This window comes from Halohasta litchfieldiae, assembly GCF_002788215.1.
In the GTDB taxonomy this organism is placed as follows: Archaea; Halobacteriota; Halobacteria; order Halobacteriales; family Haloferacaceae; genus Halohasta; species Halohasta litchfieldiae.
This window is the reverse complement of sequence record NZ_CP024845.1, coordinates 1,121,485-1,177,705: the sequence shown is the minus strand read 5'-3', so window position 1 is coordinate 1,177,705 and position 56,221 is coordinate 1,121,485. Positions and strand designations below refer to the sequence as shown.

General features: G+C 58.7%; 57 protein-coding genes, 1 tRNA gene and 3 pseudogenes (2 of these 61 running past the window's edge). 36 read left to right on the top strand and 25 right to left on the bottom strand.

All coding sequences use genetic code 11. The annotated features are described in order from the left end of the window. A protein-coding gene (locus tag HALTADL_RS06000) for an LUD domain-containing protein (protein ID WP_089673420.1) crosses the window boundary here: on the top strand, positions 1-1,700 show its 3' portion. 523 nt of this gene lie to the left of the window's left edge; only the last 1,700 of its 2,223 coding nucleotides appear in the window; its start codon lies beyond the left edge, outside the window; the stop codon is at positions 1,698-1,700. On the opposite strand, the gene HALTADL_RS05995 is transcribed toward HALTADL_RS06000, so the two are convergent. The 3 genes from HALTADL_RS05995 to HALTADL_RS05985 form a co-directional block, all read right to left on the bottom strand. Further along, positions 1,687-2,160 carry a hypothetical protein gene (locus HALTADL_RS05995; protein WP_218143701.1) on the bottom strand — a complete coding sequence of 158 codons (474 nt, stop codon included), beginning with the start codon at positions 2,158-2,160 and terminating at the stop codon, positions 1,687-1,689. The two genes, HALTADL_RS06000 and HALTADL_RS05995, sit on opposite strands and share 14 nt — an antisense overlap. Continuing rightward, a complete protein-coding gene (locus HALTADL_RS05990; RefSeq protein WP_089673422.1) occupies positions 2,157-3,896 on the bottom strand; it encodes an Nramp family divalent metal transporter in 1,740 nt (579 codons plus the stop codon). Before HALTADL_RS05990 ends, HALTADL_RS05995 begins: the two co-directional genes overlap by 4 nt. Before the next feature lie 122 nt (positions 3,897-4,018). Continuing rightward, positions 4,019-4,594 (bottom strand): helix-turn-helix transcriptional regulator, encoded by a 576-nt coding sequence (locus HALTADL_RS05985; RefSeq protein ID WP_089673423.1) that lies wholly within the window; start codon positions 4,592-4,594, stop codon positions 4,019-4,021. A 114-nt stretch (positions 4,595-4,708) separates the two neighbouring features. Here HALTADL_RS05985 and HALTADL_RS05980 point away from each other — a divergent pair, with 114 nt between their 5' ends. After that, the gene (locus HALTADL_RS05980) at positions 4,709-5,656 is read left to right on the top strand and encodes a D-2-hydroxyacid dehydrogenase (RefSeq protein ID WP_089673438.1); all 948 of its coding nucleotides are present in this window, start codon (positions 4,709-4,711) and stop codon (positions 5,654-5,656) included. Between the two features lie 21 nt (positions 5,657-5,677). Here the strand turns inward: HALTADL_RS05980 and HALTADL_RS05975 are convergent, their stop codons facing one another. Next, positions 5,678-6,706: a type II glyceraldehyde-3-phosphate dehydrogenase gene (locus HALTADL_RS05975; protein ID WP_089673424.1), complete on the bottom strand. Its 1,029-nt coding sequence runs from the start codon at positions 6,704-6,706 to the stop codon at positions 5,678-5,680. A gap of 256 nt (positions 6,707-6,962) precedes the next feature. On the opposite strand from HALTADL_RS05975, the gene ppsA reads away from it, so the two are divergent. The 3 genes and pseudogenes from ppsA to HALTADL_RS05960 all read left to right on the top strand — a co-directional run bounded on the left by ppsA (position 6,963) and on the right by HALTADL_RS05960 (position 10,603). Beyond that, positions 6,963-9,227 (top strand): phosphoenolpyruvate synthase, encoded by a 2,265-nt coding sequence (gene ppsA / locus HALTADL_RS05970; RefSeq protein ID WP_089673425.1) that lies wholly within the window; start codon positions 6,963-6,965, stop codon positions 9,225-9,227. 148 nt (positions 9,228-9,375) lie between these two features. Then, a pseudogene (locus tag HALTADL_RS05965) lies at positions 9,376-9,594 on the top strand (hypothetical protein); the annotation flags it as partial. 88 nt (positions 9,595-9,682) lie between these two features. Beyond that, positions 9,683-10,603: an ArdC-like ssDNA-binding domain-containing protein gene (locus tag HALTADL_RS05960; RefSeq protein ID WP_089673439.1), complete on the top strand. Its 921-nt coding sequence runs from the start codon at positions 9,683-9,685 to the stop codon at positions 10,601-10,603. Positions 10,604-10,905: 302 nt separating this feature from the next. Here HALTADL_RS05960 and HALTADL_RS17210 read toward each other — a convergent pair whose 3' ends face one another. Continuing rightward, positions 10,906-11,118: a hypothetical protein gene (locus HALTADL_RS17210; RefSeq protein WP_162551680.1), complete on the bottom strand. Its 213-nt coding sequence runs from the start codon at positions 11,116-11,118 to the stop codon at positions 10,906-10,908. 676 nt (positions 11,119-11,794) lie between these two features. On the opposite strand from HALTADL_RS17210, the gene HALTADL_RS05945 reads away from it, so the two are divergent. Both HALTADL_RS05945 and HALTADL_RS05940 read left to right on the top strand, forming a co-directional pair. Beyond that, entirely contained in the window at positions 11,795-12,253 is a 459-nt protein-coding gene (locus tag HALTADL_RS05945) for a hypothetical protein (protein ID WP_089673428.1), read from the top strand. 475 nt (positions 12,254-12,728) lie between these two features. Next, complete coding sequence (locus HALTADL_RS05940; RefSeq protein ID WP_089673429.1) at positions 12,729-14,012, top strand: Cdc6/Cdc18 family protein; 1,284 nt, start codon at positions 12,729-12,731, stop codon at positions 14,010-14,012. A gap of 300 nt (positions 14,013-14,312) precedes the next feature. On the opposite strand, the gene HALTADL_RS05935 is transcribed toward HALTADL_RS05940, so the two are convergent. Further along, positions 14,313-14,777, bottom strand: coding sequence for a hypothetical protein (locus HALTADL_RS05935; protein ID WP_089673430.1), 465 nt, complete (start codon positions 14,775-14,777; stop codon positions 14,313-14,315). Positions 14,778-15,031: 254 nt separating this feature from the next. On the opposite strand from HALTADL_RS05935, the gene HALTADL_RS05930 reads away from it, so the two are divergent. From HALTADL_RS05930 to HALTADL_RS05915, 4 genes are all read left to right on the top strand, one after another. After that, complete coding sequence (locus tag HALTADL_RS05930; RefSeq protein ID WP_089673431.1) at positions 15,032-15,469, top strand: hypothetical protein; 438 nt, start codon at positions 15,032-15,034, stop codon at positions 15,467-15,469. Positions 15,470-15,805: 336 nt separating this feature from the next. After that, positions 15,806-16,012, top strand: coding sequence for a molybdopterin-dependent oxidoreductase (locus HALTADL_RS05925; RefSeq protein WP_321167517.1), 207 nt, complete (start codon positions 15,806-15,808; stop codon positions 16,010-16,012). A 60-nt stretch (positions 16,013-16,072) separates the two neighbouring features. Beyond that, positions 16,073-17,146 carry a tellurite resistance/C4-dicarboxylate transporter family protein gene (locus tag HALTADL_RS05920; RefSeq protein WP_089673440.1) on the top strand — a complete coding sequence of 358 codons (1,074 nt, stop codon included), beginning with the start codon at positions 16,073-16,075 and terminating at the stop codon, positions 17,144-17,146. A gap of 58 nt (positions 17,147-17,204) precedes the next feature. Then, entirely contained in the window at positions 17,205-17,735 is a 531-nt protein-coding gene (locus tag HALTADL_RS05915) for a cbb3-type cytochrome c oxidase subunit I (protein ID WP_089673432.1), read from the top strand. Between the two features lie 12 nt (positions 17,736-17,747). On the opposite strand, the pseudogene HALTADL_RS05910 reads toward HALTADL_RS05915, so the two are convergent. Then, positions 17,748-18,026: pseudogene (locus HALTADL_RS05910) on the bottom strand (helix-turn-helix domain-containing protein); the annotation flags it as partial. 168 nt (positions 18,027-18,194) lie between these two features. On the opposite strand from HALTADL_RS05910, the gene HALTADL_RS05905 reads away from it, so the two are divergent. From HALTADL_RS05905 to HALTADL_RS05895, 3 genes are all read left to right on the top strand, one after another. Further along, entirely contained in the window at positions 18,195-20,099 is a 1,905-nt protein-coding gene (locus HALTADL_RS05905; protein WP_162551679.1) for a bacterio-opsin activator domain-containing protein, read from the top strand. 320 nt (positions 20,100-20,419) lie between these two features. After that, a complete protein-coding gene (locus tag HALTADL_RS05900; protein WP_089673435.1) occupies positions 20,420-20,815 on the top strand; it encodes a hypothetical protein in 396 nt (131 codons plus the stop codon). A 305-nt stretch (positions 20,816-21,120) separates the two neighbouring features. Continuing rightward, positions 21,121-22,260 (top strand): tyrosine-type recombinase/integrase, encoded by a 1,140-nt coding sequence (locus HALTADL_RS05895; RefSeq protein ID WP_089673436.1) that lies wholly within the window; start codon positions 21,121-21,123, stop codon positions 22,258-22,260. Between the two features lie 61 nt (positions 22,261-22,321). Here HALTADL_RS05895 and HALTADL_RS05890 read toward each other — a convergent pair whose 3' ends face one another. Beyond that, positions 22,322-23,260, bottom strand: a complete 939-nt coding sequence (locus HALTADL_RS05890; RefSeq protein ID WP_015911568.1) for a transposase — start codon at positions 23,258-23,260, stop codon at positions 22,322-22,324. Positions 23,261-23,395: 135 nt separating this feature from the next. On the opposite strand from HALTADL_RS05890, the pseudogene HALTADL_RS17650 reads away from it, so the two are divergent. Both HALTADL_RS17650 and HALTADL_RS05885 read left to right on the top strand, forming a co-directional pair. Beyond that, positions 23,396-23,452, top strand: a pseudogene (locus HALTADL_RS17650) (AN1-type zinc finger domain-containing protein); the annotation flags it as partial. Positions 23,453-23,551: 99 nt separating this feature from the next. After that, a complete protein-coding gene (locus HALTADL_RS05885; RefSeq protein WP_245708365.1) occupies positions 23,552-23,911 on the top strand; it encodes a hypothetical protein in 360 nt (119 codons plus the stop codon). A gap of 390 nt (positions 23,912-24,301) precedes the next feature. Here HALTADL_RS05885 and ppk1 read toward each other — a convergent pair whose 3' ends face one another. After that, positions 24,302-26,788, bottom strand: a complete 2,487-nt coding sequence (ppk1, locus tag HALTADL_RS05875) for a polyphosphate kinase 1 (RefSeq protein WP_089671149.1) — start codon at positions 26,786-26,788, stop codon at positions 24,302-24,304. Then, positions 26,785-27,501, bottom strand: coding sequence for a metallophosphoesterase family protein (locus tag HALTADL_RS05870; protein WP_089671150.1), 717 nt, complete (start codon positions 27,499-27,501; stop codon positions 26,785-26,787). Before HALTADL_RS05870 ends, ppk1 begins: the two co-directional genes overlap by 4 nt. A 266-nt stretch (positions 27,502-27,767) precedes the next feature. Between HALTADL_RS05870 and HALTADL_RS05865 the strand changes: the two genes are divergently transcribed. The 3 genes from HALTADL_RS05865 (at position 27,768) to HALTADL_RS05860 (ending at position 29,500) form a co-directional block, all read left to right on the top strand. Further along, positions 27,768-28,133: a hypothetical protein gene (locus tag HALTADL_RS05865; RefSeq protein ID WP_089671151.1), complete on the top strand. Its 366-nt coding sequence runs from the start codon at positions 27,768-27,770 to the stop codon at positions 28,131-28,133. After that, a complete protein-coding gene (locus tag HALTADL_RS17205) occupies positions 28,130-28,279 on the top strand; it encodes a hypothetical protein (RefSeq protein ID WP_162551678.1) in 150 nt (49 codons plus the stop codon). Before HALTADL_RS05865 ends, HALTADL_RS17205 begins: the two co-directional genes overlap by 4 nt. A gap of 138 nt (positions 28,280-28,417) precedes the next feature. After that, positions 28,418-29,500, top strand: a complete 1,083-nt coding sequence (locus HALTADL_RS05860; RefSeq protein ID WP_162551677.1) for a PAS domain-containing sensor histidine kinase — start codon at positions 28,418-28,420, stop codon at positions 29,498-29,500. An 80-nt stretch (positions 29,501-29,580) separates the two neighbouring features. Here HALTADL_RS05860 and HALTADL_RS05855 read toward each other — a convergent pair whose 3' ends face one another. From HALTADL_RS05855 to HALTADL_RS05835, 5 genes are all read right to left on the bottom strand, one after another. After that, entirely contained in the window at positions 29,581-30,603 is a 1,023-nt protein-coding gene (locus HALTADL_RS05855) for a phosphate signaling complex PhoU family protein (protein ID WP_089671153.1), read from the bottom strand. A gap of 407 nt (positions 30,604-31,010) precedes the next feature. After that, positions 31,011-31,913 carry a phosphate ABC transporter ATP-binding protein PstB gene (pstB, locus tag HALTADL_RS05850; RefSeq protein WP_089671297.1) on the bottom strand — a complete coding sequence of 301 codons (903 nt, stop codon included), beginning with the start codon at positions 31,911-31,913 and terminating at the stop codon, positions 31,011-31,013. 38 nt (positions 31,914-31,951) lie between these two features. Beyond that, positions 31,952-33,586, bottom strand: coding sequence for a phosphate ABC transporter permease PstA (gene pstA, locus HALTADL_RS05845; protein WP_089671154.1), 1,635 nt, complete (start codon positions 33,584-33,586; stop codon positions 31,952-31,954). 40 nt (positions 33,587-33,626) lie between these two features. After that, complete coding sequence (gene pstC / locus HALTADL_RS05840; protein WP_089671155.1) at positions 33,627-34,559, bottom strand: phosphate ABC transporter permease subunit PstC; 933 nt, start codon at positions 34,557-34,559, stop codon at positions 33,627-33,629. Positions 34,560-34,678: 119 nt separating this feature from the next. Then, positions 34,679-35,689: a PstS family phosphate ABC transporter substrate-binding protein gene (locus HALTADL_RS05835; RefSeq protein WP_089671156.1), complete on the bottom strand. Its 1,011-nt coding sequence runs from the start codon at positions 35,687-35,689 to the stop codon at positions 34,679-34,681. Positions 35,690-36,043: 354 nt separating this feature from the next. Here HALTADL_RS05835 and phoU point away from each other — a divergent pair, with 354 nt between their 5' ends. Both phoU and HALTADL_RS05825 read left to right on the top strand, forming a co-directional pair. Beyond that, positions 36,044-36,712 carry a phosphate signaling complex protein PhoU gene (phoU, locus tag HALTADL_RS05830; RefSeq protein WP_089671157.1) on the top strand — a complete coding sequence of 223 codons (669 nt, stop codon included), beginning with the start codon at positions 36,044-36,046 and terminating at the stop codon, positions 36,710-36,712. 265 nt (positions 36,713-36,977) lie between these two features. Then, positions 36,978-37,892, top strand: a complete 915-nt coding sequence (locus tag HALTADL_RS05825) for a sensor histidine kinase (RefSeq protein ID WP_162551676.1) — start codon at positions 36,978-36,980, stop codon at positions 37,890-37,892. Between the two features lie 49 nt (positions 37,893-37,941). Here HALTADL_RS05825 and HALTADL_RS05820 read toward each other — a convergent pair whose 3' ends face one another. Further along, entirely contained in the window at positions 37,942-38,364 is a 423-nt protein-coding gene (locus HALTADL_RS05820; RefSeq protein WP_089671159.1) for a 2Fe-2S iron-sulfur cluster-binding protein, read from the bottom strand. 146 nt (positions 38,365-38,510) lie between these two features. Between HALTADL_RS05820 and HALTADL_RS05815 the strand changes: the two genes are divergently transcribed. Further along, a complete protein-coding gene (locus HALTADL_RS05815) occupies positions 38,511-39,164 on the top strand; it encodes a DsbA family protein (protein WP_089671160.1) in 654 nt (217 codons plus the stop codon). A gap of 12 nt (positions 39,165-39,176) precedes the next feature. On the opposite strand, the gene HALTADL_RS05810 is transcribed toward HALTADL_RS05815, so the two are convergent. Further along, entirely contained in the window at positions 39,177-40,508 is a 1,332-nt protein-coding gene (locus tag HALTADL_RS05810; RefSeq protein WP_089671161.1) for a twin-arginine translocation signal domain-containing protein, read from the bottom strand. 98 nt (positions 40,509-40,606) lie between these two features. Here HALTADL_RS05810 and HALTADL_RS05805 point away from each other — a divergent pair, with 98 nt between their 5' ends. From HALTADL_RS05805 to HALTADL_RS05790, 4 genes are all read left to right on the top strand, one after another. After that, positions 40,607-41,680 (top strand): DUF7350 domain-containing protein, encoded by a 1,074-nt coding sequence (locus tag HALTADL_RS05805; RefSeq protein ID WP_089671162.1) that lies wholly within the window; start codon positions 40,607-40,609, stop codon positions 41,678-41,680. A 9-nt stretch (positions 41,681-41,689) separates the two neighbouring features. After that, positions 41,690-42,952, top strand: a complete 1,263-nt coding sequence (locus HALTADL_RS05800; RefSeq protein WP_100190872.1) for an MFS transporter — start codon at positions 41,690-41,692, stop codon at positions 42,950-42,952. Positions 42,953-43,013: 61 nt separating this feature from the next. After that, entirely contained in the window at positions 43,014-43,676 is a 663-nt protein-coding gene (locus HALTADL_RS05795) for a helix-turn-helix domain-containing protein (RefSeq protein WP_089671163.1), read from the top strand. A 57-nt stretch (positions 43,677-43,733) separates the two neighbouring features. Then, complete coding sequence (locus HALTADL_RS05790) at positions 43,734-43,994, top strand: hypothetical protein (protein WP_089671164.1); 261 nt, start codon at positions 43,734-43,736, stop codon at positions 43,992-43,994. Here the strand turns inward: HALTADL_RS05790 and msrA are convergent. After that, a complete protein-coding gene (msrA, locus tag HALTADL_RS05785; RefSeq protein ID WP_089671165.1) occupies positions 43,988-44,536 on the bottom strand; it encodes a peptide-methionine (S)-S-oxide reductase MsrA in 549 nt (182 codons plus the stop codon). The two genes, HALTADL_RS05790 and msrA, sit on opposite strands and share 7 nt — an antisense overlap. Positions 44,537-44,660: 124 nt before the next feature. On the opposite strand from msrA, the gene HALTADL_RS05780 reads away from it, so the two are divergent. Further along, complete coding sequence (locus HALTADL_RS05780) at positions 44,661-45,149, top strand: hypothetical protein (protein WP_089671166.1); 489 nt, start codon at positions 44,661-44,663, stop codon at positions 45,147-45,149. Further along, the gene (locus HALTADL_RS05775; RefSeq protein ID WP_089671167.1) at positions 45,149-45,679 is read left to right on the top strand and encodes a metal-dependent hydrolase; all 531 of its coding nucleotides are present in this window, start codon (positions 45,149-45,151) and stop codon (positions 45,677-45,679) included. Before HALTADL_RS05780 ends, HALTADL_RS05775 begins: the two co-directional genes overlap by 1 nt. Here the strand turns inward: HALTADL_RS05775 and HALTADL_RS05770 are convergent. The 3 genes from HALTADL_RS05770 to HALTADL_RS05760 are packed head-to-tail and all read right to left on the bottom strand — an operon-like array spanning position 45,676 to position 48,308. Next, positions 45,676-47,145: a small ribosomal subunit Rsm22 family protein gene (locus tag HALTADL_RS05770; protein ID WP_089671168.1), complete on the bottom strand. Its 1,470-nt coding sequence runs from the start codon at positions 47,143-47,145 to the stop codon at positions 45,676-45,678. The genes HALTADL_RS05775 and HALTADL_RS05770 overlap by 4 nt on opposite strands. Beyond that, positions 47,142-47,900, bottom strand: a complete 759-nt coding sequence (locus tag HALTADL_RS05765) for a prephenate dehydrogenase/arogenate dehydrogenase family protein (RefSeq protein WP_089671169.1) — start codon at positions 47,898-47,900, stop codon at positions 47,142-47,144. The genes HALTADL_RS05770 and HALTADL_RS05765 overlap by 4 nt, the downstream gene beginning before the upstream one ends. Before the next feature lie 48 nt (positions 47,901-47,948). Next, on the bottom strand, positions 47,949-48,308 hold the full coding sequence (locus HALTADL_RS05760; RefSeq protein WP_089671170.1) for a hypothetical protein: 360 nt from the start codon (positions 48,306-48,308) through the stop codon (positions 47,949-47,951). A gap of 374 nt (positions 48,309-48,682) precedes the next feature. Here HALTADL_RS05760 and HALTADL_RS05755 point away from each other — a divergent pair, with 374 nt between their 5' ends. The 3 genes from HALTADL_RS05755 to HALTADL_RS05745 all read left to right on the top strand — a co-directional run bounded on the left by HALTADL_RS05755 (position 48,683) and on the right by HALTADL_RS05745 (position 51,239). Then, entirely contained in the window at positions 48,683-49,381 is a 699-nt protein-coding gene (locus HALTADL_RS05755; RefSeq protein WP_089671171.1) for a cob(I)yrinic acid a,c-diamide adenosyltransferase, read from the top strand. Between the two features lie 2 nt (positions 49,382-49,383). Next, positions 49,384-50,913 carry a cobyric acid synthase gene (locus tag HALTADL_RS05750; protein WP_089671172.1) on the top strand — a complete coding sequence of 510 codons (1,530 nt, stop codon included), beginning with the start codon at positions 49,384-49,386 and terminating at the stop codon, positions 50,911-50,913. Positions 50,914-51,008: 95 nt separating this feature from the next. Next, complete coding sequence (locus HALTADL_RS05745; protein ID WP_089671173.1) at positions 51,009-51,239, top strand: DUF6684 family protein; 231 nt, start codon at positions 51,009-51,011, stop codon at positions 51,237-51,239. Here HALTADL_RS05745 and HALTADL_RS05740 read toward each other — a convergent pair whose 3' ends face one another. Next, positions 51,240-52,379 (bottom strand): MBL fold metallo-hydrolase, encoded by a 1,140-nt coding sequence (locus tag HALTADL_RS05740; RefSeq protein ID WP_089671174.1) that lies wholly within the window; start codon positions 52,377-52,379, stop codon positions 51,240-51,242. Positions 52,380-52,537: 158 nt separating this feature from the next. Here HALTADL_RS05740 and HALTADL_RS05735 point away from each other — a divergent pair, with 158 nt between their 5' ends. From HALTADL_RS05735 to HALTADL_RS05715, 5 genes are all read left to right on the top strand, one after another. Further along, positions 52,538-52,888, top strand: a complete 351-nt coding sequence (locus HALTADL_RS05735; RefSeq protein WP_089671175.1) for a hypothetical protein — start codon at positions 52,538-52,540, stop codon at positions 52,886-52,888. Between the two features lie 298 nt (positions 52,889-53,186). After that, positions 53,187-53,459, top strand: coding sequence for a winged helix-turn-helix domain-containing protein (locus tag HALTADL_RS05730; RefSeq protein ID WP_089671176.1), 273 nt, complete (start codon positions 53,187-53,189; stop codon positions 53,457-53,459). Continuing rightward, positions 53,460-53,762: a hypothetical protein gene (locus tag HALTADL_RS05725; RefSeq protein ID WP_089671177.1), complete on the top strand. Its 303-nt coding sequence runs from the start codon at positions 53,460-53,462 to the stop codon at positions 53,760-53,762. 147 nt (positions 53,763-53,909) lie between these two features. After that, positions 53,910-54,251 carry a hypothetical protein gene (locus HALTADL_RS05720; protein ID WP_089671178.1) on the top strand — a complete coding sequence of 114 codons (342 nt, stop codon included), beginning with the start codon at positions 53,910-53,912 and terminating at the stop codon, positions 54,249-54,251. A gap of 141 nt (positions 54,252-54,392) precedes the next feature. Further along, positions 54,393-54,477 (top strand) — tRNA-Ser (locus HALTADL_RS05715). A gap of 191 nt (positions 54,478-54,668) precedes the next feature. Here the strand turns inward: HALTADL_RS05715 and HALTADL_RS05710 are convergent. The 3 genes from HALTADL_RS05710 to HALTADL_RS05700 all read right to left on the bottom strand — a co-directional run. Then, positions 54,669-55,055, bottom strand: coding sequence for a hypothetical protein (locus HALTADL_RS05710; protein WP_143054114.1), 387 nt, complete (start codon positions 55,053-55,055; stop codon positions 54,669-54,671). Between the two features lie 83 nt (positions 55,056-55,138). Beyond that, positions 55,139-55,459, bottom strand: coding sequence for a hypothetical protein (locus HALTADL_RS05705; RefSeq protein WP_089671180.1), 321 nt, complete (start codon positions 55,457-55,459; stop codon positions 55,139-55,141). 79 nt (positions 55,460-55,538) lie between these two features. Next, positions 55,539-56,221, bottom strand: partial view of a (R)-citramalate synthase gene (locus HALTADL_RS05700; RefSeq protein WP_089671181.1) — the final stretch only. The gene runs 844 nt beyond the window's last position; only the last 683 of its 1,527 coding nucleotides appear in the window; its start codon lies beyond the right edge, outside the window; the stop codon is at positions 55,539-55,541.

Genomic DNA, 56,221 nt, shown 5'->3' with positions numbered 1-56,221 from the left:
AGGAACCCCTCGAAACCGCGGAAGATCTCACTATGTTCGCCCGGGAGAAACTCGCCGAGAAGATCACGGCGGCCGATGTCGGCGTCACGGGGGCGAACTTCGTCACCGCCGATTCGGGGACGATGGCGCTGGTCACCAGCGAGGGTAACGCTCGCAAGACGGTCACCGCAACTGATACGCACGTCGCCGTCGCGGGCGTCGAGAAGGTCGTGCCGACTGTCGAGGACCTCCACCCGTTCATCGAACTGATTGGGCGTTCGGGCACCGGTCAGGACATCACGTCGTACGTCTCCCTGCTCACGCCGCCGGTCGACTCGCCCACACTCGATTTCGAGACCAACGAACTCGGTTCGGCCGACGACCGGGAGTTCCACCTCGTGCTCATCGACAACGGGCGGATGGCGATGCGTGACGACGAGGAGTTGCGCGAAACGTTGTACTGCATTCGCTGTTCGGCATGTTCGAACTCCTGTGCCAACTTCCAGCAGGTCGGCGGCCACGCCTTCGGCGGTGAGACCTACTCCGGCGGGATTGCGACAGGCTGGGAGGCCGGGATCGAAGGCCTCGACACCGCGGGGGAGTTCAACGACCTCTGTACCGGCTGCTCGCGGTGTGTGAATGCCTGTCCAGTCGGGATCGACATCCCGTGGATCAACACGGTCGTCCGCGACCGGATCAACCGCGGTACCGACGCCGAACTCGACTGGCTCGTCGACGGCCTCATGCCGGACGAAGAGCCTGCGGGCATCGATCTCAACAAGCGGTTGTTCGGCAACTTCTCGACGCTTGCGCGGCTCGGCAGCGCGACTGCACCCGTGTCCAACTGGCTGGCGAATAACGACCTCTCCAGACAGTTGCTTGAACGGTTCGCTGGCATCGACCGGCGGCGAGAACTACCGCAGTTCGAGCGAGAGACGCTCAGAGATTGGATGGCCGACCGGCCGCCCGTCGCCGACCCCGAACGTGAGGTCGTCCTCTTTCCCGACCTCTACACCAACCACGTCCAGGTAGAACGTGGGAAAGCCGCCGTCCGGGTTCTCGAAGCATTCGATATTCACGTTCGTCTGGCCGACGTGAGTGCCAGCGGGCGAGCCCCCCTGTCACAGGGGATGATCTCGACGGCCCGGAAACATGCCGAAGCGGTAGCGGCCGAACTCGGGCCGCAGGTGGCAGCCGGCCGTGATATCGTCGTGATCGAACCCAGCGATCACGCCCTTTTCCAGCGGGAATACGAGAAACTGCTCGACGCCGAGACGTTCGAGCGGCTTGCCGAGCACAGTTACGAGGTGTTCGAGTACGTCTACGGCTGTCTGGCAAACGGCGGGGATGAGACGGCCCTCGACGCGGGTGATGGCCAGCAGGTCGCCTACCACAGCCACTGTCAGCAGCGGACCATCGGCGTCGACCAGTACACCGAGACGGTCCTCGAGGATCTCGGCTACGACGTAACTACCTCCAGTGTCGAGTGTTGTGGCATGGCCGGCAGCTTCGGCTATAAAAACGACTACTACGACGTGAGTATGGCCGTCGGTGAGGAACTCGCCGAGGAGTTCACGACGCAAGAGACCAAAGACCGGACCGTCGTCGCCAGCGGGACTTCCTGTCTCGAACAGCTCGATGATCTACTGGCCCGCCCACCGAAACACCCGATCGAATTGATCGCACCGCAGGCATGGACCGAGCGGGTCAGTAGCGACTGAGCCGTCCGAGCAGGCCATTGAACTCGTATGCAATGCCATCTCGTCGCTCGACGGTGACGTCATGGCTGGCCAATAGCGACCGAACCGCGTCGACGAACCCATCGAGTTCGACCGCGCCGTGAACGCGGACGATCCGTGAGTCGTTGTTTTTCGATTGGATCGAGACCGCCTCGCGCCCGAACCAGCCGCCGTCGTACACACGAAGCGTTTCAAGAGCCTCGTAGGACAGTTCAGTTACGTCTTCAGCGGCCGCCAAGGCGGCGGATACCCCCTCGTTTTCGATCCGGTCGACGAACGCTCGGGCACGCTGAGACGGGGACCGCATCGCGAGATCCAGCGGCGTCAGATAGTCGTACACCACGATCAGCAGATGGTCCGAACGGAACAGGACGTCTGCCAGTCGGAGCGGGGCCGTCCCCCACATCGTACAGTGGAGGTGGACCTGTACCTCGTCGGTCATGAGAACCAACCTCGCGCCCGCTCGGCGTCGTCGACGGTCCCCGTCGACGCCACCTTCGCTTGAGTGACGTGGTACATAACCGCGAGTTGGATAATGACGTAGCCGAACCACAGGGCAGTACCGCCGATCCCACTCCCGATGATCGTGGCCTTCGTCTCGAATAACCGCAGACCGAGTCGTGTCGAGAGATAGGTCCCGGTTAACAGCACGCTGAAATAACCGAAAAAGCCAGCTGCGAACCACATCGAGACGATGCGTCCCCAACCAGGCATCGTGTGTTCGGGAAGTCTGACCGTATTGACTACTTGGACGGCGAGGATGTACGGCCACATCATCAGGCCAGACATCGACGCCCCGACGACTAACAGCCCGAACGGTTTCTCAGCTGATAGCGGGGAAAACAGGATGGCGATTCCCCACCCACAGAAGATCGTCAGGAGCATCCAGAACAACCGCGGGAGACTCCAGCCAGCGTCCCGCCCGTACAGTTCGTAGATGATATCGGAACTGTTCCGGACGAACGACTCGACGATGGCGTATTCGGTCGTAAAGAGCGCCAGGAACAACAGGATGTAGATCACGATACTCGCAAGTGGCCCGACGACAGGGATGACCTCATCCAGCCAGATGTTGACGGCCGTCCCGGTCGACCCGGCTGCGTAGGTGAACACGACCAGAGTGAGGATCGTCGTAACGACTACCAGCCCGACGAGGAACGTAAGCAAGTGCTCTAACTGTGTGACACGCCACCATCCCCGCCAGCGTTCGAGATTGAGCCGATTTGGAACGAACGTGAACCCGTCTCTGTGGACTGTCTCGGGGTCGTCACCCGCAAACGGGTTCTTGATCCGTCCCTGGTACCGGCCCATGCCGTACCCCTTCTCGCGGATCCAGAGACTCTGTGAGAGGTTCAGATAACCGCCAGCACCGGCATATGCGAGTGCACCGAGGAGGATCGCGACCGTCTCGACCTGAAGTTGCTCACCGGGAAGTGTCAGGTTCGCTGGGACCGATAGAACCGTTTCGATCGACCCGACGAGCATGAACAGTAGTACGGCAAAGAAGATCGATGCCGCTACGAGCAGGATCTGGAACTTTTCGACGATGTTGTACATCAACGGCGCCACCTGATACGTGAGCCATATAAAAGCCATGAGGACGATCCCGAGGAGCCGCCAGCCGGGGAGTTCGGCACCGAAGGCTGTGTAGGTGCCCAGCGAGAGGCCCGCAGCACCGATTTTGGCTGCACTGGCCGCCCAGCCGGGCCACCCGAGACTCGCGAACCCACCGACCAACAGGGCCAGCGGGACCACCGGATGGAGTCGTTCCATGGCCCGGAAGATACTCTCGCCTGTCGCCAGCGTCCACCGCTGGATTTCGGTATTGACGACGAAGTGGATGAGAGCTGCCAACAGAAACAGGCCAAACAGTCCCCAGCCGAACCGAGCGACGAGCGTCGGCCAGAACAGCGTCTCACCGCTGCCGAGTGACGCCCCGAGCATGATCGCGCTCGGCCCGACGACGTACTTCAGTTTGGGCACCTTCGGTAAATCGAGCTCTTTGAACGGTCCATCGTCACTCGGATCGGGGTGTGACCGATCCTGTGGTGCCTGATCGAGATTGTCGTATGCCACCGGTGTGTAGGTCGACGTCGGGTAGGTCGCGTCCGCTGGATCGTCGTATACGTCGGCTTCTGACACTGTCTCCTCGTCGGGTGCCAACTCCGGGCTACCCATTGAATACACACTCCGATCGGTTCCCCGTAGTCGTTGACGTACCGATACACCAACCGCACATCGTCCGATCTATCGAGAGACGATAATCAGCTCTCTTATCTCGTAATATTGTCCTCATGGTTCTATCCCTTGACGAAGTGCCAGAAGTGATCACGTTCCAACTCGACATCGACATTCGGGAGATCAGCGAGGGCAGGTTCGATCATTTCCCACCACTGGTCGGCAGTTTTGTATCCGGCCGAATTCTCGGGGAACACCTCGGTGAGAAACTCCGTTTTGGTCGTCTCAGGGTTCTCACGGACGTAATCGTAGGCCGCCCGGAGCGCCTCTCGGCGCTCTTGAAGAAGTTCCCCCGAGCCGAGAAGTTCGGCATCGGCGATCTCCACGTCCACCGCCGGATCCCGTTGTGCAGTCGGCTCTGGTTCCGGCTCCGCCGTCGACCGTGGCATCGGAACCCACCAGACACGGCTCCGAGCACCGACTTTCCGGGTTTCGAGCCGTCCTTGTTCTACCAGTTCACCGAGTTTGTTGTGTGCCGTCCGGCGAGAACAGTCGACCGCATCCATCACGTCACTGGCAGTCAGTGGTCTTGCGCTGTCCGATCGGTCCTCAAACACACCGAACACATCATCCAGGGTGAACTGTTCCCGCTGTGGGGCCGCAGGCTGCGTCCCTGAACTATCCGGTGGATCGTCCATACGCAATACAGGTACACACCTATGTAATAATTTTTTTATTGATCATTTATAATGGCAAAGTATTGATCATTAACGGCGGTATATTTTTGTGTGATTGTAGAGTTGCACCCAGTTGTGACATCGATAGACATTGCTGTTCTCAACCAGACGATACATGGGATGTCGACAGAGGCGTACCGGGACGTTCTCGCCGAGCGGCTACCCACACAAACAGTCAAACTCATCGCGTCACCTGCGGAGTATGAGGAACTCCTGCCTCAAGCGCGAGTCATTACTGGCTTCGAGATCGATGCCGCGACTGTCGAGAACGCGACGAATCTCGAGTTGTTCGCCTGTACCTTCGCGGGAACCGATCATCTGCCGCTCGATGCCTTCGCGGCAAACGACGTCGACGTGACCAACGCATCTGGTGTGCATGGACCGAACGCATCCGAACAGGTGCTCGCCTACGTCCTATCGTTCGCGCGTGGTCTCGACCGTGGTTGGCAACAGTCACAGGCTGGAACCTGGAGCCACTATCACACCGACGAACTGTACGGTTCGACGGTCACCGTCGTCGGGATGGGTGCCATTGGTGGGGCGATCCTCGATCGGCTCGCTCCGTTCGGCGTCGAGACTATCGGCGTTCGTAACTCCCCATCGAAGGGCGGCAATGCCGACGAAGTCGTCGGTATCGAAGAGGTCCCCGAGATTCTCCCCCGCACGGATTACTTGATCTTGGCCTGTCCGCTCACCGAAGAGACGGAACATCTCGTCGACGAGACCGCCCTGGCGCGCATGCCACCGGACAGCGTGCTCGTCAACATCGCCCGCGGCGAAGTCGTCGACACCGACGCACTCCTTGCCGCACTCCGGACCAACGAACTCCGGGGAGCAGCACTCGATGTGACCGATCCGGAGCCGCTCTCGGACGGCCACCCGCTCTGGAGCCACGACAACTGTCTGATCACACCCCACAACGCTGGCTATACGCCACGCTACTGGGATCGAATGGCCGATATTATCGCCGACAACATCGATCGTCTCGACACCGACGAACGGCTTCGGAATCTGGCAAAATAGGAGGACTGGGCGGCTAGCCTGTCAGGCTATCGGACTGTCCAGTCCCACACCGAGTGCGTCGTTAGTTAGCTGCCGACTCGTCTGTGCATCTGTTGCCGAAGCGAGTGCACGGATCGCATCGACGTTCTCGGGCACAACGTCGGCCTGCTGATGGACGGCCTGGAGGAGCGAAAGCTGCTGTCCGTCAACGGTGATCGACTCTGCCCAGACACAATTTTCCCACACGTCACCACGCTGGCGGCCACGGTCGTGCGCGGATTCACGGAGGTCCGCACAGCTGTCCCGCCCGTGAGCACTCGCGACGAGTTCGATGCGGCTCTCATTATCCAGACAGGTCGTGACTGTATCGGCTGTCGGCTCGCCGTCTAAGCACACCGTCAGGCTGTGAAGGTGCATCAGCGTGGCCGGCACAGTCACACCCTTCGTCATCACGTCGACGGAGGGCAACACAGTTCGGAGGTCCGGGGCGTGGTGTGAGGGAACGGTCACCGGGTCGGGGACGATGTCGTTGATCGGCCCGCGATCGGACTGGGTCGGATCGCCGCCACGGCGGATCAGGGTACAGTCGACCGACTCGACGCCGAACTGGTCGTCGAGCGGCGAGAGGAGTCGAGCCAGCCCCGTCGTATTGCAGGAGACTACCCTCGTCGCCGTCTGGCCGACCGTCTCTTCGTAGTTGCTCCGCGCACAGAAACTCGTGGGCGCGATGGTCGCGTCCTCTCCACCCTGAAATACGACCGGCGTCTCCGTGCGCTCGTATCTCGGCGCGTTCTCCGCACCGACACCGGCAGGTGTCGCGTCGATAACGATGTCACTGTCGGCGATAAGTGTCTCGACGGTGCCCGCGACGGGCAAGTCGTGGGCAGTGAAGGTGACTTCCGTCTCAGAGTCGGGCGCATACAGCTCGAAGCCACGGTCGATCGCGGTGTCGGCCTCGTGGTCCGGTGTGCGTTTGCTCACACCGACGATACACATGTCGGGCTGGTTGTCGACCGCATCTGCGACACGTTTTCCGATCGTTCCGTAGCCGTTGATTCCGACCTCAATCATCTGTTCACTCTATCTCGTCGTGTTTCGTACAGGAGTTGCCATAGTTCCGCCTCGATGTCGTCCGTGGAATCGTCCACCAGAAGCTGGCTATACAGCTGGTCCGATACCTCAATTGTAGGCATCACTGAAAACTATCACGGCCGGAAACAAAACACTGTGCGGACTCACAACTGAGTTAATTTCTCTGGATATTAACTAGCAGTTATATTCTCTGGCATGCGTAAATTTATACTCCGGTACGGAATGGATCCACCTGATGTTAGTAGCATGGCTGAGCGCGGTCAGCGCCAGTGACGTAAACATCGTAGGTGGCAAAGCGGCGTCCCTGGGCGAGTTATCGTCACACAACTTGCCGATCCCCACGGGATTCACAGTCACCGCCGACGCTTACCGGCATTTCATTGAGAGTACTGAGATCGCCGACGAGCTTTTCGACGCGGTCGATATCGACATCGAGGACTCACGGGCACTTGCTGAAGCCGAACGGCGCGCTCGGCAACTTATCCTCGAAGCACCGTGGCCCGACGAAACCCGATCGGAGATTCTCAGCGCGTTCGAGGATCTCGGATCGGACTCGATCGTCGCCGTTCGTTCGTCGGCTACGGCGGAGGATCTCCCGGACGCATCGTTCGCTGGCCAGCAGGAGACGTTTCTCAACGTTTCGGAGAGCGACCTGTTGGATCGGATCAAGCGCTGCTGGGCATCTCTGTTCACCCAACGAGCAATCTACTACCGGGAAGAACAGGGGTTTGCACACCACGACGTCGACATCGCGGTGGTCGTCCAGCGAATGGTCGACGCCGACAAGTCGGGCGTGATGTTCACCAGCCACCCGTCGACGGGTGAAAACCAGATGACCGTCGAGGCCGCCTGGGGACTCGGCGAAGCCGTCGTCTCGGGAGCCGTCTCACCCGACCACTACACATACGACCGCCAGGACGATACCGTCGAATCGGTGGCCGTCTCAACGAAAAAGACGATGCACGTCAAGGATCCGAAAACCGGCGAAACACTGGAGAAGTCGGTTCCAGCCGAGAAGCGAAACGAGCGTGTGCTTTCGGACGTGGAAGTGGACTCCTTGAGCGATATCGGCGAACTCGTTGAGGACCACTACGGACAGCCCCAAGACGTGGAGTGGGCGATCAATGACGGAGAGATCTACCTCCTCCAGTCCCGTCCGATAACGACTATTTCCGACGAATCGGGTGCTGACGACAGGCGAAGTGAGACCACCGAGGACGATACGTCAGTGCTGGTCGACGGGTTGGGTGCGAGTCCAGGCACAGTTTCGGGGACGGCTCGAATCGTGGGCTCGCTCGATCAACTCGACAAGGTGAATGAGGGCGATATTATCGTCTCCGAGACGACGACGCCCGATATGATGCCAGCGATGAAGCGGGCGAGTGCGATCGTCACCGACGAAGGTGGCATGACGAGTCACGCTGCCATTGTCTCGCGGGAACTGGGTGTCGTAGCGATCACTGGCTGTGAAAACGCCACTGACACACTCACCGACGACCAGTTTATCACCGTCGATGGGGACCGCGGAGTCGTGAGTGACTCTCAAGGAGAGACCACCATGGAACCCGAAGAGGAGCCCGCGCCGACCAGCCCCAGCAGCCAGCCGAAGCCCATGACGGGGACCGAGATCAAAACCAACATCTCGATCCCTGCGGCTGCGGAGCGTGCGGCCGGTACCGGTGCGGACGGTGTCGGTCTCCTTCGGATGGAACACATGGTGATCTCGACGAGCAAGACCCCCGAGCAGTACGTTGCCGATCACGGTGCCAACGCGTTCGTCAACATGCTGGCTGACGATATGCGGACCGTCGCCGAGGCGTTTTATCCCCGATCAGTCCGCATCCGGACACTCGACGCGCCGACCGATGAGTTCCGCCAGCTCGAAGGCGGTGAGGACGAACCGATCGAGCACAATCCAATGCTCGGCTATCGCGGGCTCAGACGCTCACTGGATAGCCCCGAACTCTTTACACACCAGTTGCAGGCCTTCGAGAAACTGTACGAGATGGGCTACGACAACGTCGAACTCATGTTCCCGCTAGTAAACGATGCGAACGACGTCACCCGTGCCCGTTCCCTTATGGAAAAGGCGGATATCGATCCAGAAAAGCATGATTGGGGTGTGATGATCGAGACCCCTGCGAGCGCGCTGTGTGCGACAGAAATCTGTGAGGCAGGCGTGGATTTCGTCTCGTTCGGTACGAATGACCTCACGCAGTACACGTTGGCCGTTGACCGCAACAACGAGACTGTTGCCGATCGATACGACGCGTTGCACCCCGCGGTGTTGCGACTGATCCGAGAGACGATCGAAATCTGCCGGGAATACGACGTCTCGACGAGCATCTGTGGCCAGGCAGCTTCGGATCCGAACATGATCCAGGAGTTGATCAACGCCGGCATCACGTCGATCAGTGTCAACCTTGATGCCGTACACGACGCTCAGCAGAAAGCTGCACGTGTCGAACAGGAACTCATCCTCGAATCCGTTCGCGAGTGAGGCCATACTTCGTCACGTGTAGGTAGTATCGCTTGATCTTACGTCTCAATTTTTCTTTGAGTTAGCATATACGGTTCGCGTATTACCTTCGACGTCGACAAGACCATGGCCGACTACGCCGCTCATCTCAAACGACGGATCGATGCCCGCCAGTCGACCACCACCGACGAATCCGCTTGTCGTTTTCAAAGCGGCACGTTGGTGGTATCTCCATGGCAAAGGCGGTTCTGATCCCGCGTTCCGGTGGGCAATCGACTGGGCGCGTCACCTTGCAACCGACACGCCCAGCGACGTCGACCGGTTCGACGAGTTCCTTGTTTGCCTCATTGCGGTCGACTTCGCTGACGAACCACACCAACTCCGGTGACCGATACCCCCGTTTTTTTATACGCCCCTGAGAGGTGCGGCGCGTCCTGAACTGACGAATTCGCCGTAAACTCGATTCAGTGAACACGATAGCTACGACCGGTGACTCGTCGGTCTCCTTCAATCAGATCGAACACGATGAGATGCACAGTTCGATTGAACACCGGATCGTCGAGCTCGTCGACCACGTCGATGATGCCCAAGAGAGCAAGGAGTTCCAAGAGTGGCTCGATGTCCAGAGTCGCTTCCATGACTACTCACATCGAAATACGCTGTTGATCAAGCTCCAGTGTCCTGAGGCAACGAGGGTTGCAGGCTATCACACCTGGCGAAACGACTTCGAGAGGCATGTCCAAAAGGGCGAGCAGGCGATCTGGATTTGGGCTCCGATCATCTCCAAGCGCTGTCCCAAGTGCAAGAATGCACCCAGCTACCACGATCAGATCGACTGTGAGTACGACGAGACCCCTACAGGAGAGTGGTCGAAAGGGCTTGTCGGGTTCAGACCTACGACTGTCTTCGATGTCTCTCAAACCGAGGGTGAGCCCCTTCCCGTGTTAGAGACCGCGGCCACAGGGAACGCTGGCGATCTTGTGTTGAGGCTTACGGAGGTAGGCGAAGATCTCGGTGTGACTGTTCGCATTGTTGAGGCCGAGGAGTGGGAGTATGGAGAGGCGATGGGCGTCTGCAAGTACCGATGTATCCATTCGTTTCACCCTGTTGTGGAGGTAAAGGCCCGATCCAATCAGGCCGATCTCGCCGTGACGTTGATTCACGAGTATGCCCATGCACTGTTGCATTTCGATGTCGACAGTGAACCCGAGCGAGCAAAACGTGAGGTCGAAGCTGAGGCCGTTGCCTACATTGTCGGTCGATTTTTCGAATTGGATACGAGTGGTTCTGCATTCTACTTGGCAGCGTGGGAAAACGAGAATTCGGAGGTGATCCAGGATCGCCTTGGTCGGATTAGCTCAACTGCTCAGGAGATCATCGAGGCTCTCGAAGACTAAACTACGTAGTGGTGGTTATTTTACATCTTCCTGAGGCAGCAAGTGGAAGTCTCAATAAATCAGAATTAGTTTAAGAAAATAATCTCGTGCGCCCATTTCGTACTGATGAACCAGAATATAACAAATCAATAGCTATTGATGCAAGCACCATCGGGGATGTCACTGTCACAGTTTCAGTATATGCAGACCGACGTGAAGAACTTGCCATCCTCGATAGTATTTATAGAGCCGCCGAGAATGCGGTAGTGAAAGTTCCGTGGGTGGGTCTCTGGCCTGCCCTCTTGCTCGTAGATGTCGGCGATCTACTCGGCTTTTTCGAGGTCGACAGGCGCGATATAGGCGGCGTCGTTCTTGCGGGATTGGGCCAGAAAATCGTCTACATTAGCGTCCTCGCCGCGGTCCCGTGCTTGTTTGGCGAGGGCTTTCACACGCTCGCGTATCTTCGGTACGTCGGAAGGTTCGGAGACGAGATCGGCAAACCGGAGATCATTGTCCTCGCCGCTATCGTCGGCCATACCGTGAGTTGGTCATGCAGCGACCCTAAAGGGTTGTTCTGGCAACAACAGTTCTTTTCTCACTAACCAAACAGGCAGGTTTCTATTGGAACGATTTTAGACTATTTGGTTAGTGGAAACGATGCCGATTATCCCAGTCGACACCACGTGGTGCCGCTGTATCTCGGTGTCAGACTGCCGGACTGGCGGTTTGAGGCTGTTGCCAGTGACGCCTTGAAGTAGGAAAACTGCGAATTTTTGAATACAATGTCAGAAGCAAGAGATGCTACGCCCAACAGAGAAATAGTTCAAAGACTATGTCGACAGGGGGAGGTCGACGTGGTGAAGGAGGGCAAACACGCCAGAGGGGGAAACTGGCACGTCAGCGGGGGAACTGAAAATCAACGGGGTGTCCCGTTGATGATCCCATCCAGACAAAAGATGCCAAATGAGAAAACTAATGGGCCTAATCATGTAGGGTACTTTCGTGAACGCGAAAGTCTCGTTGCCGGTGGTCAACCCAGAAATAATGAACAGCAAGTGTATGTCGTCGCAGGCACCTCCGACTGCGGAGGGTTCCCACGGGCACTTGACGTATTTGAGTGTCCTGATCAAGCCAACTTGGTAAAGGACGCAGTGAACAGCATAGAATTCTCGCCAGTCACTCAGGTAGCAATTTACGCTCGGAGGGTCCGGCATGTCTGATCGACTCGTAGGCGACCTCGACCAACACACCCGCGACAAACTCGAAGCCGTAGAGAACCGACTCGCCGCGGCCAACTCGGAGATCGCCGCCGCCGTCGAGCAGTCGACTGGCTTACTCGCCGCCGAACACCCAGAGTTCCAACTGCGGAACACCCACGACGAGCTGCTGGATGCCTACCGCGAACTGGTCCAAACAATCGATTTAGTTGAACGGGCACTCGGCGAGGTCGACGACCACGCAGAGACGCCAAAACAGATCACGAGCGACCACTCAGAGCGTATCGGCGAGACCTACGACGAACCGCTGTCATTCCTCGCTATCCAACTACTACAGGCGAACCGTCGGAAGTGGCTGCATGGCAAACCAGAGACGAACGGCGCACAGGCGGTCGAACGGCATGGTCTCACCGAGAACCAACGGCGGTGGTTGAACGACGTGGTCGACGAGTAGCACACCACGCTTCCGATGTAGTCGACTCCCCTCGGTGCCGCTGTATCGACACCTCTCACACAGCGGTTTTCCTGAGTTATTAGACGTGAAGGCAAGGTCTATTCTCGACTGCGGTCCACTGACACAGCAGTTTTCCGGAGTTACCTACTAGACTAGTCGACTGTCGGTTCAGGTGGGACTCATACTACTACTATACTATATTAAAACGTTTTGTATAGTAGTAGTAGATTGCCGGTAGTGAATTAACCAGATAACCGTTGTACGGTGACGTGTCATACAGCAGTTTTCCTGAGTAATCAGCTCACCATCTCTACCGTGTTTATATACGTAATTCGTAGCAACCGTGTTTCTGAGTCTTACGCTGTCGACCGATTACTCAGGAAAACCGCTGTGTGAGTGCGGCCTGTTTCACCCGACTCAGGAAACTCAGGAAACTCAGGAAAGGTTATGTGGGTGGACACGTCACTTGTCCTCAATGGGTGGTTCTGATTCGATCTTCGCCGATGATGTCGAGCTCATCAAAAACGCCGAAGTACTCGAAGAAGACTACACACCCGAGACAATCCTCTGCCGAGACGCCGCCCTCGATGATTTTACAGACGTACTCAAACCAATCTACAAGGGCCGACCGCCACAGAACGCCTTTCTGTATGGCGATACCGGTGTCGGGAAGACAGCCGCGACGAAACACCTCCGCGACAAACTCGTCGACGATCTCGAAACAAAGAACGCCGATCTCCCTGCCGACGAACAAGTCACGCTGAACGTTATTTGGATCAACTGCGAGAATTTCACGACTGGCGACCACAAAACCTCGTCTTATCAGGTTGCGGTCGGCATCGTCAATCGGCTCCGAGACAAGGGCAACCGGATCACTGGCACCGGATACGCCCCACAGGACGTATACGATATCATGTACTCGGAACTCGATGACCTCGACGGGACGGTGTTGATCGTCCTCGACGAGGTCGACAAGATCGGCAAGGACGACACACTGTTGTACGAACTGCCGCGGTCGCGTGATATGGGGTATCTCGAAACGGTCCGCGTTGGCGTCATTGGGATTAGCAACGACTACACGTTCCGAAAGAATCTCTCACCGAAGGTCAAAGACAGCCTCTGTGAAACCGAGATTAAATTCCCACCATATGACGCCGTAGAACTCCGACAGATCCTCCAGAGCCGAGCCGAACTCGCATTGTACGATGATGCCTACACCGACGAGACGATCCAACTTGTCTCGGCGCTCGCCTACCAGGAAGCCTCTGGGAGTGCTCGCCGTGCGATTCGCCTCCTCCGCGGGTCCGCAGAGATCGCGGAGGGTGAAGGTGTCGAGCAGATAGCCGAGACACACGTTCGACAGGCCGACAAGAAGATTGAGTACGGGAATATCGTCGAATCAATCGCTGATCAGGACGACGAAAAACTCTATATTCTCAAAGCTCTCGCCCATCTCGACCTCGTCGACAAAACGCCAGCTCGAACGCGGACGATCCACCGGGCCTACTCGCGAGTCGTTCGGGCCTACAACGAAGACAGCGGCAGTGAGCCACTGACTCAACGCGGGATGTTCAACCATCTCTCAAAACTCGTTATGTTCGGATTCGTCCATACCATCGACCGCAACAAGGGTGCAGGCGGCGGCCAGTGGAACGAACACGAGTTTAGCGACGACGTCGACCCAGCGAAGGTCAAAGAAGCCTACGACGAACGTGGGCTCGATTGGAAGCGAATCAAGACACGCGGTGTCGACAAATAACTCGGGAAAACTGCTGTGTGTCTGTAGTGACGCGGTGAATTACTCAGGAAAACCGCTGTGTGGTGTGTTGGATAGCAATGCTCGGACGGTTGGTTTTCAGTGATCTACACTTTGAACACGGTGTGTCGGTCAACGGCGAAAAGCTAGTGAAAACAGGAGTGTGGTCGACTGACTGCTCATAAGATCGGGTTCGGTCGACACTAGAAAAACGGGCCGCTGGCAACTGTTTCGAGCCGGTTTACACTTCGATAGTGGTGTGTCGACACAGACGACATCGAACGGTCATCCCAACAGTCGACGTTATAGCAGTTGAGCCACGCCGGACGGCGTCGACACCGTCACCTTACCGCCGATATCGTCTGCCACTGCTACAGCGGCGTCGGTCGCTTCCGAGGGGACGACTAACACGCGCTTGTAGCCCTGTTTCTGGAAGCCATTGATTTGTTCGATAACGTCGGCTGTTCGGTCGGCCAGCGCACCGGGTGTTTCGACTTCGACAAGCAGACTCGGCCCACCGAAACTGGTCACAGCCATGTCGGGCACTCCTTCTATCCCGTCGATACTGCCGATACCCTCGCCGTTGCCGACGCCGTGGTCGGAACTGATTGCGACTGATCCGTCGGTAGCCGAGTCGACGGCGTTGTAGGCTTCTTCGAGCAGTTCGTCGTGATCCGGTTCGCTGTCTGAGGTGAGCCAACTGACGACCGCAGCGCCGACGAGTCCACCCGCCAGCAGACCGCCCTGTTGTTTTTTGGATAACTGCATACCTGCTGATGGGTCTACAGCCTGATAAAACGTTAAACAGTGCTTAACCGGGGTTTAACAATGAGAATGATTTTCGAGGTGGCATTGATCACTCAAATTTGTATACACACCTATTTGTATCACTGTTTCAAACCGACAGGACAGTAGCGATGAACAAATGCACGGTCTGTAATGAAACCACTCTCGGCCATCGGTGCCGTGGGTGTGGGAAGATTCATTGCGAGTTTCATATTTTACCAGAGAACCACGACTGTGTGGCCCTGTACGTCGAAACCGATGGTAAGTGGTTCAACACGAAATTTGAGACACTCGGCGAGGACAAACGCCGTGAGCGACCAGAGACGAAGACTGTCGACGAAATCAATGCCGCCAGCACTGATAGCGACGAGTCGACGCCCGATTCCGACAAGAACTACACGGTCGCCGAAGCCAACGTCGACAATCCGAACTACCAGAACGACAGCGAGTATGAGACAGTCGACGTCGATGAGGGGCAGGTGTACGGGACTGCCGAGCCAGAGTATGAGTCGTCACCTGATCTGAATCCTGACGGCTCGATCAAAACCAGCGAGTCGGATGCAGAGTCAGACGAGACCGACGACGTCGACACAAAGCGGCTGTCCGATCTCCAGCTCGTACTGGTTGGTGTTGTCGTGTTTTCTCTACTGGCGTACATCTTCTATTTGATTTAGTGGCGGTTGAGCCCACAGTGAAAGTGACTCTACAGTCGACTGGCCTGCTCGCCGTCTATCGGATTCGAGGTCGGCGGTGGGGTGTGATCGGTGGCTGGCCTCACTAACCAAACGACTGCTGTTTTCGGCAGTCTCGGCTTCCAATCTTGGTTAGTGAGACGAGTCGACTTACTCGATATCGTCGAAGATCACCGACCATAGCCCATCCTCTTTGGCGGCCGCTTGAACGTCGTTGTAGAACTCTGCGGGAACGTGGTTCTGGTGTCGGTCGACGACGTGGTGCCGGAGTTCTACTACGAAGCGATTCGGCTGGAGAAGGCTAAAGAGCCGTGATCGATTCTGGCCTACGAGATGAACGACGGCGATCTGCCGGTGGCCCACGGCGCGCCCTACCGGCTCCGGATCGAAAGCCAACTGGGCTACAAGATGGCCAAATGGGTCAATCGAATCGAGTTCGTCGAGAACTTTGAGGACATCGGTAAAGACAAGGATGGCTGGCGTGACGACGTGCTGAACTACTACCCCAACAGCGCCGACATCTGATAGCCCAACCCTTCGGGTTTATTGGTTTTCAATGACTCGCCAATGACGATAACTGACGAAATGACCAATACACGAGAATCTCTGACTGGTTCGCTCGCCGACAGTGACGCAGTCACGGTAGTAGACGAGTGGAACACGCTGTATTTCGCGTTTGTGATGGCGACCGGTATCGTCTCGATCGCCACCCATGAACTAGGATTCACACGGATTGGTTGGGGACTATTCGGCCTCAACGTGGTCGCTTACCTCCTCATCAGTGGATTAACCCTTGCAAGGATCGGCCATATTCCGTCGGTCGCACTGCATGATCTCCAGTCGTACGACCGTGGAATGGTCTCGTTTACGATGATCGCCGGAACTTGTGTCCTCGGCAGCCAGTTCGTCATTTTTGGGGTGTCAACGACGGTCGCAACAGGCCTGCTTGTAGTGGGGAGTCTGCTGTGGGTGCTGCTCATTTATCGTGTCTTTTTCGCCTTGACGATCACTACAACCGATGAACCGATCGCCCACGGCATCGACGGCAGTTGGTTCCTCGTAGTGGTTGCCACCCAATCAGTGGCGGTATTGGCCGGGCTACTCGCGCCCCTTTCTCAGTCGACCGAGTCGCTGCTGTTGGTCGCGGTCGGTCTCTACTCGATCGGCGGTATGTTCTATCTGATCCTCATCACGCTGGTGTTTTACCGGATGACGTTCTACGCGTTTGATCCGCGGTCGGCGACACCGCCGTACTGGATCAATATGGGGGCGGTGGCGATCACGACGCTCGCGGGGGCAATCCTGCTCGAAACGACCGATCAATGGCTGTTTCTGGCCGATATCGAACCGTTTCTGACCGGTTTCACCTTCTTTTTTTGGGCAACAGCGACGTGGTGGATTCCACTGCTGATCATACTCGGTGTGTGGCGACATACGGTCGGCGGGATCGCACTGCCGCACACTCTTGAGGGGTACAGACCACGCTACTGGGGGATGGTCTTCCCGCTGGGAATGTACACTGAAAGTAGCCTCCGACTGGGCACGGTCACCGATCTCACTGTTCTCACTGATATTCCGGAGCTGTTCGTCTATGTCGCGCTCATCGCGTGGGTTGGTGTTAGCGTCGGTCTTGTTCGTCGACTGGTCGACATCGTGTGACAACAAATCGCTACAATGACTATGATTTGTGGTACAGATGCTCACGCCGGGGTGAGATATGCCATTTGGATCCGTTTTCAGACACAGCCCGCTGCTGTTTATTCTCGGCAGTAGCTTCTGGAACTTCGTCGGTGGTGGGGTGCTTGGCTTCTTCATCAACATCCCCGTCATCAACTACTTCGAACACGGCACCTACCTGACGGTAGCCCACGCGCACGCGGCAACGTTTGGCACATTCGGACTGCTCGCACTTGGGCTCTGTACGCACATCCTCCGTGTCGTTTCACCGGAAGTCGCGTGGGAACCTGGTTGGTTCCAAGCAACGTTCTGGTTGACGAATATCGGTCTCGTCGTCATGACGGTCGCGTCGTTACTGCCGCTGGGATTCAGCCAGCTTCGCACGGTGTATGCGGAAGGATACGACGCCGCGCGGAGTCCGGAGTTCTACGAGCGGCCGCGGAACAAACGGTTACTCTGGGCCCGGAGTCTCGGCGATGTCCCTATGATTCTCGGAGCGACGACGTTCGCTCTCGGTGCTATCAGACACCTCCTCGCCGCACGAAACGATGCAGAAAAGCTTCCGGCTTGACCTCCTAAAGTGCTATTCCGGCGCGACGATCCGACTTTCCGACTCGATCGGCGTTGGGAGGTCTTCGATGAAGTGTTCGATAATTGTCTCCTCGGCGCGATGTAGGGTCTCACTACAGGTCGATTTAGCGATCCCCACCGCGTCGGCGAGTTCGGTCAGCGTACAATCTCGGGGTGTGTCGTAGTACCCCCGATCGACGGCCTCCAAGACAAGTTCTTGCTGTTTTTCCGAGAGTAACTGGCTGGTGTGGAGTCGCTCTTGAATATATTCGAGACGGAATTCGAGGCCGAAGATCCTCCGACAACTATCGAGTTCCTATTTCGGACCAGAATGTGTCTAATCTGCCACTATTACAGACTGTGTAGAAAATACACCAGAAAGGCACATTCTGTCTTGTATACTGCCCAATAATTTCAAATGGTAGAAATATTTATCGTGTCAACTATGCCTATTACTAGCATGAAATATTCCGAGCCTGCCCCGACGACTGTGCTTGCGACAGTCAATAGGCTTGGCCCACCTGGCACACCGATGTCGACCACAGAGGTTGCTGCTGAGTTCGACTGCCCACTAGAGGCTGTCGACGACAGACTGAGAACACTTGTCAAGGATGATTTCCTAGACCGGAAAATTGTTGGGAATCAACAAGTATGGTGGCGACCACCTCGTGACACGCAGCAGTCACACAGCACACCCACATCCAACGATGTCGACGCTGACAGTGCGTCTCAACCACTGTCAATGGCCGAACTGAATCCGGTGTTGGAAGTTCTGGATACGGTCGGTGTCGGTATCTTCATCTTGGATTCCACGTTCGAGGTTGTGTGGTTCAACACAGCCATTGAGCAGTACTTCGGTCTTGACCGCCAGGCAATCATTGGACGCAACAAACGGAACGTTATCCGCGAGGAGATTCGAGGGACTGTTGCCAATCCGGATCGGTTTGCGGAGACTGTCTTGACTACCTACAACGATAATACGTTTTCCGAGCAATTTGAATGTCGAATCACCGCATCTGATGGACGTGGGGAACGTTGGCTGGAGCACCGCAGTGCCCCAATCAAGTCGGGTGTGTATGAAGAGGGTCGGATCGAACTCTACGACGACATCACTGACCGCAAGCGACACGAACAGGCACTCCGCCATCAGCACGAACAGCTTGCTGAATTAAATAGTATCAACAAGGTAATTCAGAACATAACCACCGCGGTGATCGAGCAGTCGACTCGCGGAGAGATCGAGACAATCGTCTGTGATCGTCTCACCGATGTAGATAACTACGAGTTCGCCTGGATCGGCGAGGTCGACACCCAATCCCAGGCGATACGCCCCCGAGCCGAAGGCGGGGTTGAGGGCTATCTCGAAGACGTCTCACTCTCGGCAAACCCGAACAACCCCGGCGGGCATGGTCCTGCCGGAACTGCCATTCGGACCCAAGAGATGCAAGTCACACAGGACGTGCTGTCCAATCCGGAGTTCGAACCGTGGCACGAGTACGCCGAGCACTACGGCTATCGGTCGGTGGCTGTGGTCCCGATTGTCTACGCCGGCAGTTGCTATGGACTGCTTGGAATCTATGCTGCGAACCCACACGCCTTCGACAATGAGGTGTGTCCAGTGGTTGCACAACTTGGCGAGATTATGGGCCACGCGATTGCTGCAACTGAGCGCAAGCAGGCACTCATGAGTCCCGAGATTACAGAAATCCAATTTCTGGTGCCCGATCTCCTCAGCGACATGAGTATCGATTCAGATCACGACGGCACGATCACGCTCGACCGAGTGGTCCCTCTCGGTGACGATGTGTTTCTCGAATACGGGACTGTCGATACAGACGTAGTCGAGACTCTAGAAGCAATAGTTGGCAAGCATCCACATCTGGAACTGGTGACGCTCAGTGAGCAGGACGATGAAACCTTATCGTTTGTAATCAAGCTTTTGGAGCCACCAATCACCTCGGTTATTGCGACCTACGGCGGCTATCTACAGCAGATGAATATCAAGGATGGATCACTTCAGATGACGATCCACCTTCCGACCACCGTCCCCGCCCGTCGAATCATTGATCGAATCCAACAGCAATACCCGACTGTCGAACTCCTCTCACGTCGACAACGATCACGGAGTACAGAGTCCCCCGAACGGGTCGAACTCACGAGCGACTTGACTGACCGGCAACGGGCTGTAATTGAGACGTCGGTCCGCTCGGGCTATTTTGAGTGGCCTCGTAATGTATCTGGTGAGGAGTTGGCAACACTGTTCGGCGTAACACCGCCGACATTCCATCAGCACCTCCGCTTGGGCCAAAAGAAAATATTTGAATCACTGTTCCTGTTGCCACCATTCGACGGAGACGGCAGGTAGCAATAATGGGGTGAACAAACTCTCCGACTGGAGTGGTGGTAGACAAGCAGGTGACCCAGAGCTGTCGATCACAACTTGGTTTTTGACAACTTCTAAACATATCTGCCCAGCGTGTGCAAAATACAGCCTCTGTATCTTGCACGGCTCTATTTGTCGACTTCTGAATAGACCGCTATTTCGCTATCTTGGATAAGAGTCACATGTTAATGCGACTACCACCAACTAACGACTGAATGAGTTCGGACGCTCACACCTACGCGCTTCTCGCTGCGACTTGCCAGATCTCAACATTACATACGCACGCGAGAAACTGGTGTGAGATGTTCACCGACGAGTGGATGCTTCTCTGTGCCAATGGCCTCAACGATCCCGACAGCGACGTAGCAACCCCACTCGGCGAAGATGCGAAAGACCTCGCCCAAGAAGTCGACTTCGACTCGCGGGAGCTAGAGTGGGAGAAAGATGCCACGATCTACGTTCTCGCCGATCCAGAGATGTTAGATGAACCGACCGGTGATGTGTTCCGTCGCTCACTGCGGGTTGTCCTCGAACGATTGGCTGATCAAGTAATTTTCCCGTTCGACCACATCGACGCCGATCGTCGTGGCGGATGGTTGGTGGCCTGCTTGGAAGATGGCGAGATCAAGAATCCAAAGAAGAAATTCAGCGTCGACAGAGGCTCTGATCCAGAGCAGCGAGACCTCAGTTCACTCTAGTAAACTGGTAGCTTTCAGTGTCGAGATTGTGATATGTGGGTGCTAATCAGTTGTTTCAGCTGTTGGACCGTGAATTCAAGTTATGCTTATCTAAGGCGTTTCTCGGTTAGCTGGGCCGAAAGATTCCATATAGCTGCATACACTTTACACCACGCCACCGAAACCACTCAAATGCCGTATTCTCCTACCAGAACGCTTCTACTCCAACTCTACAAAACCACAATACCGAATTCAGGCCACTGTGCATTACTCCGGTAATACACAGTAGATTTACTAGGGGCGACGCTGTAGGGTAAGCCGAGAAGATGGATTCCACTCAGCGAGACGCTACTCCGGGGGCAGAGCCCCTCGAAGACGCCGTCGACGAGTTCCTACAGCGTGGCTCGAAGTCCGGCAACTACAAATCAAACTTAGAGTACGTGCTGGGCCACTGGGTCGACTGGGCGGGTGGCCGTGGCGAGACCACACTGGCCGACATCGACAAAGCAACGATGGCCGAGTACGCTGGCTACCTCCGGCAACGGGTCAACGCCCGGCAGTCGACCGAGACCGACGACACCAGCGGAATCACGGCCTCAACAGCGTGGGCCTACTACGATAACGTCTCGGCGTTCCTCGATCACTGTCTCAAGTGGGACAAGATCACCGAGAACCCAGCCCAAAAGGAGATCTCCAAAGACGAGCTGCCCGAACGACCCTCCGCGAACAGCAGCAACCAGCAGTTCTGGTCGCCGACCGAGCGGCGGGCGCTGCTCGATCACGTCGACCGGGTGGCCTCTGAGGCCATCGACGAGAAAGGCACTGGCGCGGTCGTCGAACTCCGAGACAAGGCGCTGGTGTATGTCATCGCCTTCACGGGCGCACGCGGGGGCGAGATATTAGCGGACTCTCGGGACGACCGACGCAACGGCATTCGATGGTCGGACGTCGATATCGAGAACAACCAGATCGACATCCTCGGCAAGAACCAACAGCGCGAGTCCGTCCAACTGCCCGGCCAGACGCATCGACCACTCGAACAGCTCAAACGCGCCGTCGACCCAACCAGCGACGACTGGCCGGTGTTTATCTCCCATCATGCGCCGTCGATGTACCGCGTGCTGCCCGATGAGTTCGAACGCCCGGATGACGACGAGCGAAGCCTGCTCGACCACTGTCGAACCCTTGGGGTTGTGCCGCCAGCATTGTCTACAAACGGCGCTCGAAGCATCTTGAAACGACTGTGCCGGGATGGCGAGATCGAGGTCGACGGTGATCGCGACTACCTCACACTACACGGCGCACGGCGTGGCGTCGGCGAGAAACTGTATCGAGAACGTGGGGCCGCCGCTGCTCAACGGACCCTCCGGCACGCCGATCCGAAGACGACCTCTCAGATGTACTCGCATATCGAGACGAGCGAGACCGCCGAGAACGTGACCGAAGTATTCGGCGACGAGCGGTAGTTGTAGAACACTTGCCAGCGTCTGATTTTTATATTGGTGTGAGGGTGTCATAGAATAGTTCTCATAGCGTGATGACGGTGCTTCCTGGATTGTCTCCGCGTTCGTCGTTGGTGATCGCAATAACGAGACGAAGGCACAGCGCGAGGAACACTTGTGCTCGTGCGTGGACGCGGCCTCGGGCGCGAACGTGCCCGAGGCCGCAGTCCTTGACGGCGTCGTTGGTTCGTTCGACTCCACTCCGGCGGTTGTACGTCTCGTCTAGCGTCGATTGCTTCAGCTGAACGTCCTCGCTGTGTTCGTCGATGCGGGCTTCGACCCTGTACTCGATGTCTTTCGGATCGTCGGTGTTTCGTGCGTTGTACGGAGCGACTGGCACGACCCCTGCGGCCAGCAGGTGGTCGTGCCAGCCGAGCGTGTCGTAGGCGCTGTCTCCAAGCATCCAGATCGGTTTCTCGACGGCGAGCGCGTCACACGTGACGCGCATCGCCGTCTCCTCTGGCGCTTGCTTGCTCTCGGTGAACTCCGCGGCAATCGGGATCTTTTGCCCGGTCGAGACGATCGTACAGCCGTAGCCGTGGTAGTACTCTTCGGCGGTTGGATCGTAGCCTTTCGACGCGTCTTGGTCGGCGGGCATCGTCCTCACGTCGGTGGAATCGATGGAGTAGGTCAAGTCGAGCAGGCCGCGGCAGGCGGCCTGCTCGACGAGGCGGTCGAAGACCTCGTCGACGACGTGTTCGAGGTCGGTGAGGAAGCGATCGACCGCGTCTCTCGACGGCGGTCGATCGAAGCCACAGCTGAGCCAGACGACCGTGTTCTGGAGTTCTCGCGTGACTGGACGGATGCCGTAGACGTTCTTGTAGTAGCAGTGCAGGAACGCTCGGAAGAGTGCTGGTGGGTGATGATCTCGTGTTCGCCCCCGGCGAGCGGGGGCGAACACATCGAATTCTTCGAGAAAGTCGAACTCAAGATGCTCGAACAACGCGAGCGTCTCGGTCGCCATTACATTGAAGAACTCGTCGATAGAAGTCTCCTCTTGCAGGATGCTGGCGCTCGTAGACACAGTTCCAACATCCTGCGTCTTCGTGTGTGACGCTTTCTATGACACCCTCCTACTAAAGGTAATTTACAATACGAGTGTAACTATTGCGGTGATGTATTTTGTTCTGAACACCGCCTACCTGAAAAGCACGATTGCCCTGGGTTGATTGTATTCAAGCACTTGGGGTCGAAATGGTTCGGCACCGAATCTGGATTTAAAAGTGACGAGATCCCATCATCGAAAATAAGAGAGGTGGCAGACGACCTCGGTATTGAGGGTGTCAGGAAGTTGAAAGAAACAGAGGAGGTAATCGATGAAGTTGCCCAAACCACTCAAGAAAGCACAACGCATGTCTCTATCGGTGATGACCTGAGTGAGGCTGGTTCAGAATCTTACACGGCTTTCGAGCCTAAACTTACTGTTGGGAACAGTGTTGACCCAGATTACGAGTCCTCTCCAGACGTGAATTTAGACGGTAGTATTGCTAAATCGGAGGATCAAGATACCTCCGAATCATCAAAGCAAAGAAAAGAGAAGGCGAGTAGACTGAGCCAGATTTGGATATATTTGGCTTTAGCTCTCTTAGTCGCCGTACTGTATTATTTCATTTAAATAGCCATTGTATTCTCATAGCGCGGGGCCACCCCAACCTCTCGGCTTCCACCATTCTGAGCATCAACTCTGTCATTGATTAGATTCATAGTGGTGGTATCGATAAATTCCAACTTTCTAGAGACTGATAAATCATGCAAGACGTGAACAACCAGAAAGCCCCCGAGTCGCTCCAGTCGAGGGCCTCGCTGTGCTCCTCAGCCGCTCTGCGGCTTGCGGTGCTTGCGTCGGCCGTCTTCCCGGAGCGACTCGCCCCTTTCAGTCCCGCCCAGTGCGGCTGGTCCATCGGCTGTAGGTGGGAGGGGGATGTCTGGTTCTCCACAGTCTCACTGTCGAACTAATAGCACTCAGTTAACGGAAAGCAGAATCAGAGCATCAACGCGCAACATCTCAGGAATCAAACGGCTCTTCTAAGTATACTTCGTCGAGGTCGACAGCGGTCTCGCGCTGATCTCGCTCGTTGGTCTCGTACTCGGTCGGCGTCTCCGGTACAGCCTCACGTGCGCGTTGCATGAGTTGCTCGTGAGCGATCTGTTGTGGCCCCGATCCGGGCCGCTGTTGGACGTAGCGACCGGTGGCGTCCATCTCCCAGCGCTTGCGATTGTCCCCGAGTAGTGAGTCGATAACGTCATCTAACTCGCGTTGGAGCGTCGGATTCTCAACGGGTGTGACCGCCTCGACCCGGCGATCCAAGTTGCGAGTCATCCAGTCGGCCGACCCGATGTAGTACTCCGGCTCACCCCCGTTCCCGAACTTAAATATCCGTGAGTGTTCGAGAAACCGACCAACGACGCTGTGAACGTGGATCGTTTCGCTGAGTCCCTTGATTCCCGGTCGGAGTCGACAGATTCCCCGGACAATGAGGTCGATGTCGACGCCAGCCTGTGAGGCCGCGTACAGTTCACTGACGATGTCGGGATCTTCCAGGGCGTTCATTTTGGCGACGATGCGACCCTGGTGGCCCGCCCGTGCGTGGTCGGCCTCACGTTGAATGAGGTCGGTCATTCGATCCCGAAGCGTCTCGGGGGCGACGAGCAGTTTCCGGTAGGATTCGTGTTTGGAGTGGCCGGTAAAGGAGTTGAACAGTTGGACGAGATCTTGGCCGATGTCGCGGTCGTCAGTAAACAGCCCGAGATCCTCGTAGCTTTTGGCAGTCTCCGAGTGGTAGTTCCCGGTTGCGATATGCGAGTAGAGTTCGACATCGTCGGCGTCTCCCTCATCACGGACTGCGAGTGCGACCTTGCTGTGGGTTTTGAGTCCAATCGTGCCGTAGGTGACGTGGATTCCCTCCTCCTCCAACCGTTTGACCCACCGGAGGTTGTTTTCTTCATCAAATCGGGCTTTGAGTTCCACCATGACGGCGACCTGTTTGCCGTTTTTTGCGGCCTCGATCAACGACTGAATCACCTGCGAGTCGGGAGCCGTGCGGTAGATGGCGACCTTGATCGCTAAGGTGTCGGGATCGTGGGCCGCGGTATCCAGAAACGTCTGGACCGTTTCGGTAAACGAGTGGTAGGGGTGGTGGACGAGAATATCATTGCGGGCGATTTCGGCGAACAGTTCGTCTGGCCGGTCGCTGTCGTGGCCGATAAACCGCGGATGAGGCTGTGGTTCCCACGACGGTAGCTTGAGAACGGTGTTGTCGAGTTCAAGCAGTTGAAAGAAGTCCTCGAAACCCAGTGGTTCGGGGAGTTCGAACAGTTCACGCTCGGTGATCTCCAGTTGGTCGACAAGCAGCGACCGGACCTCGTCGGGCATATCGGTTGCAACCTCGACTCGAACGACCGTCGCAAACCGTCGCTGTCGAAGCACGTCTTCGATCATCTCGATGAGCCCCTCGGCGACCTCCTCGTTGCGCCGCACTTCGGCGTTCCGCGTGACCCTGAACGTCGAACAGTCGAGCACCTCAACGTTGGGAAACAGCAGATCGATGTTTGCGGCAATCACCCTTTCGAGCCGGACGAACCGACCGACATCGGCGTGTTCGATGGTCGCGTCATCGGCTGGAACGATCGGCATCTCGTCAGTCCCAGAGACGGGGACAAGGCGTGGCCGGTTCTCCGGGAGCTTTACACGAGAAAACTTCTTGGTTCCCTCGTCGTCGACCGACAACACCGCAAGCGAGAGGCTGAGATTCGAAATAAAGGGAAACGGATGGGCCGGATCGAACGTCAGCGGTGTCAGTGTCGGGAGGACTGCCCGCTCGAAGTACGACCGGAGTGCGGCGGTCTCCTCGCCCGAAAGGTTCTCGTAGTCGACGATTTCGATCTCGTTGTCGGCCAACGCGGGTTTGACCGCTTCGTGATAACACCGTGATTGAGTCTCAAAAATCGGGCGGGCGAAATCGAGTGCCTCCTCCCACTGCTCCTGTGGTGTTCGTCCGTCGACCGTCTGATCGGTCACATCAGCCGCAATCTGCTGTTTGAGGCCGCCGATCCGCTTCATGAAGAACTCGTCCATGTTCTTGGTGAGGATGGCGAGGAACTTCAGCCGCTCAAGCGGCGGATTGTCGTCATCGAGAGCCTCATACAGCACTCGCCACTGGAAAGAGAGTTCGCTGAGCTCTCGGTTGAGATAGGCGACCGGGTTCGAGAGTGCCTCGTCGTCCTGATCGTCGTCAGCACACAGCGTCTTCCAGTCGGCCTCTGGGGGCCGGTCTTCTGCCGAGTCCGTTGCAATCGGTGGCGTTTGCGGTGGGCTGTCGATCCGCCACGTCGACGGCGAGAGGTCGACCGGGTCGGCTGTCGACTGGGTGGTGTCAGTGGGCAGTCGCTCGTCCGTATCTACATCGCTGTCGACCGACTCCAGCAGCGACGAGACTGGCAGTAGTGACTGGAGCTGATCCAGCAGTAGAGTGGATTTCGACGGCCCGGTCATCGGTTAGATGCGTGGTGGTCCGGTTCGGTCGACTGACCTGGGTCGATGAACTTCTCATCTCGCCGGTCGACGAACGTCTCACCCGAAGCCACAGCGGTGAGTTCGTCAGTTCGCCAGTTGTAGGCGGTGAGTTCCCCACCGTACACACAGCCGGTGTCGAGGCCGACCGCATGCTCCCGGATGATCGGCGCTTCGAGGACGGTGTGGCCGAAAAAGACGCGTTCGGGACCCTCGTACTGCTCGAACCAGTAGGGTGGGTCGTAGCTCCCGCCGGGCACCATCGACCGCGTGTTTTGTAGATCGTCGACATCGTGGTCGGCGTTGGGTTTCCGTGGATCGATCCCGCCGTGGACGACGAGCGTCTCGGGCAGCGAGATGACCACCGGCAGCGAGGCGATCCACTCCAGATCCTCGTCGGTGAGTTCGGGGATCGTTTTCTCGCCACGGAGCAGTTTTTCCTCGTTGTTTCCACGCACAGTCAGCATGTTCGGCGCGTTTCGAACGAGATCGACGACGCCCTTGCTATCGGGTCCTTTGCGAACGAGATCGCCGACAAACACCACGAGATCCTGCTCGGTTACGCCGAGTTTCTCACAGAGTGCTTCGAGTTCGGCACGGCAGCCATGTGGGTCGCCGACGATGTAAATCTCGTCCCAGTCGGCCGCAGTAACACGATCATGAAGCGCGTCAATAGCCCCGGAGAATTCAGTCATTTGCTATCTGATCTATCGGTTCCCCGCAGGTGAATTAAAAACTGGTAAGAGTACTTATGTGTGATATATAGCAGTACGACCCCGTATATAGCAATCCGGAGCGTTCTGCGATCTCCGGTTGATTCGTTACGTCTGTTTCCGGGCTCTGTGGGTCGATTCGGCGATTCCCTCGGCGAGACCGTATTGTATATAGTTTATATACTGCTGTAGATGGGTACTAACAACTCATAGTCGGATTTACATAAACACCGAGTCGACACTCGTGTATGCGTCGCACCCAGTCAGAACGGCGGACATCGTGTACCGTTGCGGTCGAACTCAACCAGTATGGTGCGATGACGCTTCGGTCGGAGACCGGTCGGACCTATCAGGTCGTTGACGTGGATGAGCGGAGCTCATCTGGCAGTCGGCCACAGGCCGACAACAGAGAGGAACGAAGTTTCTCAAGCAGCCGGGCAGAGCCCGGCGACAGCGAGAGTCCGACGATCACCGACAAACTCGCCGAGTTAGGGGTCGACAGTCAGGTGTCAGTGACACTTCAGCAGGCCCACGGTCGGGGCAACATCTGGCGTGTGACAGAGATCGAATCGGACGACGCTACCCGACAGGCAGTACGGCCCCTCAACCGATGAGTACTGACGAGTTCCAGTCCGAGACGGATGGTGGGCTGCCTGCGGCCACCACGGTCTGGGAGCAGCTCAAACCGGTCTGCTATCTCGCTGGCCTCCTACTTGTCTGCACGTTGCTGATCACGCTCGAACTCGTCGTCCGACTCTGACTGTCGTCTCATTTTTCAGTGATCTGGCAGTATATACACACCTGAGATATATATAGCGTTCATAGCGAGATTTACTGTGGTCGTTTTAGTAGACGAAGATACATGTCTAATGGGCGGCAGCAATCAGCTCGTGACGGAGTGACTCTGCCAGACGAGTTCGACACGCTCCAAGTCGGGACCGTGTTACACGATCCGAAGACGGGCGCGTTTCTGGATGTCAACACACAGCTAGAGGAGCTGTATGGCTATTCGGCCGAAGCACTCCGCGAGATGAGCTTCGAGGAGGTCAGTGCCAACACCTACTCCTACACGCAGGCGGAGGCGCTCCGTCGGATCGCCGCTGCCGAAGACACCCCACAGGCCTTCGAGTGGCGGATCAAGCGGGCCGACGGCGAATTAATCTGGGTGTCGATCAACCTCACCCGAATAGCAATCGACGGTCGACCCTACGTGTTGGGTGAAGTCACCGATATTACCGAATACAAACACAACGACCGCCGGGTGAGTCTGTTTTATCGATTGTTGCGGCACAACCTCCGCAACGATATCAACGTCATTTCGGGGTTCGCTGACCATGTCGTTGGCGTCGCCGAAACCGAGGCCGCCAGAACGTCCGCCGAGAAGATCAAGACCGCCGCAGGGGATCTGAGTCGGGTCTCGGAGTCGGTCAAACAGATCGAGAACACGATCACACGCGAACAGTCCTACTGGACCCGCAGACCGGCAGTCGACGTTGTCGCCGAAACCGTCGAGCGGTTCGAACCCAGCAATATCGAAATCGACGAACGGACCGAGATGTGGATCGCTGTCGACGACGCCTTCGACCACGCGCTGACACATGCCATTGAAAACGCCATCGTCCACGCCGAGACGCCCGAGCCATCGGTCCGGATCGTCATTGAGGAGTCACCCAATACGGGCCGCGTCGAGATCCGGATCGAAGACGAGTGTCCCTTGATCCCAGATATGGAGATCGATGCCCTCTCCGAACACACCGAGACGACAACCACTTCTCATGGCTCCGGTGTCGGGCTGTTCGTGATGAAATGGTGTATCGAATCGCTCGGCGGCGAACTCAAGATCGAACGCCGCAGCGGGCGTGGCAACTGCGTTTACTTCTATCTCCCGCCGAAGGAATCACCCGACCCCGACTCGGAGATCGTATCCCACACAGCGAGACGGCCGACCGAGGCAGTCAGCCGCCAGCGGTCGACGGAGTGACGAGGTGACGATCAGCAATGAAGAGACAGCGGTTGTGGTCGACCGGGGAGACGGAGTCTGGACGGTGACTAAACTGGATGTCACTCAGTGTGTGCCGACGATGAACCGGGGGTCGGGGCGGCCTTTTGGAGTGCGGTTTCGGCGATGTTGCCGCCGTAGTCGGCGCTTCGTGAGACCGAGTCGACGATGAGTCCGAGGTGTTGTGCGCGTGCGGGGTCGAGCTCTCTGAGTAGTTCGTCGATCCGGCGGGCGGTCGCGTCGACCTCCCGAACACGTTCTCTGACATCGTTGGCCAACTTGGTGGCCTCGTCGCTGTCGTCGGTGAACAGCGCATCCATCCCGCCGTCGATAACAGTGACGACCTCCTCGTGGAGATCGTCGAGGGCCTCGAGGACCTCTTCGGGAACTTCGCGCTCGATGTTGAGCGTGAGATGGGCGATCTTGGTCGCGTGGTCACCGATCCGTTCGAGCTGGCGAGCGCTCGAATGGTAGTCGAAACAGATCTCGCGTGGTAGACCGAGTTCCTCACTCGCCTTCGGGGTCCGGAGTGTTGCTCGGAAAATACGGGAGACGACCATCCAGAGTCGGTCGACGTCGTCGTCGCGCTGGATGATGTCTGCGGCGAGATCTCGGTCGAGATCCCGCAGCGCCAACAGCGCGTCTTCGAGCATCGACGAGGCAATGAGTCGCATGCGTGTGACCGCGTTGTGGATCGATAGCTCCGAGGAATCCAGCAGGTCTCGGATGACGATTTCGCCTTTAGTCTCCTCTAAGACTTCGAGACCGACGAGACTCTGTGTTGCCTCTCGGATCGTCCGCCGCTGGTCGTTGGTGATCCGGGCGCTTTCGAGGACGATCACGTCGAACCCGCTGACGTACATCGTCGTCACCGCTCGGATCAGCTCGGTCCCCTCCAAACCCGTGATATCCAATGTCCCCTCGGTCCGGTCGTCGTCGCCGGTTGGGGTCATGAACAACGAATCACCCTCGGGGTAGAACTCGACGGTGCTCCCCGCGCTCACCCCGTTGTCGTTGGCCCACGATTTGGGAATCGAGACGGTGTAGGTCGACCCACCTGTCACCTGAACTTTCCGTGTCTCCATACTATACTATCACGAGAGATACGTGATAAATGTACTCATATATGTAGTCACAGAGGTATCAACATAGTCTCGAATCACGCTGTACTGGGGTTCAAAAACCGTGTTTAGTACGTTTCTCTGTAATAGTTGGAATGTGATAAACCGTAACGTATGGTATACTATATAGATTTAATAGCGGTACGTTTCCGTATGTAGTAACCTGAATTAATCAGATATTTGCCAGTATTATTTTTATATGTTTTTGATCAAATGGGGACGATGAGTCGCAACTGGAGGAGTCTCGTAACGCGACGAACCTGACGCTGTTTTTCGATAGAACTCGCCGAGTCGACTCAATAGGTCTCGATCCGCGAACTGTTTGCCATCAAAAACGAGCCGCCGTAAAACCGCTAGCCGCCGTCGACCGATCAGCCGAACTTGCCGGTGATGTAGTCTTCGACGCGCTGGTGTTCGGGATTCTCGAAGATGTCTTCGGTATCGTCGTACTCGACGAGTTCGCCGCCGGTCAGAAAGACCGCCGTCTTGTCGGAGATGCGGGCGGCCTGCTGCATGTTGTGGGTAACGATGATGACCGTGTACTCCTCGGAGAGATCGGCGATCAGATCCTCGATCTTCGAGGTAGCGACCGGATCGAGCGCGCTTGCGGGCTCGTCCATTAGAATCACATCAGGATCGGGGGCGATGGCACGGGCGATACAGAGTCGCTGCTGTTGACCACCCGAAAGTTCGAGTCCCGACTCGTCGAGTCGACCGTCGACTTCTTCGAGCAGGGCGGCTCGTTCGAGCGCGCGGCGGACGGTTTCGTCGGTGACCTCCTCGTCTTGGACTTCGAGCCCGAAGGCGACGTTGTCGTAGATGCTTTTCGGGAAGGGATTGGGTTGTTGAAACACCATGCCGATCCGTCGGCGCAGCGCGACGGGATCGACGTCCTCGTCGTAGATGTTTTTCCCCTCAAAGCGCACCTCGCCGTCGACGTGTGCGATATCGATGAGGTCGTTCATCCGGTTGAGACAGCGGAGGAAGGTGGATTTGCCGCAGCCCGAGGGGCCGATGAGCGCGGTGACTTGGCGTTCGGGAATCTCCATCGAAACCGACTGCAGTGCCTGCTCGTCGCCGTAATACACGTCGAGATCGCGTGTTTCGATGGCCGTCTCGGCCGCCTGCGGCCGACCTTCGTCATCGTCCGAAACGGTGAACGACGACGACACGTCGACGAGTTTCTCCGAGTCGCTGTCGGTTTCTGTTGGATCGGCGGTCGATTCGGCGTCGTCGGCGGTCGAGACGCCGCCGTCGGTTTCGACCCGCCTCATGGTTCGATCTGTCGAGCTGTCTGTAGGGTTCATGGGTATCAGTTCTGTTGTGAGCGGTTTCGGAGCACGATTGCCGCGGCGTTCATCGTCAACAGCACGACCAGCAGCGTCACGACACCCGCCGCGAGCACGCCGTATCGGAACTCGGTCGTGATCTGTGTCGACCACGAGAAGATCTGTCGCGGCATCGCACCGGTACGACTCAAAAACGAGTCCGGCGAGACGCGAACGGTTGCCGCAACACCGATCATCAGCAGCGGTGCCGTCTCGCCGATTGCCCGGCCGAGCGCGAGGATCGTCCCGGTGAAGATCCCGGCGAGCGATTCGGGCAGGACGACGTTGCGGACGGTTTGCCACTTGGTTGCGCCCATCGCATAGGAGGCCTGCCGATGGGAGTCGGGAACCGCCCGAATCGCCTCTTGGGTCGAGATGATGATGATCGGGAGGATCAACAAGCCAACAGTGAAGCCGGCGACGACCGCCGTCCCGCGACCCATCCCGATGAGGTTGATGAAGATCGCCAGTCCGAGCACACCGTAGACGATAGACGGAACGCCAGCGAGATTGGCGATGTTGACCTGAATCAGCTCCATCACCGTTCCGAAGCGGCCCTGTGAGGTGGCGTACTCTTCGAGGTAGATCGCTGCGCCGATCCCGACCGGGAACGCCGACAGAACGATCACGATGAGGATGAGCACCGAGCCGACGAGCGTCGGATAGATCCCGGCATCAGTCGGCGTCGTGCTGTGGGGACTCGTGAGGAACTGCATATCGAGCCACGCGTTGGGCCCGGCAAAGCCGAGCAGTTGGGTGGCGGCCAGTCCGGCGGCGATGCCAGCGGCGACGACAACGGGGAACGCGAGCCCCGAGCGGCCCTTGTCGGTTCGGACGACGTGTTCGACGTAGACGACGAGTGCGCCGACGATTGGCGCGGCGAAAACGAACCAACTCGTCGGATGGATTCCGACCAGTGGACCGACGGCCAATCCGGCGAGTCCACCAACGGCAGTGATCCCAGCGGCGATAGCGCCGTCGCGGTCATCGTCCCGAACGTCTCGAATGCGCCACCCGACGACCGCCGCAACCGGCAGGACGAATCCGAGCAGCAACGAGAACAACGTGTTCGGCAAGACCGGCAGGAGATACAGGAGTTGACCAAGGCCGGGGACGACCGTCGGAATCCCGACGACCACAAGCAGTGGCACGAGCACGGTCACCACGAGTCGTTCGGTGACTGCGTCGTGTCGCACCCGCGAGTGACCAACAACGATGCCACCCGCAACGACGATAGAGACGACCAAGACGAACCATTCGCGTGGCGTAACGATGTGGCGGAACAGCAGCCAGAGACCGCCGGAGGCAAGCGCCACGAGCACGGGCAATCCGAGGGCCGTGTAGGCGACTTGACCGGCCGACCGGTCGCGGCGGTAGTAGTAGCCCGCGAGCAGGGCAATGGGAACGACGACGGTGAGTCCCATCGTTGCGAGCCAGCCCGGATCGGCCGACAACGGCCTGAACGCGTCGTTTGCGACGTACAGCAGGAAGACGAGCATCAGCGCCAGCGTGAGCACGGTCGCACCGAGACAGGTCCACTTGAAGACGCGCCCACGGAGTCGACCGACCTTCTCCGCGGAGCCGAACCACGTCTCGGAGGTCGGTGTTTCGCTGGCCATTAGACGGTCACCTCGGAGGGGTTGGGGACGTGTCGGTCGGTCATTGGTACACCTCACGGTATCGTGCGGCGATTCGGTTGCTTGCGAGATTCATCAGGAACGTAATAGCGAACAGCGAGAGGCCGATGGCGAACATGCTGTAGTACTCCGGTGAGCCACCGGTGGCGTCACTCGTGACGGCGTTGACCATCGCGGCAGTCATTGTCCGGCCCGACCCGGCCAAACTGCCGAACGGATCGAGCGGATCGAACAGATTCGTCTGGAGGCCGCCGGCCATGACGACGATCATCGTCTCGCCGATGGCCCGCGAAAGGGCGAGAATATACGACGAGAAAACCCCCGAGACTGCGGCCGGAATGACGATTCGCGTCGACACTTCGTACTTGGTTGCGCCGAGTCCATAGCCTGCTTGTCGGAGCGAATCGGGGACGGCGCTCATCGCGTCTTCGGAGAGCGACGAGACCATCGGCACGATGAGGATCCCGACCATGATCGACGCACTGAGGAGATTAAAACTTCCCAACGGGAGGCCGATGCTTCGAAGCCACGGCGTCAGATAGACCAATGCGAGATAGCCGTAGACGACTGTCGGGATGCCCGCGAGGATTTCGAGGGCAGGTTTGATCACCGACCGCATTTTCGGACTCGCGTACTCCGAGAGGTAGACGGCCGCCGCCGTGCCGATTGGAATCGCAACCAGCGCGGAGACGACGGTGACGATCAGCGTCGAACTCACGAGCGGCCAGACGCCGTAAAATCCGTTTCTCGGTTCCCATTCGAGTTCGGTCAGAAAGCCGATGATCGACGTTTCTTCGAACCCGAAGAACGTGACTGTGTCGTAGACAAGCGTAAACAGAATGCTTGCGGTCACGAATATGGTCAGTGCTGCACAGGAAAACAACAACACACCGACCAGCTTTTCTTTGACGTCGCGGTCGGTCGCCCCGCGCGTCAACGCTGACTCGCCATTCATAAGTGACTCATAGATATTGTGTGGTAGTCTTAATTCATTCGTGATGCGATAGCGACGGCGGCGCAAGCGGACGTGTTGTTGAACTCACGCGTGTTGCCGAAGTTCGGGTGTTGTCGACCTCAGGCGTACTCTTCGAGCGTCGACAGGTTCTCGTCGACTTGCTCTTGATTGGAGGGGACGTAGCCGATGTCGTCGGCGATGAACTCCGCACTGGAGTTTTCGAGATAGTACTCCGTGTACGCGTAGACCTGATCTTTTTCGCTGAGCGAGTCGGCGCTGGCGTAGATATACAGCGGCCGGGCCATCGGGTAGTCGCCAGACTGTGCAGCCTCCAAGCTCGGGGCCGCTGGCTCGTTGTCCGCGGTTTCAGCGATACTGAGCGCTTTGAGCATATCCTGATTCTCCTGGTAGTAGGCGTAGCCGAAGTAGCCAATCGCGTACTCGTTGTTCGAGATGCCCTGAATAATCGTGTTGTCGTCCTCGGTCGGCTCGTAGTCGCTGCGGTGGTTGCCGGCCTCGCCGACGACGTTCTCGGTGAACCAGTCGAACGTTCCGGAGGTGTCGTCGGGGCCGAACAGTTCGAACTCCTCGTCGGGCCATTCGGGGTTGACGTCGGCCCACGTCTGGGCGGGGTCGTCGCCGTTCCAGATCTGGGCCAGCTCGTCGAAGGTCATGCTGTCGACCCAGTCGTTTTCGGGGCTGACCGCCATCGTCAGGGCGTCGCCGGCGATCTGGAATTCGACGGCCTCGACGTCGTTTTCATCACAGCTTTGGATTTCGGCGTCCTTGATCGGGCGGGAGGCACCGTTGATGTCCGAGGAGCCGGGACAGAAGTTATTGGCGAAGCCGCCACCGCTGCCGGTCGAGTCAGTGATCACATTGACATTGTCGTTTTCGTCCATGAACCGCTCGGCCATCTCGTCGGAGACCGGAAACACCGTACTCGACCCGGTAACGATGACCTCTCCCGAGGGGCCGTCGCCACTGTCGCCGTCGCCGCCACCGAGACCACCATCGCCGGAGGTGCTGGTACAGCCTGCGATGCCAACGGCACCGACAGAGCTAGCGCCGACGAGGAATTTACGTCGTGATACCGAGCCGGGAGAACGGGTGTGGTCATTACCTGCCATCACCAGTACGTTTGGATACGGTGTAAAAATACGATGCTATGAGTAGTATATATCCTCACAACATCAATATAGTACTATATAGATTTGCCTCTGGATGCGGTGTCACCCGAACCTACTGTCGGCTCGGTACCTCTCAATACCACACTTAGCAGCTCATTTAAGAGGTCTCGTGGTAGCGATAGTCGACGCGCAGCGACACCGCTCACTCGACCGACTGTCGGGGATCGCCCTCGTCACCCGCTATGGAGGCCATATATGGCAACGCAACAGTCCAACTCACTCAGCACAACCGAGGAATCGAGCAGTACCCCTGACTGCCTCGTGGAGTCCATCACGGGCCAGTTCAGCTAAGCAATGTCACGGACCGACTACCACGACCAGCTTTCGTGGCTCACAACCGAGGTCGTCCTGTTGGCCGAGTTGGTCGTCGACCGTTACGATGACGCTCTCAGGGCCGCCGCCACCGGCGACCGTCGACTCGCCGAGCAGGTGGTCGACGGCGACAGTGAGATCAACGAGCGCTATCTCGAACTCGAAGCCGCCTGTATCGACCTCATTGCGCTCGAACAGCCGGTCGCGGGCGATCTCCGACGCATCACGGCCTCGTTTAAAATCATCACCGACCTCGAACGCATCGCGGATCTCGCGACGAACCTCGCCGAACACACCCGCGCCGGACGCGAGGGAATTCATCCCGCCGTCGACATCGCGTCCCTCGGCGGCGACGCCCGCGAGATGGTCGAGGATGCGATTGCCGCCTACGAGTCGACCGATTCCGACGCCTGTCGGGCGGTTGCCGCACGGGACGACGACCTCGATGCGGCCTGTGACCGAACCACCCAGCGGATTATCCGGTCACTGTTGGCTGATGATGCCGAGGCTGGCGACCGGGAGTCGACGCGCACCGCGGCCTCGCATGGCCTCCTGACGGTGCGGGATATCGAACGCGTCGGCGACCACGCGGTCAACATCGCCGCCCGGACCGTATATATGGTCGACGGCGACGATCAACTGCTTTACTGAAAACTGTATTACCAATGAAGAAGTTGGGCTCCGAGTAGAGACTGTTCAAAATATATAAATTATATTATAAATTAACCAGTACAATTTTTAATATAGAATATAATAATCCGATATGAATTGGAAGCGTATTTTTGCGGCATCAATAATTAGTATAACTGGAATTGGTTTGATATATATTGTCGTTCAGTATTTTGCCGGCAGTACAACTAGTTTCCCTGGAATTATCATTGCCGGTGCAATACTCGTACTTGGTGGTGCGTTCGGTGTGGGTGGACTGGTACTGTATCGCAGTACTGTTGATTCGGATCATCTCCTTCGTGTCGCAGGGTGGAATACACTCGGAGTCGTCGTTACAACTGCCGTCTTGGGGTTAGTGATCACGTTCCAGATCGCAGCAGGCGGACAGGTACGTTTCCCGCTGCTCTCCGGGGGGATCATCGTCGGTGTGAGCGCATTTGCACACGTGCTGATTGGGTTTCATGACGTGCGTCGGATTCGTGCTCGCACCGTTGCGAAGCAACGCCAGAAAGCGTCGGTTGTAAACCGATTCGTGCGTCACAATCTCCGACATTCAGCACAGATGTTACTCGGCTACGGAGAGCAGTTGCGGAGCGATGCTGAGATCACAGCGTCGGACAGAACGGATCTCGGTCAGAAGGTGGCCGATATCGGTTCGGACCTCTCTGATACACAGACGAAAATCAAGGTTATCGATGAGTTGGTCGACCAAGACGCAGAGACGTACCCGATTGACCTCGTCTCGGTGTTCGACAGTACGCGTGGCGAGTGGGAAGAGTCGTATCCGGATATGAGTTTGACGCTGGATATCTCGGCTGAGCTCTCGGTTCTCGCGGGCGATTATATCGAAGAAGCGATCTCGGAGTTAGTCGAAAACGCGTGCGAATACGGGGGCGATCCACCGGAGATCACTGTTCGAGGCTCACGAGCAAACGGGATGGTACGAATTGAGATCTGCGATAATGGAGACGGGTTTCCAGAGGACGAACAGCTGCTTATCAACAACGATCAAGACGAGACGAAACTACAGCACAGCAGCGGTCTCGGACTCTGGCTCTCGAAGTGGCTCATTGAGTACTACGATGGACAACTCTCCGTTGAAACGCAGTCTGACGGTGGAGGCGGTAAGGCGACGATACTACTCCCCCAATCAACGAACTAACAGCAGTACGTCTTCACCGGCACGCCGCATCCTTCGAAATCGTCGACGGTCAGTCGACGGTCGCTTCGCTGGCCTCCGAGTCGAACTCTGCGGAGTCGGTCTCTGCGGGGTCGGTCTCTGCGGAGTCGACCTCGTCGACCGGCGGCAGTGGTCCCTTGGCGATCTTCGTGCCCCAGTTGCCGGGATACTTTTCGACGCGGACATCGCCTATAACCTTCGTCTGGCAGGATAGCCGGAGGTCGTAGTTCGGATGATGCGGTGGGACAAGCAGTCGACCCTTCTCACGGAGTCCCACGTCGCTGACCTCGCCGTCGACCGCAACTGCACAGGTGCCACAGGAGGCAAACCCCCTGCAGTTGAACGTCTTCGTTTTTCCGTTGTGTGGCGTCAGCCCGGCATCCTGTAACACATCGCGGAGCGTCTCGCCTTCGTTGCACTCGATTTCCCGGCCACGAAACGTGACTGTCGGCATACCATGGTATATGCAGACACGAAACATAGTACTACCGCCGGACAGTAGCGGGCCGACGGCCGTCTGGTCGACGCTGTCCCCGGTTTGAGTCGGTCTCACGGGCCCAATGACAGTGGGCATATATATTCGGCCACCTAGGAACGAGTATGGATCAAACTCGGCGTGGGTATCTCGCGGCGACGGGCGCAGTTGCGGTTGGAACAGTCGGCCTTTCGGGCTGTCTCGGTGGCGGCAACTCGGCGGCTGACACCTCTCACAGCTGTGAGCTGACCGACCGCGAGCCGGTCGACGAGTTACCACAGCCGACTCTCGGAGGCGACGACGCGGCGATTACCGTCGAACTGTTTGAGGACTTTGCCTGCCCGCATTGTGCAACCTTCGTATTGAATGATCTCGATCGACTCGAATCGGAGTATGCGGGTGACGACGTGCAGTTCGAACGCTATGATTTTCTCGTTGTCAACAGCGAGTGGAACGAACCGGTCGCAAACGCCGCCCGGAGTATCCAAGCTGAGTACGATGACGAGACCTTTTTTGAGTTCGCCACGGCGGCCTACGAAAATCAAGAGGACTACTCATGGCAACGGATCGGCGACCTCGCCGAGCAGGTCGGTGCTGACCCGTGTCGGGTGTTGAGCGACGCCAGTAACGGAACGTATCAACAGGTCATCGAAGCCAACGGCAATCGAGCCCAAGAGCTGGGTATCGGTGGGACACCCGGTGCTCGGGTCGACGGCACGGTCCTCGACAGTGTTGCAAGCTACGACGCCATCAGTAGCGCTATCGAGAACGCACTGTAGAACGACAGGCCGCTACTGCTCGGCTGGGGCATCGCCGGTCGACGTCGGAAACGCCCGGAGTGACCGCGGCGGCACGAGAAAGTTGCCCCTGTTTTGAACGAACACGTAGCGAAAGATTCCGTTTTTCACCCGCGGCTTGATCGCCGGATTCTCCGCGACGATATCCGTGCCGTTCATCGCCTCTTGGACCGCGTTGAACTCACTGATCCCCTGCTGGAGCGATGGGAACTGAAGACTCGCAGTGTCGTCGTCAGTCGACTCAACGTGTCGACGCAAGGTTCGGACGTTGCCCTCGGCGTCCCGATTTGCTCTAGCAGCCTTCTCGGCGTGACCAACCACGCCAAACTCTTCGGCTGTCTCGGTGATTCGCTCGTAGATCTCGTCGGTGATCCCGCTGTGATCGCCGAGGTTCTCGCCGACACCTTCGACCGCGCCGGACTCGGCGTGACGCGGGCTAAACAGTTTGCTCACCATGTCATCGTGGCTGTTTTCGCCGTACCATTTGTCGAGTTCTTGGCGAAGCCGGGCGACGTGTTTGGTCGTGCTACCGGCAAACGGTCCCGTCGAAATCGTGACGTACTCCTCGGTGGCCTGATTCCCGGCGAAGGCGGCCTTGAATCCCATAAAAAGCGGCGACTCCTCGGGAACCGGCCCGTTGTCGGGAATCCCAGCGACGCCATCCTGATTGGCTGCCGGGAGTCCCGGCCCAATAAACCCGGTTCGGCGGTCGTCGACCGTGAACACGTCACTCAGTCGACCCGCTACGTCGACGCCATTCAGCGTGTCGGGAGCGTCGTCACCAGTTGCGAACAGTGTCTCCTCGATAGCTAGCAGCGCGTCGCTTCGGTCCGAGGCGAGATGCAGCAGGGCGTCCTGCTCGTCGAGCGTGGGCGTGTCGACCGGGGTGAGTCGCTCGGGTGACGGGAGGTCGACCGAGTCGGGCAGTGGCTCCTCAAAGCGGTCGAAGTAGGCCGGCGAGTACGAAAGGTCGAAGACGACGCCCCGGTTGCTCCATTCGTAGGCACGCTCGATGGTCCGGAGGGCTGTCTCCAACTGTTCGCGGTCGGTGGCTGTCGGCACTCCCTCGCTGCCTGCCTCGCCGTCGTAGTTCAGGTATACAAAGAGGTGGTGTTCGGGGAGGACGACGTTGCCGTGGTCGTCGCGTTCGAGGCTGTCGTTCCAGGCGAACTGCCGGTCAGGAAACGAGGTTGGGTCGTCGGTACCCTGTGGAATCGGCTCCTCGCTGAACCGGTCGAGACAGGCCGACAGTGCGCTCGCTCCACCGACCGTGAGGGCCGCCTTCAGGAAGCGTCGACGCGAGGCGTTCGGTCCCGGGAGTTCCATAGGCGGGGTAGGGACGCCAGCCTCAAAACCCGTTCTGCTCAGTCCCACTCAGTGGGAGCGATCAGAATCTGTATGAAGCCGTGTAACCAAACGTCGATATGGACAGACGACAGTTTCTCGCAGCGACTGCGGCAGGGTTGACTACATCGGCCGCAGGCTGTGTCGACGCCTTCGAGTCCGCCGCCGACACGACCTACGGCCGGGAGCCAGCGCTGGTCGACCCCCGCCCCGAGGCCATCTACTGGCCAACTCACACCGAAGCGATGGAAATGGCCGGGATGGGAACGACCAGCGGTGGTCGACGCGTCCAACTGATGTACACCTTTCCGCACCGATTCTGGCGGGTGTTCCGCAGCGAGGACGGCGAGGGGTACGAGGCCCGCATCTTCGAGGTCGAGGCCGACGACGCGGTCCACCTGATGGCCGCGGTTCGGGACGCCGACAGTGGGGTTGTGCTCCCCGTTTCGAGCGTCAACATTGCCGTCACTGGCGGGAACAACGTGAACAACCGCGAAACCATCTATCCGATGCTCTCCCAGCGGATGGGGTTCCATTACGGCGATAACTACCATCTCGACGGCGACGGGAGCTACACCGCCGAGGTGACTGTCGGTGGTGTCACCGCAGATCGGTTCGGCTCCTTCGAGGGTCGACTCAGTGAGCCGGAAACGGTCGCAATCGACTTCGAGTACAGCGAGTCGGGCCGCAACGAACTCGACTTCCAGCAGTACGACGACCAAGCCGGCCAGGAGGGCGCTGTCGACCCGATGGAGATGGGTGGACTCTCGCTCGGGACAGTCCGAGAGTTAGGTGGCACATCGATGGGCGAGGCGCTCGCAGACGATATTCGCTACCGGGCGAGCCTGCTGGAGGCCGACCGGTTCGGTGAGTCGCCGTATCTCGCAGTGACCACCGCAACGCGCTACAACGAGTTTGTCGTTCCCGGGATGGGCCTCAGTGCGACTGTCGACGGCACCGACGGTGAGACCGTGCTTTCGGAGTCGCTCACACCGGCACTCGACCCTGAGATCGGCTTCCACTACGGTCTCAGCGCACCCGGTCTGACCGGTCAGGAAGCTCTCTCAGTCGAGGTAACAACGCCGACACAGGTCGCTCGCCACGAGGGTTATGAGACGGCCTTTTTCAGTACGCCGACCGTTGATCTCTCCTAACGTCTCATCATGGACCAGCCAGCGACCAGTCGACGAGAGTGGAGCCTCCGCAGCGTCGGTCGAAGCCTCGGCACCGCCCGGCTTCGGCTGGCGGTCGTCGTCTGGGCGGTGCTCGTCTCGCAGGTGTTGCTGTATCCCGGTCTCGATGGACTGATCGTCGCCCTCGGCGCGCCGCGGGCAATTCAGGCCGGGATGTGGTTTCTGGTCGCCGAGTTCGGGGCTTTCGTCGCGTTTGCGGTCGTCTGGGGAGCCGCGAGCGACGCGCTGGGTCGACGAACGCCCCTTGTTCTCGCCGGTGCAGTCGGCGGCGCAGTCAGCTATCTCCTGTTGGCGTTGCTGCCGACGCTCGGCGTTGGCTTTCGGGGCGCACTCGTCGTCCGTGTGTTGGGCGGTGCGTTCACGATTGGCGCGTTCTCGCTGAGCATCACGATGTTAATGGATCTCTCGGGTGGCAATGGCCGAAACATGGGCGCGGCGGGGATTGCCATCGGTCTCGGGGCGGCCCTCGGCTCGGTCGCGGGTGGTCAACTCTCGGCGGTCGACCCCTTTGGGCCAGTCTATGCTGGAGCCGCGGTGCTCGCCGGCGCGGGCCTGTTGGCGTCGACTGTCTCCGATACCGTTGATACTGAAACGGCGTCGACCGCCAGCGACCGCCGCGGGTTCGGGACCGCGATGGCGACGCTTCGGTCGACGCCTGCCCTCGGCGTTCCCTACGCTTTCGGCTTCATCGACCGACTTACTGCCGGGTTCTTCTCACTTGTGGGTGTGTTCTACTTCGGCGATGTGTTCGGGTTGGATGCCGCGGGGGTCGGCATCGCACTCGCGCTGTTCTTTTTTCCGTTCGCACTGCTCCAGTACCCACTCGGCTCGTTGTCGGACCGGATCGGCCGGTTTGTGCCGGTCGTCGCTGGTTCGATTGGGTACGGAGTCACGATCATTGCGGTTGGGTTGGCCGCCAGCGTTGAACTCGCAATGGGACTCATGGTGCTTGTCGGGGTCGCCGGAGCGTTTGTCGCCCCAGCGACGATGGCGCTGGTGACTGATCTGGTCGACTCGGCCGAGCGAGGGGTCGCAATGGGTGGCTTCAACGTCTTTGGGAGTCTGGGATTTTTGACCGGGTTTCTGATCGGCGGGATCGTCGGCTCGGCCACCGACTATCTGACTGCCTTTCTGGTCGTCGGGAGCCTAGAGATTGGGATCGCTTTAGTCGCGCTTCCGGCCGTCCGGCGGCTCGCGTCGACGCCGACGCTGGCTGGGTCGACTGCCGACTGAATACAGTCGCCGAACCCACCTGTGCGTGAGACTTATCCGAGGTGACGGCCTGTGGCTCCCAATGAGTTTGTTCGGTGAGTTTCAGGTGCCTGCCCACGCGTTTGCCCTCCACGAAACGCTGACTGTGCTGCCGGGTGCGCGGATTGAAGTCGAGCGTGTCGTCGCCACTGACTCGGTGCTGACGCCCTACTTCTGGGTGTCGGCGGTCGACGTCGAGGCCTTCGAGGACGCGGCGGCCGCCGACCCCTCCGTACAGGGGCTCCGCCAGCTCGATAGCTTCGAGGACGCCACGCTCTACCGGGCCGAGTGGACCGAAAACGTCGAGTCGGTCGTCTATCTGTCGACCCAGATGAACGCCGTCATTTTGGAGGCCGTCGGGACGGTCGACCACTGGCGGCTCCAGATGCGGTTCGACGGCCACGAGGCGCTGGGGGCGTTCCGGGACTACTGTGCCGAGATCGACGTCGGTTTTCAACTCCTTCGGCTCCACGAACTCTCCCAACCGCTGAACGGCGAACAGTACGGACTGACCGACAGACAGGCCGACGCCCTCCGCACCGCCTGGGAGGTGGGCTACTTCGAAAGTCCACGAGCAGCGTCGCTGGAGGCGGTCGCCGACGAACTCGGGGTCTCCCAGCAGTCGGTGTCGAACCTGTTGCGGCGGGGCCACAACGCGCTCGTCGAGTCGACGCTGATGGCCACGCCGGAGTCGGCTACTATATAAAAGGCTGATAATACAACAGCGTAGCTTCTCCGGCCATCGGCGCTACAGGTCGACAACATGGAACGACTTCAGTCGGCCAAGAACAAAACCCACTCCGAGACGAGGACCTACCGATGGCAGTGTCCGATCTGTGGGACCTCGCGGTTGGGGGTCTACGATACCACCGATGGCTTTCGGGCGGTCAACGCCCTTCGGACCCACATCCGGGCTACCGACGACAGTGCTCACGGGTCGACACACCAACTGCCAGCCAGTCTCGATGCCGAATCGCTCACCGACTGTATCAGTCACCGGGAGTCGACGGCCGCGGCTCAGTGAACCGGCTGGTCTTTGAGTCGATCCGCGAACTTGTGGCGGACCTTGTCGAGTTTCGGCGGGATGTGGAACGTACAGTACGACTGCTTGGGATTGCGTTCGTAGTAGTCCTGATGTTTGGCCTCGGCCTCGTAGAACGTCTCAAGGGGTTCGACCTCCGTGACGATTTCGTCGTCGTAGACGCCCTCGTTTTCGAGTTCCTCAATGAACGCTTCGGCCTGCTCCTGTTGTTCCTCGGAGTGGGTGTAGATCGCCGACCGATACTGGCTGCCGACATCCGGCCCCTGACGGTTGAGTTGGGTCGGATCGTGGACCGTAAAGAGAACTTCCAGCAGGTCGACGTAGCTCACCGTCTCCGGATCGTACTCGATCTGGACGACCTCGGCGTGGCCGGTCGAGCCCGAACAGACCGCTCGGTAGCTCGGATTCTCGGTGTCGCCGCCAGCGTAGCCCGAGGTAACCGCTCGAACACCAGCCAACTCCTTAAAAGGGGCTTCGATACACCAGAAACAGCCGCCGCCGAACGTCGCTCGTGCTGTGGACATACTTCCAGTAGGGCGTCGACGGGCTAAGAACCTGCGGACGATTCAGCCGCCGTCGGTGTCTGATCCCGAGCAGAAACGCATCCGTTTATATATGTGTCTCCGAACGTGGTAGTACGAATCGGTAATGAAACGGGGCTATCGACTTGCGGCCATCTATCTATTGGTCTGTGCGGCGGTCGGCCTTTGTGTGCTGTATGCGGAGGCGGATCGCTGGACGTATCCCGACACTGAGGAGATCGCGGTCGAGCCCGCCGCCTACGACGGCCAGCAGGTGCTGTTGTTCGGCGATGTCGAGTCAGTCGACCGCGCCAGCCAGCGCCTCGTGATCACTGCTGGTACTGATCCAGAACTCGAATTTACTGTCGAATCAGTCCCCGAGTCGGTCACCGACTCGGTCCGTGAGGGGGGTTCGATTCAGGTCTTCGGCGTGCTCGCCGAGCAGTCGACTGTAATCGACGCCACTGAGATCGTGGTCGACTACCGAGATACAACCGACTTTCAGTACGTCTATGTCGCCTCACTCCTCGGTGGCCTGCTCGCTGCGGGTATCTTTTTGTGGCACTGGCAGGTCGACGTTCGGGACCTGACGTTCGTTCCCCGGGGTGATCGCTGATGGCCGAGTGGCTCACCCACGTGTTTCTGGCCTACGCACTGTTCACGGTCGTGGGATGGTCCGTCGACTGGCTCGATGCGAAATGGGTCGCGGTCGGGATCGTCGGCTCGATACTGCCGGATCTCGACCGACTCGATCTGGTGGTCTCCGAGGAGCTCATTACCGCCGCTACGGGGGTCCCCTTCGAGTGGAGCGGTATCAACAGCCTCGGTGGAGTCGTTGTGCTGTCGGCCATCGGTGCACTGCTGTTCGAACACGGCAAAAACCAGCGACGGGCCTTTGTATTACTTTTCAGTGGTTCGCTCTCGCATCTTGTTGTCGACCTTCCTCAACGCTACGCCGATGGACTGATGCTCACGAACACGTATCTCTTTCCGCTGCCGCCGTGGCGACCGCCAACCCCCGGCTGGTACGTCTCGGCAGATCAGTGGGTCGTCGTCGTTGCACTGGTCGTCGCGCTCGTCGTGTTCGGTATCGACCGGTACCGACCGGCGGATACTCGCCCAGCAGTGGCTGAACGAGCCGATTAGTAGCCCGATACCGAGTCGACCACTGTCTCGGCGTCGACAACCAGATTGTAGGCTTCCTCGTCGTCGTTCCAGAGCACGAGCACGTTTTCGAACTCCAATACCGCACCGTAGGGAGCGTCCTCCAGATCACGATTGAGGCCGGACTCTTTGGTGAGGACGGCGTACTGGTCGACCTGTTGGCTGCCGTCACCGATCTTGAACAGTGGGTTGCCGCCATCGCTGAGGTTGTGGCTGAGTTTCACGGCGAGGAGATTGATTCGGTCGGTGACGTGATCGTCCATCGCCGCCATCTGGGCATGCCGGTCCCGCGAGGCCCGGAACGGGAACCGGCGTTCGCCGTCAGTCCGCAGGAGGCTGTAGGCGAACTGTACGTCGACGTTGACGAACGCGCCCGGGTCTGTGTCGACGTCGTCGGTCGACTGGCCCTCGTCGAGTCGCTGTTGGAACGCTGGCTCCGACAGATCGGGTCGAACGTCGAACGACCAGCCGCGGTCCGAGGGGGCCTTCCCCTCCCAGAGCCGGAGTGTGGGCGCGTAGATCGTGACATCGCTTGCTGGCGGTGCGACTTCGCGTTCGATCTCCCGGAGGCCGGTAGCGGTTTCGAGATCTGCCGGCTCAAGGGCGAGGAGCGTCCCATCGTCGGCCAGCAGATCGAGGGCATCCTCAACGACCGCCACGGGATCGTCGAGTTCACTGAGGACGTTACCGAAGCAGATCAGATCGAATTTTTCGTCCCCTGCTCCGTCGACCAGATACTCCTCGATGGTCGTTCGATGAATCGTCGACCGGAAGTTGAGCGTGGTTTCGGCCAGCATCGGTTCGAGGATGTCCGCCGAGGCGCTCGGCTCGACGGCGTGGTAGTCGACCAGTGCGGCCTCCGGATCGACTGAGACGTCGTCACCGCGCTCGTCGTCGGCGAACAGGTAGTCGTGTAGGCCGAGCGCTGGGCCACCCGAGCCGGCTCCGACATCAAGCACGCGCAGGGTGCGGTCCAGCAAGCCGCGTTCGGTCAGTGTGTCGAGGTCGTAGCCGACTGCGGCGTAGTAGTCCGGCAAGTGGTAGATGGCATAGCCCAGCGCCGCAGTCTCGTCGTACTCGACGTCGGCTCCGGCGTAGTAGTCCTCTTTTAACCCCGTTATGCGCTCTCTAAGCTCTCGGCCCGAGTCGCCGCGATGCCAGTTCGCCCCGTAGCGTTTGACTAACTGGTCTTCGAGGGCGAAACTGTAGCGTTCGGGAAACGCCTCGGGCTCCCACTGGCGGTAGTCGACCGGTCCCGCCTCGACTGGGACGAACGTCCCGTCTTCTCGCTCGACGAGGCCGAGGTCGAAGGCCTCCTCGCGGAGTGTCTGTTTGACAACCGCGGGGTGTGGCTGGGATTCGATATACTCGCTGATCTCCTCGGGGTCGATTGGGCGGACCTGTCGGAGGTACTTTGCGTTGGAGCGAACTGCCTCGCGGTCGATCACTGGTGGCGCTCCCGGCCGGTTGCGTTCATATTGGTTTTGGCATCGTCATACAGTTCGGCGAACGTTTCGTCGTCGGCCTCGGCGATCCGCTTGGCGGCCTCGGCGACCGCCTCCGCGCCGTCGAAGGTCGACTGGATCTCGCTGTAGACCCCAGCGTCGCCCTCGGTGACGGTGGTTGCGATCTCTTCGAGTTTCGCAGAGACGGGGGTGGCGAACTCCTCGCGGACCGAGTCAGCTGCGAGTCCGTAGGCCAACACGGCCGTGTGGGCGCTGGCTTGGACCGTTTCCATCGCGTCGTCGTGTTCTTCGGGGGTCGTCTCGAAGACCGTGTTTCCGGCGTCGGTCATTGCTTCGCGGATCGACTGGAGGTGTGGACCGTCATTGGCGGTGACGACCGCGACGTTGCCCGGGACTCGTGGCGGGGCAAAGAGGGGGTGGAAACTCGCCTGTTCAAGATCGGGAGCCTGATCCGCCATCGCTGCGAGTGGGCTAGCCATCACGCCCGAGACGTCGAAGATGGCCTCGGTGGCGAGTGGGGCGTACTGTTCGATAGCGTCGTCGACCGCCGACATCGGGACGGCGAGACAGACCACGTCGAACTGCTCGTCAGTTGCTGGCGAGACCCGGCGGGCCTGCCGGGCGGCGGCGGCATCGGCGGCGACTGCGGAGTCGGCATCGCTGAAGGCGATTTCCGCGTCGACGGTGTCGGCCACCCACCGACCCATCTCCCCGGCACCGACGACGAGTAGCTTCATACCCCGCCTTTCGCTCGGCGTCTCAAAAGGTGTTCGATGCTTGTGGTACTACTCGATGGCGTTGAACCGGAGCGACTCAGTGGGGACGTCCTCGCTGTCGTGATCCAGAATCGTCTCGAAATGCAGCGAGATGGCTGTGAGGTCGACGGGCTCGGTAAAGCGGACACTGAAAAGTGGTGTTGGCTCCTCGATATGCCGGGCCTCGCCGGTCATGTCGACGGCCCGAGTGCGAACGAACCGACTCCCCTCGCCGCCTTCGACGATCTCGAAGAAGCGTTCGAGGGCTCCGGGGTCGACCGATTCGATCTCGCCGTCGTCGCAGGCCACGCGGGCGGTGTACTTCTGGACGCCCTCGGGGCTGGCGTCGACGACGACGCTGACGGCCCGAGTCTCGCCTTCGCTTGTCATACTGGATGATTGCTTGGGACCCCTGTGTGGCTTTCGACTCTACGTGGTTCGACTTACTGCCTAGCGTGCTAGGTGAATAAGAAACGTCGAGAACCAGAAAGCCCCCGCCGCCTCAACTCCCGCGGCTCGCTGCGCTCCTCGCTCGTTACACTCGCTGTGGTGCTTACTTCACCGGGGTTCGTTGAGACGGCGGCCCCTTTCAGTCCCACTCAACGTGGTTGATCCTCCGGCAGTGGTTAGGACTGAAAGAGACGAGTCGGGGCTTTCTGGTGCTTCAAAATTACTACTGCCATTCTCACCCATGCAAGTGCACAAATACCTTATTTGGCTCAAACACAACCGCCATTGCCTCGGAGCCCAACCAACTGGTATCTATGAGTGACACGGACCCAGACGTCGACGATGAACCCCAGCACCGTCGCACACCCGGCAAAGGCGTTAGCCCCGAGGCCCGACCAATCGAAGCCAGCGTGCCCGAGGAGTTCGGCCTCGTCCAGCTGTTCTGGGGCGACGGCAAAGGCAAAACGACCGCCGCAATGGGGATGGGATTTCGCGCCGCTGGCCACGGCTTTCGGGTCCACATGCTCCAGTTCATGAAGGGCGGCGCGGACAGCGTCGACGACGTTCGCGGCGAGTACAACGCCATCGCCGCGATGCCGGGCTTCTCGTATGAGAACACCGGCCACTACGGCTGGCACGCCTTGCCCGACGGCAGCGACGAAACGGACCACCAAAATGATGCACAGGCCGGACTCGAACGCGCCAAAGAACTGATCGCTGCCGCGGCCGACGCCGACCTCACCGAACCCTTCGATCTTGAGGACCCACCCGAAGACGGCGTCCATATGCTGATTCTCGACGAACTGCTGTATGCGGCCGACCGCGAACTGATCGACCCCGACACGGTTCAAGAGTTGGTCGACACCAAACCCGAAAACCTCGAACTCGTCATCACGGGGAGCCACACCAAGCCCGATTATCTCTACGACCACGTCGACCTCGTCACCCAGATCGGCAAAGAAAAACACCCAATCGACGCGGGCCAGCGCGCCCGTCGCGGGACCGAGTACTGAGGATGGCTCGGACGATTCTCGTCGCTGGCACCGCCTCCCATGTCGGCAAAAGCACCGTCGCCGCCGGGCTCTGTCGACTGCTCTCGGATCGCGGCGTCTCGGTCGCCCCGTTTAAAGCCCAAAACATGAGCAACAACGCTCGTGTCGTCCCGCGAGCGCCCGAAACCGTCGACCAAGACGGTGGGCCATACGGTGAAATCGGCATCTCTCAGTACGTCCAAGCCCACGCGGCCCGCGTCTCGCCAACGACCGACCAGAACCCAGTCCTCCTCAAGCCACGGGGTAGTGGCGAGTCACAACTCATCGTCGACGGCCGCGCTGTCGGCCATTTCGAGGCCGGGAGCTACTACGAGAATCACTGGGAGAGTGCCCGCGAGGCCGCCGTCGAGGCCCACAGTCGACTCGCCAAAGATCACGAGATAATCGTCGCCGAGGGCGCGGGCTCGATTGCCGAGATCAACCTCCAGCACCGCGATCTGGCCAACGTCGAGACTGCCCGATTCGCAGACGCCGAAATCATCCTCGTCGCCGACATCGAACGCGGCGGCGTCTTCGCCTCGCTCGTGGGGACGCTCGAACTGATGCCCGAGGACCTCCGCGAGCAGGTCCGCGGCGTCGTCATCACCAAATTTCGGGGTGATCTCTCACTGCTCGATTCCGGACTCAGAGAGTTCGAGGAACGGACCGGCGTCGACGTGCTGGGCGTCCTCCCCTACGACGACCCTGGACTCCCCGAGGAGGACAGCCTCGCACTCCCGTCGACCGACGAGCGCGCGGTCTTTGGTGACGATGACGGTGTCGACGCCGAGCAAACTGTGACCATCGCGGTTCCACGACTGCCACGAGCCTCCAATATCACCGACCTCGAACCGCTGGCCGCCGAGCCGGGGGTCCGGGTTGCATACGTGCCGCTCGATGCCCCTCTTACAAAGGCCGATGCGGTTGTGATTCCGGGTACGAAAAACACGGTCGACGATCTGCTCGCCATTCAAAAGGCGGGATTCGACCGCCGACTTCGAGAGTTCGAGGGACCAATCGTTGGCCTCTGTGGTGGCTACCAGCTCCTCGGCAAACGGATTTATAAGGCAGATATCGAAGGCACGAATCTCGACCCCGAGCAGTCGATGCTTTCGGGTGTCGGGCTGCTTCCGGTGGAGACAACCTTTTCAACCGAAAAGCAGGTCGTCGACACTACACTCGAACTCGATGGCAGTGGTCCACTTGCGGGGGCCGAGGGTCCGGTTTCGGGCTACGAGATCCATATGGGAACCACGCAGTCGACCGATACTGTCGAGACGCCGTTCAGTCGGAATGGCGAGTCGACAGCCGCCCTCGGAGCCAGTGATGGCGACGTGTTGGGCTGTTATCTCCACGGCCTGTTCGAAAACGAGGTTGTTCGAGAGGTCTTCGTCGACAGCGTGTTTGCGGCCGCTGGTCGGGAGCAGTCGACGGGGTCGACCGTGGAGTCGTCTCCATATGATCAAGCGGCTGAGCTACTTGTCGAGAACTGTTCGCTTGAGTGGCTCAGATAACAGTCGACCCTCGATACCCGTGGCTCAACTACCACTGGTTATCGGGCCACCAATTCACAGGTTTGCTTTTGCCGTCGACGAGTGAACACTGACCCATGTCCACGCTCTTTACGCGAGAGGCGATTTTGGATATCGTCGTCAACATCGTTCCACTGGGCATCATCGCCTTCTTCGCCGTGCTGTTTGTGGTCTTCGCGCCGTGGGGGTACGAGCCGTTCCCGATGTTCCTCATGGTTGGGCTCCACATCGTCCCGTTCGTCTTCCTCGCCCTCATCACCTATCTAACGCTCCGCGCTATCGAAGGCGGTGGTGTCCGCGAGGAGTAGTCAGTCAGCCTCGGCGGCACACCGGTTCGGCCCGAGTTCGAGTTCGGTTGCCTCCCCATCGTCGACTGCCTCCTGTCCGGTGTTGATCCCAATCACACGCTCGTAGTTGGGCGGCTTTTCGGGCAGTCGCTCAGTCAGGGTCTCAACGAACGTTTCTCGATCCTGCGCCAACAGATCCAAGTCGGTTCTGAGCAGGCCAACTGTCGTGTCGACCGGCTCGCCCGGGGTGATCGCCACGGTGCCGTCGTTGTCGACCGCGAAATGCCCCGGCAATACGTTCACTGAATCCGGTTCGGCCATGAGCGTTCGGTGGAGCGACTCATAAAGCAGCTCGGCTCCGGTTGCGGCATCGCCGTCGCCAAACTGGAGTTCGGTCCGACCAAGCGAGTCGACAAAGATCGTATCACCCGTCAGTACGGCTTCGGTGCCGACCAGATAGCTCACCATCTCCGAGGTGTGGCCCGGCGTCGACAGTGCCTTGATGTCGAGTCCACCGACGTCGACGACATCGTTCGAGTCGAGCGGCTCGAACTCGTAACTCACGTCGCGGTCGGTCGCGGTCGCGCCGAGGTAGTAGGGGACGCCTACTTCGGCAGCAAGCTCGCGGCCGCCGGAGATGTGATCGGCGTGAACGTGGGTGTCGAAGACGGCGACGATCTCGCTGTCGAGGGAGTCGGCCGCGGCCTCGAACTCCTCAGTGTGACGGGTGGCGTCGACGACTGCGGCCTCGCCCTCGCTTGCGATAACGTAGCCCAGACAGCCCTTGGCCCGCCGCTGGAGTTGGACGACGCTGAACTCGTCGTATTCGATAGTGACGTGGTCGTACACCGCGCTCCAAGCCTCCATTCCCCCCTCAACGACGGCGACGTTCTCGTAGCCTGCGGCATCGAGTTCCTCAGCAAGCGCGCCGGAGGATTTGCCGATTGCACACATCGTCACGATGGGGTCGCTGGGGCCGAGTCCGGTTTCGGCCTCGAAGGTGTCCCTGTCGAACTCGTGATCTGGCTTATAAACGAACTGGACTGCGTCGGCGACGCGCCAGCTTTCGAAGCTTTCCGAGGGCCGAGTGTCGACGACCGTCAGTGGCTCGTCGGCATCAAGTCGGTCGCGGAACTGGTCGGCGCTGAGAGACTGGTACATACAACAGTGTCGTGTGGTGGGCGCAAAAGTCTCACGTCGACGGCTGGCTCGCCATGAATATTGAACGAAATTTGAACGGATCCCTCACGGACTCAGCATCCATTTTGTATGCTTCTTGAAATATTCATTTACCGTACCGATCCGAGGTAAACGACTGTATGTCGGACAATCGTACACGACGGACGGTTATTGGAGCAACAGGTACTCTCGCAGCTGTCGCCCTTGCTGGCTGTACGGGCGAGACAGGCGGAGAAGAGTCGGACGACGAATCTATGGACGACGAATCTATGGACGACGAATCCATGGGCAACGAATCTATGGACGACGAATCCATGGGCAACGAATCTATGGACGACGAATCTATGGATGACGAATCTATGGATGACGAATCTATGGATGACGAATCCATGGATGACGAATCTATGGATGACGAATCTATGGACGACGAATCTATGGATGACGAATCTATGGACGACGAATCTATGGATGACGAATCTACGGAAAACTAGTCCACGGACGACAACTCAATGGACAATAGAACGGGGCCGACTGATTCCGCCGCGGCAGCCTGAGCGACAGTCGACTGGTTTAGTAAGGCGACCGGAGAGGATGGTGCCAGCCCATCGTTAGGCTTCATAACTGAGGCAGACAGCGAGATGACGACCAACGTGGCGGCGACGATCCCCAGCGACGACAGCTTCTCGCCGCACTAGATGGTCAGGTAGCCAATCTGTATCGGTGGTTGTCACGACAATCGAAATCAATGATCGCCGAACTAATAACCCCTGACTACGAGAATTCGAACGGATGGAGAAGGCACTCTGGTATCTGTTCGTCGGGATGCGCGGCGGTGAGAACCGGGCGCGTATCGTCGACGTCATCGACGAACAGCCCCGCAATGCCAACCAGATCGCCGAGCACCTAGCAGTCGACTACAACACCGTGAGACACCACCTCGACATGTTACAGGAACACGACGTTATCGAAGCCGGTGGCGACGACTACGGGAAACTCTACTTCCTGACCGACCGCTTCGAACGCCACCGCGAGGAGTTCGACCGCATTCTGGAGGCGATGTGAATGTGGGGCCTGATGGAGCCGTGGATGGCAGTCGCCACCGCCCTCTCGGCGGTCAACGTCGTCCTCCTCGGTATCCTGTCGACCGTCTGGGTCCGCAACTACCGGACGTTCGGCTCGGAGATGACCGCCGGGCTGGCCGCCTTCGCCGCGGTTCTGCTCGTCGAGAACGCCGTAGCGATCTACTTCTTTTTCAGCAGCGGCATGCTGTACGCTGGCGCGCCAAGCGCCCAGCAGGCTGTCGCCGCCCTCCGGGCACTCCAGACGGTCGCACTCGTCTTCCTGACCTACGTGACCGTAAAGTAGTTGGCAACTAATACTATCTAAACCTCGGTTAATGGCTATATACCGAGTAATTACGGCACATTACGAAATCTAGCAAACGATCATTCAACAGGCTGATTGTTCATTCAAAAAATACTTTTCAGTGTCGCCCCGCTACTAACAGCTACGATGAAACAGTTCTTCAAACTCCGTGAGTCAGTAGGCGGATTCCGAGAGGGAGAGATTCTAGATGTCACCGCGCGGTTCGGTGACTGGCACCAGTACGATCTCGAACTTGAACCACGGTCGAAATCTCGGTCGACTTCCTCGAAGGTCGTCGTCACCGAGTCGACCGCCGGATTCAGCGAGGCCGAAATCCTCGATCCGACGGCGCGGTTCGGCGACTGGCACGAGTACGAGCTGAAGTTCACGCCGGTCTCGGGGTCGACCGATATCAAGGCCGGCGGCATCGTCGAACTCACCGCCGAGGAACTCGCCTCGCTCGCCGAGCCGATTGCGGCAGGCGAATAGCGGTAACAGCGGGCAGACGTGCGGTGATTCCACGCGTGAGCTGGTGAGCAGTAGTCGCCGACTGGTTGTGATGAAATCGCATTACAGTGTTCCTGTTAATCGCAATCTTTTAACCCGATACGACCACACATGTGGATGCAAGCCGAGATAGCCTAGCCTGGCCAAGGCGGTAGATTCGAAATCTACTGTCCATTCGGACTCGAGAGTTCAAATCTCTCTCTCGGCGCTTCTACCGCGAGCAACACGCCGAGAGCCCTCTGTGGCTCTCGGTCTCCCGCGAGTGGTTGTGTGCCAGACAAGAGATTTGAATCAGGGAGTAGAGCGAACGCAGTGAGCGAAACGACCATGGTTCAAATCCCTCTCTCGGCGCTTTTCCCGGATACAACCTACTGAGCGACGCGTTTCATCACGCCGCCACTAGTTGCTATCGTTCGTCGACAATCCACCCACTGGCCCGACCCGTCGACGTTCGGCAGCGGCACCGAGGACGAAACAGACGAGTAGCGTCGCATAAAAGAACAAATGGACCGGACTATCGGCGGAGACAGCCAGTTCGATGCCTAGCATCCCGAAAACGTAGGCGAGGAGACCACCGTACGTAACAGAACTAAGTCGGTAAGGGCGACTCCACGCAACCACAGCACCCGCCACCGCGGCTGTAAGGAAGACAATCCCGACCGTGGCTGGACTCCCGAGGAACGGAACCAACGCGGCCCAGTAGACGGCTCTCGGCGGCCACAGCAGATAGCCGACCACGAAACTCACCACTGTACTTACTGAAATCTCCCAAACGGGGGCAGCCATAGAGACAGATTTGCACAGATTGTATAAAATGTTCAACAACTCGTCTCGACTATCACTGATGATTCATCGACAGCCATATCCACTCAGTCAGTAATCGAGTCACTCAGTCCGTGTTGTTGGCTTCGGTCACCACCGCGCAGTCGACGCCTACGTTTGTCGTAGGCGGCCTCTAATTTCCCGCGGGCGTTTTGGGAGACCAGATAGGCGTCGACGGTCGACTGATCGGCCGGATGGGCGGCTTTGATCCAGACGTGGTCCCGGCCGCCGCCAGTCAGATCGTCGGCCCACGCCTCGGCGGCCCCGCGGCTCTCGAAGCGGCGGGTGGTCCCCTCGCGATTGACCGCCCGGCCGACATCGCCGTTGCGCTTGCGGGCCGAGGGTTTGATCTCGACAATAAACGCCACAGCGAGGCTACAGGCTAATCTGATTTATATATACGGATTCAGTAACATCCGCTTCCGACAGCGTATTTAAAAGGCCAGCTCAGTCGTCGGCAACTGGCTGTTCGGGCGGCGAGGCCGCCAGCAGGCGGTCCAGCGCGTCGACCATCGCGGTCACTGAGGCACGCGTAATGTCCGAATCCGAGGCCGCGACTGTCACCGAGTGGTCGCCGCGGGTCATCGCCACCTCGACGGTGACCACGGCATCCGTCCCGCCGGTGATGGCGTCGACGTGGAACGAATCGAGTTCGGCGTCCGCCGCGGGGCCGAGGGCCTCACGGACTGCCTTCACGGCGGCGTCGACCGGCCCGGAGCCGGTGCCTGCTGCAACACGCTCGTCGTCGCCGACGCGGAGTTTGACGCTGGCCGTGGGAACATCGCCACCGCTGGCGGTCGTCAGCGTCAGCAGTTCGACGAACCGCTCGCGATCTCTGTCCTGAACGTCTTCGGCAATCGCCAACAGATCGGCGTCGGTAACGCGCTTGCCGCGCTCGCCGAGGGATTTGACGCGCTCGACGACCTGGGCGAGTTCCTCGTCGGTGACGTCGACTGAGTGTTCGGCGAGTGCGGATTCGACACCCGCGCGACCGGCGTGTTTGCCGAGGACGAGTCGACGTTCGCGGCCCACGGTTTCGGGTGGGTAGGGCTCGTACATCGCCGAATCCTTCAGCGTCCCGTCGGTGTGGATGCCGCTCTCGTGGGTGAAGGTGTTCTGCCCGATGACGG

Bases quoted from the DNA above. Each gene is read 5' to 3' on its own strand.
- HALTADL_RS05995 (WP_218143701.1), bottom strand. From the start codon at position 2,160: ATGACCGACGAGGTACAGGTCCACCTCCACTGTACGATGTGGGGGACG.
- HALTADL_RS05990 (WP_089673422.1), bottom strand. From the start codon at position 3,896: ATGGGTAGCCCGGAGTTGGCACCCGACGAGGAGACAGTGTCAGAAGCC.
- HALTADL_RS05985 (WP_089673423.1), bottom strand. From the start codon at position 4,594: ATGGACGATCCACCGGATAGTTCAGGGACGCAGCCTGCGGCCCCACAG.
- HALTADL_RS05975 (WP_089673424.1), bottom strand. From the start codon at position 6,706: ATGATTGAGGTCGGAATCAACGGCTACGGAACGATCGGAAAACGTGTC.
- ppsA (WP_089673425.1), top strand. From the start codon at position 6,963: ATGTTAGTAGCATGGCTGAGCGCGGTCAGCGCCAGTGACGTAAACATC.
- HALTADL_RS17210 (WP_162551680.1), bottom strand. From the start codon at position 11,118: ATGGCCGACGATAGCGGCGAGGACAATGATCTCCGGTTTGCCGATCTC.
- HALTADL_RS05945 (WP_089673428.1), top strand. From the start codon at position 11,795: ATGTCTGATCGACTCGTAGGCGACCTCGACCAACACACCCGCGACAAA.
- HALTADL_RS05940 (WP_089673429.1), top strand. From the start codon at position 12,729: ATGGGTGGTTCTGATTCGATCTTCGCCGATGATGTCGAGCTCATCAAA.
- HALTADL_RS05935 (WP_089673430.1), bottom strand. From the start codon at position 14,777: ATGCAGTTATCCAAAAAACAACAGGGCGGTCTGCTGGCGGGTGGACTC.
- HALTADL_RS05920 (WP_089673440.1), top strand. From the start codon at position 16,073: ATGACCAATACACGAGAATCTCTGACTGGTTCGCTCGCCGACAGTGAC.
- HALTADL_RS05915 (WP_089673432.1), top strand. From the start codon at position 17,205: ATGCCATTTGGATCCGTTTTCAGACACAGCCCGCTGCTGTTTATTCTC.
- HALTADL_RS05905 (WP_162551679.1), top strand. From the start codon at position 18,195: ATGAAATATTCCGAGCCTGCCCCGACGACTGTGCTTGCGACAGTCAAT.
- HALTADL_RS05900 (WP_089673435.1), top strand. From the start codon at position 20,420: ATGTTCACCGACGAGTGGATGCTTCTCTGTGCCAATGGCCTCAACGAT.
- HALTADL_RS05895 (WP_089673436.1), top strand. From the start codon at position 21,121: ATGGATTCCACTCAGCGAGACGCTACTCCGGGGGCAGAGCCCCTCGAA.
- HALTADL_RS05890 (WP_015911568.1), bottom strand. From the start codon at position 23,260: ATGGCGACCGAGACGCTCGCGTTGTTCGAGCATCTTGAGTTCGACTTT.
- ppk1 (WP_089671149.1), bottom strand. From the start codon at position 26,788: ATGACCGGGCCGTCGAAATCCACTCTACTGCTGGATCAGCTCCAGTCA.
- HALTADL_RS05870 (WP_089671150.1), bottom strand. From the start codon at position 27,501: ATGACTGAATTCTCCGGGGCTATTGACGCGCTTCATGATCGTGTTACT.
- HALTADL_RS05865 (WP_089671151.1), top strand. From the start codon at position 27,768: ATGCGTCGCACCCAGTCAGAACGGCGGACATCGTGTACCGTTGCGGTC.
- HALTADL_RS17205 (WP_162551678.1), top strand. From the start codon at position 28,130: ATGAGTACTGACGAGTTCCAGTCCGAGACGGATGGTGGGCTGCCTGCG.
- HALTADL_RS05855 (WP_089671153.1), bottom strand. From the start codon at position 30,603: ATGGAGACACGGAAAGTTCAGGTGACAGGTGGGTCGACCTACACCGTC.
- pstB (WP_089671297.1), bottom strand. From the start codon at position 31,913: ATGAGGCGGGTCGAAACCGACGGCGGCGTCTCGACCGCCGACGACGCC.
- pstA (WP_089671154.1), bottom strand. From the start codon at position 33,586: ATGGCCAGCGAAACACCGACCTCCGAGACGTGGTTCGGCTCCGCGGAG.
- pstC (WP_089671155.1), bottom strand. From the start codon at position 34,559: ATGAATGGCGAGTCAGCGTTGACGCGCGGGGCGACCGACCGCGACGTC.
- HALTADL_RS05835 (WP_089671156.1), bottom strand. From the start codon at position 35,689: ATGGCAGGTAATGACCACACCCGTTCTCCCGGCTCGGTATCACGACGT.
- phoU (WP_089671157.1), top strand. From the start codon at position 36,044: ATGTCACGGACCGACTACCACGACCAGCTTTCGTGGCTCACAACCGAG.
- HALTADL_RS05820 (WP_089671159.1), bottom strand. From the start codon at position 38,364: ATGCCGACAGTCACGTTTCGTGGCCGGGAAATCGAGTGCAACGAAGGC.
- HALTADL_RS05815 (WP_089671160.1), top strand. From the start codon at position 38,511: ATGGATCAAACTCGGCGTGGGTATCTCGCGGCGACGGGCGCAGTTGCG.
- HALTADL_RS05810 (WP_089671161.1), bottom strand. From the start codon at position 40,508: ATGGAACTCCCGGGACCGAACGCCTCGCGTCGACGCTTCCTGAAGGCG.
- HALTADL_RS05805 (WP_089671162.1), top strand. From the start codon at position 40,607: ATGGACAGACGACAGTTTCTCGCAGCGACTGCGGCAGGGTTGACTACA.
- HALTADL_RS05800 (WP_100190872.1), top strand. From the start codon at position 41,690: ATGGACCAGCCAGCGACCAGTCGACGAGAGTGGAGCCTCCGCAGCGTC.
- HALTADL_RS05795 (WP_089671163.1), top strand. From the start codon at position 43,014: ATGAGTTTGTTCGGTGAGTTTCAGGTGCCTGCCCACGCGTTTGCCCTC.
- HALTADL_RS05790 (WP_089671164.1), top strand. From the start codon at position 43,734: ATGGAACGACTTCAGTCGGCCAAGAACAAAACCCACTCCGAGACGAGG.
- msrA (WP_089671165.1), bottom strand. From the start codon at position 44,536: ATGTCCACAGCACGAGCGACGTTCGGCGGCGGCTGTTTCTGGTGTATC.
- HALTADL_RS05780 (WP_089671166.1), top strand. From the start codon at position 44,661: ATGAAACGGGGCTATCGACTTGCGGCCATCTATCTATTGGTCTGTGCG.
- HALTADL_RS05775 (WP_089671167.1), top strand. From the start codon at position 45,149: ATGGCCGAGTGGCTCACCCACGTGTTTCTGGCCTACGCACTGTTCACG.
- HALTADL_RS05765 (WP_089671169.1), bottom strand. From the start codon at position 47,900: ATGAAGCTACTCGTCGTCGGTGCCGGGGAGATGGGTCGGTGGGTGGCC.
- HALTADL_RS05760 (WP_089671170.1), bottom strand. From the start codon at position 48,308: ATGACAAGCGAAGGCGAGACTCGGGCCGTCAGCGTCGTCGTCGACGCC.
- HALTADL_RS05755 (WP_089671171.1), top strand. From the start codon at position 48,683: ATGAGTGACACGGACCCAGACGTCGACGATGAACCCCAGCACCGTCGC.
- HALTADL_RS05750 (WP_089671172.1), top strand. From the start codon at position 49,384: ATGGCTCGGACGATTCTCGTCGCTGGCACCGCCTCCCATGTCGGCAAA.
- HALTADL_RS05745 (WP_089671173.1), top strand. From the start codon at position 51,009: ATGTCCACGCTCTTTACGCGAGAGGCGATTTTGGATATCGTCGTCAAC.
- HALTADL_RS05740 (WP_089671174.1), bottom strand. From the start codon at position 52,379: ATGTACCAGTCTCTCAGCGCCGACCAGTTCCGCGACCGACTTGATGCC.
- HALTADL_RS05735 (WP_089671175.1), top strand. From the start codon at position 52,538: ATGTCGGACAATCGTACACGACGGACGGTTATTGGAGCAACAGGTACT.
- HALTADL_RS05730 (WP_089671176.1), top strand. From the start codon at position 53,187: ATGGAGAAGGCACTCTGGTATCTGTTCGTCGGGATGCGCGGCGGTGAG.
- HALTADL_RS05725 (WP_089671177.1), top strand. From the start codon at position 53,460: ATGTGGGGCCTGATGGAGCCGTGGATGGCAGTCGCCACCGCCCTCTCG.
- HALTADL_RS05720 (WP_089671178.1), top strand. From the start codon at position 53,910: ATGAAACAGTTCTTCAAACTCCGTGAGTCAGTAGGCGGATTCCGAGAG.
- HALTADL_RS05710 (WP_143054114.1), bottom strand. From the start codon at position 55,055: ATGGCTGCCCCCGTTTGGGAGATTTCAGTAAGTACAGTGGTGAGTTTC.